Raw genomic sequence first — 46,835 nt, forward strand, 5'->3', positions numbered from 1 at the left:
ACGCGATGGCGGTGTTCTTCGCGCCGCTGGGCTTCAACTGGCAGATCTGCATCGCGCTGATCCCGGGTTTGGCCGCGCGCGAAGTGGCGGTGGCCTCGCTGGCCACGGTGTACGCACTGTCCGCCGCCGATGACGATGCGGCCAGCCAGGCACTGACGCCCCTGATCAGCGATGGCTGGTCGCTGGCCACCGCGCTGTCGCTGCTGGTCTGGTACATCTACGCCCCGATGTGCATCTCCACGCTGGCCACGATCAAGCGCGAGACCAACTCGTGGAAGCAGATGGGCTTTGCCACGTTCTACCTGTTCGCGGCCGCCTACATCGCCTCACTGATCACCTACCAGGTGACCGTGGCACTGGGCGGCGGCTGATGGAGACCGGGCTGCTGCTGCAGTACGTCGTGATCGCGCTGGCCGTGCTGGTCAGCGCGTGGGTGGTGATGAAGAAGCAGTTCCCGGGCACCGTGCGCCGGGCGCGCGGGGCGATCGCGCTGGGGCTGGTCAAGCCGCAGCGTGCCGCCTGGCTGCAGGCGCTGGGCCGCAGGATCGCGCCACCGGCCACGGGTGGCGGTGGTGCGTGTGGCGGCTGCGACAGTTGTGGGCCGACGCCGCCGAAGCAGCACTGAGGGGCGGGATCCACGCCCTGCGTGGCTTCTCCTGCAGGACCACGGTCAGCACGGTCAGCGGCCTTGGCTGCCCAGTCGCTCCACCTGCCGCAACCAGGCCTCACGCTGCGCCAGCGTGGTGCTGCGCACCGGGCCAAATCCGCTGATCCTGACCGGCTTGATCCCGCAGAATTCCAGGATCGTGCGGCGGATCTGCTGATATCCCGGCATGCGGTACACCCAACGGTAGTACCAGGGCGGGGTGTCCAGGGTAGTGATCACCCGCGCGCTGCGCCCACTGAGCAACCGGTCCCACCACACCGAATCCTTGCGATAGCGGAATGCGACGCCAGGCAGGAAGGCACGGTCAAAGAAGCCCTTCAACAGTGCCGGCATGCCGCCCCACCAGGTCGGGTAGACCAGCACCAGGTGGTTGCACTGGGCAATGGCGGCCATGATCTCCTGCAGGTCCGGCTCCAGCGGCTGGATCTGCCGGTAGCCATGGCGCAGGACAGGATCGAAATCGGCCTCGCCCAGGGCGAACAGGTGGACGCAGTGCCCGGCCGCCTGCGCGGCGTCCCGGTAGCGCTCGGCCATTGCGCCGCACAGGCTGTCACGGTCGGGGTGGCCAAGCAGGATGACGATGGAGCGGGACATGGGCGAACTCGCAGGAGGGGAGCGCAAGCCTGCGGTCTGCCCCATGGGGCAGAGTCAAGCGGCCCGGCAGTCGCCAGCAGCCATGCAGCTTTCCAGTGCGCCGGTATCCCCGTGGACGACGAGGTCGGCCACCTCATCGCGTAGAACGCTGAGTGCCTGGTCAAGCTGGTGGAGGCGCTCCATGTCTGCGCGCACCGCCAGTTGGCGCGTGACCAGCAGTGTCTGCACGCGTGGCCAATCGATGCCGCCATCGGCACGACGCAGGCAGGCCACGTCGGCAAGGCGGAACCCCAGCGTCAGCGCCTGGCGGATCAGCTGGACCAGGTGGAGATCCTGTTCGCTGTAGTCGCGGTAGCGATTCACCCGCGGGATCGGCGCCAGCAGGCCCCGTGCTTCATACAGGCGGATGGCCTTCTGGCTCGCGCCGCTGCGTCGGGCGATGTCGGAGATGCGCATGGATCAATCCCGCATCCGACCGCCATGCACCGCCAGGTGATGGCCGAGGTCGGGTGCGCTGCGGGTGACGGGAAGGCGCTGCGAACGCTGCATGGAGAGGCTGCCAGAGGGACCGGTCGGCCAGCGTAGCAAGCCGCGGGTGGTTTTCCTCTTGTACATCGTCGTTGCCACCCGCTAGCCTGCGGGCATGACTACCACTCCCCTACGTTTGCTCGTCCACGGTGCCTCCGGCCGCATGGGCCAGGCACTGCTCCGCCTTGCCGCCGACACCCCCGCCCTGCAGGTCGTGGCTGCGGTCACCCGCCGCTCGCCGGCCCAGCGCGTGGTCGAGGGCGTGCCGCATTTCGCCAGCAGTGAGCTGGCCGGTGCGCCCCAGTTCGACGTCGCCATCGATTTCAGCCTGCCCGAGGGGTTCGATCCGGTGCTGGCGCTGTGCGTGGAGCGCGGTGCCGGCTTCGTCTCCGGTACCACGGGCATCAGCGAGGCGCAGCGCCAGGCGCTGATCCAGGCGGCAGGCCGGATTCCGCTGGTCTGGGCCTCCAACTTCAGCCTGGGCGTGGCGGTGCTGGACGAGCTGGTCGAGCGTGCGGCCGCCGCCCTGAAGGGCTGGGACTGCGACATCGTCGAATCCCACCACACCCAGAAGAAGGACGCGCCCTCGGGCACTGCCCTGACCCTGGGCGCAGCGGCGGAGAAGGGCGGGGCCGAGCCGCACTACGCCAGCCTGCGCGCCGGCGACATCGTCGGTGAGCACCTGGTCCAGTTCACCGGGCTGGGCGAGCGCATCGAGCTGACCCACCGGGCGACCAACCGCGACATTTTCGCCCGAGGGGCGCTGTTTGCCGCCCGCCAGCTGCCGGGCCGTGCGCCGGGCAGCTACCGCGTGCGCGACCTGGTGGATGGGGCCACTCCGCCGCCTGCCGTCTGAATGGGGCCCGGGGGGCCAGCGGGGCGCGCGCCTGAACCGGCGCTGCGCCCTTTGTCGGCCTGAACAGGGCAATTGCACGCGGATACTGGCGTCGCACCCGGCTTCCCTTTACAATTCCCGCTCGCCGAATCACGACAGCCGGACCGGTCCAGAACCGCAGTCCGCGCTTTTTTGCAGCCGCTTTTTCGTGAAGCGCAGGCGTGACTTCGGCGACCCCTCGGTAGCCAAAGTGAGATTTCCGTGACCCAAGCCGCAATCCTCGTCCTCGAAGACGGCACCGTATTCGAGGGCGAATCCGTAGGCGCGCCCGGCCTGTCCGTCGGTGAGGTGGTGTTCAACACCGCCATGACCGGCTATCAGGAAGTGTTGACCGATCCTTCCTACGCCCGGCAGATGGTCACGCTGACCTACCCGCATATCGGCAACACCGGCATGACCGACCAGGACGATGAAGCGGCCAAGGTATGGTCGGCCGGCCTGATCGTGCGCGATGTCCCGCGCCGCCCGAGCAACTGGCGCAGCCAGGTGTCGCTGCAGGATTGGCTGCTGCAGCGCGGCGTGGTCGCCATCTCCGGCATCGATACCCGCAAGCTGACCCGCATCCTGCGCGAGCGCGGCGCCCAGAACGGTGCGCTGATGGCTGGCGAAGGGCTGAACGTGGACACGGCGCTGGAAGCGGCGCGCAAGTTCCCGGGCCTGAAGGGCATGGACCTGGCCAAGGTGGTCAGCACCGACAAGAGCTACACCTGGACCGAGGGCCAGCTGGATCTGGACAGCAACGCCTTCGTCAACGCGGCGCCGCGCTTCAAGGTGGTGGCCTATGACTTCGGCGCGAAGCTGAACATCCTGCGCATGCTGGCCGAGCGCGGCTGCGAGCTCACCGTGGTGCCGGCGCAGACCCCGGCCGCCGAAGTGCTGGCGATGCATCCGGACGGCGTGTTCCTGTCCAACGGCCCGGGCGATCCGGAACCGTGCGATTACGCGATCGGCGCGATCAAGACCTTCCTGGAAAAGAAGGTGCCGACCTTCGGCATCTGCCTGGGCCACCAGCTGCTGGCGCTGGCCTCCGGCGCGAAGACGGTCAAGATGGGCCACGGCCACCACGGCGCCAACCACCCGGTCCAGGACCTGGACAGTGGTCGCGTCATGATCACCTCGCAGAACCATGGTTTCGCGGTCGATGAAGCGTCGCTGCCGGCCACCCTGCGCGTGACCCACCGCTCGCTGTTCGACGGCACCAACCAGGGCATCGCGCGCACCGACGTGCCGGCGTTCTCGTTCCAGGGCCATCCGGAAGCCTCGCCGGGCCCGCACGATGTCGGTCCGCTGTTCGACCGGTTCGTGGCGCTGATGGCCGAGGCGAAAGCTTGATGCGCAGCCTCGCGCTGCTGCCGTTGCTGTGGAGTGTCGCGGGTGTGGCGCAGGCTGCGCCCGCCGCCGATGCCGACGTGGCGGCGGTGGTGAAGACGCTGGGCCTGGGCACGCTGGGCACCACCATGGCCAGTTTGGTGATCGACACCACGCCAGCGCTGAAGGCGCTGCCGGACCCTGATCAACAGTGCGCGCAGGCCCCCGTGCGCGATCTGCTGGATGCGCAGTTCCGTGGTTCCATCATCACGGGTCTGGGCAGCGATGGCGACGCGGTGATCGCCGAGTGGTCGCGCTTCCTGGCCACGCCGGCGGGCAAGGCGCTGGCGAGCGGCTTCGCCAATTCCACCCCCGAGAACACCGAGGCCAAGGCCGGCGCTGGTCTGGCAGGCACGGACCGCGCACAGCTTGCCGCCTTCATCGGCAGCCCGGCCTATCGCCGGCTGGTGGCGTCGTTCGAGAGCGGGCCGGCGATGCCGGACAAACTGGGCGCGCAGTTGGCCAAGCCGCTGCAGGACCAGTGCCGGATCGTGCTGAACCCCGACGATATTTCCTGATCGACAGCGTGCGATCACCCCCATCTGCCTCGCTGTCCAGACTTAGAGAAGACAATGCCCAAGCGCACTGACCTTAAAACCATCCTCATCATCGGTGCCGGCCCGATCGTCATCGGCCAGGCCTGTGAGTTCGACTACTCCGGCGCGCAGGCCTGCAAGGCGCTTCGCGACGAGGGTTACCGCGTGGTGCTGGTCAACAGCAATCCGGCCACGATCATGACCGACCCGGAGATGGCCGACGCCGTCTACATCGAGCCGATCAACTGGCAGACGGTCGAGAAGATCATCGCCAAGGAGAAGCCCGACGCGCTGCTGCCGACCATGGGTGGCCAGACCGCGCTGAACTGCGCGCTGGACCTGGCCGACAACGGCGTGCTGGAGAAGTACAACGTCGAGCTGATCGGCGCCAAGCGCGATGCCATCCGCATGGCCGAAGATCGCGAGCTGTTCCGCGTGGCCATGGGTGAGATCGGCCTGGAGTGCCCGTCCGCCGCGGTCGCGCACACGCTGGAAGAAGCGATCGATATCCAGACCCGCGTCGGCTATCCGACCATCATCCGTCCCAGCTTCACCCTGGGCGGCAGCGGTGGCGGCATCGCCTACAACCGCGAAGAGCTGGTCGATATCGTGACCCGCGGCCTGGAGCTGTCGCCGACCACCGAAGTGCTGGTGGAAGAGTCGGTGCTGGGCTGGAAGGAATTCGAGATGGAGGTGGTGCGCGACACCGCCGACAACTGCATCATCGTCTGCTCGATCGAGAACCTGGACCCGATGGGCGTGCACACCGGTGACTCGATCACCGTGGCCCCGGCCCAGACCCTGACCGACAAGGAATACCAGCGCCTGCGCGATGCCTCCATCGCCGTGCTGCGCAAGATCGGCGTGGATACCGGCGGTTCGAACGTGCAGTTCGGCATCAGCCCGACCACCGGCCGCGTGGTCGTGATCGAAATGAACCCGCGCGTGTCGCGTTCCTCGGCGCTGGCCTCCAAGGCCACCGGCTTCCCGATCGCCAAGGTCGCGGCCAAGCTGGCCGTGGGTTACACCCTGGATGAATTGAAGAACGAAATCACCGGCGGCCTGACCCCGGCCTCGTTCGAGCCGTCCATCGATTACGTCGTCACCAAGATCCCGCGCTTCGCCTTCGAGAAGTTCCCGGCCGCCGACGCGCGCCTGACCACCCAGATGAAGTCGGTGGGCGAGGTGATGGCGATGGGCCGCACCTTCCAGGAGTCGCTGCAGAAGGCGCTGCGTGGCCTGGAAACCGGCAAGATCGGCCTGGACCCGACCGGCCTGGACCTGTCCAACGAAGACGACATCACCACGATCAAGCGCGAGCTCAAGGCCCCGGGCCCGGAGCGCCTGTTCTTCGTCGGTGATGCATTCCGCGCCGGTTTCAGCGTGGAAGACGTGTTCGCCCTGTCGCACATCGATCCGTGGTTCCTGGACCAGATCGAAGAGATCATCCAGGCCGAGGCCGGGGTGGCCGCCGATGGCATCGATGCGCTGGACGCCGCGCGCCTGCGCAAGCTCAAGCGCGCCGGTTTCTCCGATGCCCGCCTGGCCGAGCTGACCGGCACCAACGAAGCGGCCGTGCGTGCGCTGCGTCGTGCCCACAAGGTGCGCCCGGTGTACAAGCGCGTGGATTCCTGTGCCGCCGAGTTCGCCACCAGCACCGCGTATCTGTATTCGACCTACGAGGACGAGTGCGAAGCGGCGCCGAGCAACCGCGACAAGATCATGATCCTGGGCGGCGGTCCGAACCGCATCGGCCAGGGCATCGAGTTCGACTACTGCTGCGTGCACGCGGCACTGGCGCTGCGCGATGATGGCTTCGAAACCATCATGGTCAACTGCAACCCGGAAACCGTCTCCACCGATTACGACACCTCCGACCGCCTGTACTTCGAGCCGCTGACGCTGGAAGACGTGCTGGAGATCGTCGAGCTGGAACAGCCGAAGGGCGTGATCGTGCAGTACGGCGGCCAGACCCCGCTGAAGCTGGCGCGCGCGCTGGAAGCCAATGGCGTGCCGGTGATCGGCACCTCGCCGGACTCCATCGATCTGGCCGAAGACCGTGAGCGTTTCCAGCAGCTGGTCGACAAGCTCGGCCTCAAGCAGCCGCCGAACCGCATCGCCCGGAACGACCAGGAAGCCCTGCTGCTGGCCCGCGAGATCGGCTACCCGCTGGTGGTGCGCCCGAGCTACGTGCTGGGCGGCCGTGCGATGGAAATCGTCTACGGTGAATCCGATCTGGCCCGCTACGTCCGCGACGCGGTGAAGGTCTCCAACGATTCGCCGGTGCTGCTGGACCGCTTCCTCGACAACGCCGTGGAAGTCGACGTGGACATCATTGCCGACAAGGACGGCAACGTGCTGATCGGCGGCGTCATGGAGCACATCGAAGAAGCCGGCGTGCATTCGGGCGATTCGTCCTGCTCGCTGCCGCCGTACTCGCTGTCCGCCGAAACCCAGGCCGAGCTGCGTCGCCAGGTCGTCGAGCTGGCCAAGGCCCTGAACGTGGTCGGCCTGATGAACACCCAGTTCGCGATCCAGGCGGGCGAGAACGGCGAAGACATCGTCTACCTGCTGGAAGTGAACCCGCGTGCCTCGCGCACCGTGCCGTTCGTCTCCAAGGCCACCGGCATGCCGCTGGCCAAGATCGCCGCGCGCTGCATGGCGGGCAAGACCCTGGCCGAGCAGGGTGCGACCAAGGAAATCGTGCCGGGCTACTACTCGGTCAAGGAAGCGATCTTCCCGTTCGCCAAGTTCCAGGGCGTCGATCCGATCCTCGGGCCGGAGATGCGCTCCACCGGTGAGGTGATGGGCGTGGGCCGCAGCTTCAGCGCCGCCTTCGCGCGTGCGCAGGAAGCCGGTGGCATCAAGGCGCCGCCGCTGGGCAAGGCCTTCGTCTCGGTGCGTGATCCGGACAAGAAGCGCGTGCTGCCGGTGGCCAAGGCCCTGCTCGAGCGCGGCTACACCCTGGTCGCCACCCGTGGCACCGGCGCGTGGCTGCAGGAGCACGGCATGGACTGCGAGATCGTCAACAAGGTTGTCGAAGGCCGTCCGCACATCGTCGATTCGATCAAGAACGGCGAGATCGTCTACATCGTCAACACGACCGAAGGTCGCGCGGCGATCAATGACTCGTTCTCGATCCGTCGCGAAGCGCTGCAGCATCGCGTGACCTATTCGACCACCATCGCCGGCGCCATGGCGCTGGTGCAATCACTGGAATTCCGCGGGACCGGCCCGGTCTGGTCGCTGCAGGAACTGCACAAGGAGTTGAACGCATGAGAGCACCGATCACCCTGAAGGGCGCGCAGCGTCTGCGCGAAGAGCTTGACCACCTGAAGTCGGTCAAGCGCCCGAAGGTCATCGCGGCGATCGCCGAGGCCCGCGAGCACGGCGATCTCAAGGAGAACGCCGAGTATCACGCCGCGCGCGAGGAGCAGGGCTTCATCGAAGGCCGCATCAAGCAGCTGGAAGGCGAGCTTTCGCATGCCGAGATCATCGACATCACCAAGCTCAACGCCGGCAGCAAGGTGGTGTTCGGCGCCACCGTCGAGCTGTCGGACGTGGAAAGCGATGAAGAAAAGCGCTACCAGATCGTGGGTGACCTGGAAGCGGACATCAAGCTGGGCCTGATCGCGATCTCCTCGCCGCTGGCCCGCGCCTTGATCGGCAAGCTGGAAGGCGATGCGGTCACCATCGACGCACCGGCCGGCCAGCGCGAGTACGAAATCGTCAGCGTCCAGTACCTGGACTGACGGCGATGGCCACGGCGACGTTGTTGCTGCCGGCGCGCAGCCGGTTTCCGGCGGCGCCGCTGCCCGATGACGTCGCCAAGGCGCTGGGGCGTGCGGAACGCCGCAGCGCCGAGGCGGGCGAGCGCGCCCAGCTGCGTCGGCATTTCCAGACGCAGCCGGACGCGTGGTCGGCCGCAGCCCTGACCCGCCAGCTGGATGTCGGCGACGCCGACGGGGCGGTATGGCTGCGGGCCGATCCGGCCAACGTGGTGCCGGACATGCATGGCGCGCGCCTGATGGGGCACGGGGATACCCTGCGGCCCGATCTCGCCGATGTGATGCACCTGCTGCCTGCCTTGCAGCCGTTGTTTGCCGGCTACGGTTTCGTGCTGGATGCCCCGGTGCCGTCCCGCTGGTATCTGCGCCTCCCGCCCGGCACCACGCTGCCGGTATTCGCCGAGCCCGATGAAGTGCTCGGCGATGATCTGTTTGCCCATCTGCCCGAAGGCGATGCAGGCCGCCGCTGGCGTGCGCTGCTGACCGAGGCGCAGGTGGTGTTGCACCAGCACGCGTGGACCCAGCAGCGCGTGGCCGACGGCAAGCGTGCGATCAACTCGTTGTGGTTCTGGGGCGGTGGTGAGCTGCCCGAACGCGTGACCACCGCGCATGCCCAGGTCCGCAGCCGCGATGCGCTGCTGCAGGCACTGGCCAAGGCCGCAGGCCTGCAGGCCGATGGCGAGCAGACCGTGGATGCCCTGGTGGACCTGCGCCAGCTGCGTTCGCTGGAGCAGTTGGGCAACGATGCGATCCGGCCGCTGCTGGCGGCGATCGCGCGCGGGGAATTGACGCGGCTGGTCCTGGATTTCGAGGACGGCACCCGCGTCGAGATCGACAAGGGACAGCGCTGGCGGTTCTGGAAGAAGCCGGTGCAGCTGCACGACCTCTGAGTGCGTCGAAGGACCGCCGGCCAGTGGCCGTCCCCGGCGCGCCATCCACGCCATGTGTGGATGCGTTCCCCGGGCAGTATCATGGTCGCGCACGTCATTGATCGAGCCCGTTTTGACCCAGTCTGAAGCACCCCGTATCCAGCGCCGTCCTGCCGCCGCCGTCAGTGAGTGGCCGTCATCCATGTTGCCGTTGCTGCAGCGGTTGTACGCCGCGCGCGGGGTTACCGATGCCGCGCAGGCCCAGCCAAAGCTGGCCCAGCTGCATGCGCCGGATCTGCTGGGCAGCATGCAGGCCGCGGTAACGCTGCTGGCCGATGCGATCGCCAACAACGAACGCATCCTGATCGTCGGCGATTTCGACTGTGATGGCGCCACCGCCTGTGCGGTCGGCGTACGCGGCCTGCGCATGCTCGGCGCACGCGACGTGGTGCACGCGGTGCCCAACCGCATGCTGCACGGCTATGGGCTGTCGCCATCGCTGGTGGCCGAACTGGCCCCGCTCAATCCCGGCCTGCTGGTCACGGTCGATCACGGGATCGCCTGCCACGCCGGCGTCAACGCGGCCAAGGCACTGGGCTGGAAAGTACTGGTCACCGATCACCATCTGCCCGGCGAACACCTGCCGCCCGCGGATGCGATCGTGGACCCCAACATCAGCGGCGATGCCTTCCCGAGCAAGGCGCTGGCCGGCGTCGGGGTGATCTTCTACGTGTTGATGGCGCTGCGCCGCCACCTGCGCGAGCAGGGCGCGTTTGCCACGACGCCGGAACCGGACCTGCTGACCCTGCTGGATCTGGTCGCAGTGGGTACGGTCGCCGATCTGGTGGCGCTGGATGACAACAACCGCGCCCTGGTCTCGGCCGGCCTGCGCCGGCTGCGCAGCGGCAAGGGCTGCGTCGGCCTGCAGGCGCTGATCGAGGCCAGCGGACGCGATCCGGCACGGCTGAGCGCCACCGACATCGGTTTCGCGCTAGGCCCACGTTTGAATGCCGCCGGCCGGCTGGAAGACATGGCGCTGGGCATCGAGCTGCTGCTCACCGAAGACCGCGCCCACGCGCGTGAGATCGCCACGACACTGGAGTCGATCAATACCGAGCGCCGCGCGGTCCAGCAGTTGATGACCGACGACGCGGAACTGGCGGTGTCCCGTGCGGTGCTGAGTGCCGAGGGTGTGCGCCCGGTCGCGGCCTGCCTGTTCGATGCCGAATGGCATCCGGGCGTGGTCGGCCTGGTCGCTTCCAAGATGAAGGATCGCCTGCATCGCCCGGTGATCGCTTTCGCGCCGTCCGAGCCGGGCGGCGATTCGCTGCGTGGCTCGGCGCGCTCGATTCCCGGCTTCCACATCCGTGATGCGCTGGCCCTGGTCAACGCCGCGCACCCGGGCCTGATCGACAAGTTCGGTGGCCACGCCATGGCCGCTGGCCTGAGCCTGCCGCACGCGCAGCTCCCCGCGTTCGAGCAGGCCTTCGTGGACGTGGTGGAGCGCACGCTGGATCCGCTCTCGCTGCAGCAGCTGCTGCTCACCGACGGCGAGCTGTTGCCGCAGGAGCTGGATTTCGCCCATGCCGAGGCGCTGCGCCTGGCGGGCCCGTGGGGGCAGGGCTTCCCCGAGCCGTTGTTCGATGGCCACTTCCAGGTGGCACGCTGGCAGGTGCTCAAAGAAAAGCACCTCAAGCTGAGCCTGCGCGTGCCGGGCCGCCCCGAGCCGGTCAGCGCGATCCACTTCAGCGGCTGGACCGGCAATGCGCCTGCCAACCACGTCCACATCGCCTATCGGCTGGTCAGTGATGACTACCGGGGAGGCGGCGCGATCCAGCTGATCATCGAGCACTGCACGGATGCCTGACATGCTCCCATCGCCCACCGAACGTTTCGATCTGCAGAGCCGCATCGTGCTGCAGGGTGACGAGACCGCCCGCACCGAACTCTCCGCCCGCGAGGGCTTCGAATTCCCGGACCTGGACGGCTCGCGGCAAAGCGTGGCGTGGCTGCTGCGGCAGGAACTGGCCGCCCGGGTCGAGAGTGGAGATGGCACAGCCAGCGGCCCGGTCACGGTCGACGACGCGGTTGCCGCGGTGATGGCGCGACTCAGCCGGACCCGCTGCGTGGCCACGGGCTACCAGCCTTCGGACGACCCGGACGATTACCGGGATGCAGACGATCAGACCGGCGCGCTGGCGTATACCTGCGCGCTGCCGGATCCCGAAGCGCTGCGTCCCGTGCATGCAGCGCTGCGCGCTGCGCAGGACGGTCCGGATCGCCAACAGGCCGCGTAACGTCTGCTGGCCGCCTACGTTGAGCACCTCTCCAGCGCACCGGACAGGCCTGTGCACGCACATCACGCCGTATTCTCACGCCCGTACTCGGCCGACCACGCCGTCATGCAGAGCATGGCGATCATGGAGACGATTCTTCCCGCGCTGTTCCCCTTCGACGGCTGGGAAGACGACGACGGCTGAGCATCGCCGCGCGTGGCAGCGTAATGGTTTATTCCTGGACCTTGGTCACCAGCGTCGGCATTTCCCAGGCGCCACCGGCGGCCACCAGGCGGCACAGGCCGGTGCTGCTGCCAGCGGTCCTCACGAACTCCGTGCCGGTCCAGCCCCAGGTGGTGGAGTACCAGCAATCGCCGAGGCCACGGCCCTTGTGCGCCTCCTGGATGGTGCGTACGTCATCACCTACGGCTGCCGTGGTGACCAGCCGCGGCTGGTACGGCGCGCGGTCGTTGACCACCCAGTAACCATCACCGGTGTTGTACGCGGCGCGCCAGCAGCTCAGCGAGACCAGCAGTTTGTCGGCGCTGAGCCGCTGCACCGTCAGCGCTTCGGGTTCGCCATCCGGCGACAGGCTGCCGCTGGGTCCCAGTGCTTCGCAATCGTCGGCCGAGGTCACCGCGGCGAGGGCGGCGCGCAGCGCAGGTGATGCGGCCAGCGCCTCGTCTGCCGGGCGGGTCGCCACCGGCTTGCCCAGCTGCACGACCGGCACCGGCAGTGCCGGCGGCACCGAGGACTCGGCGAGGGTGCCTTTGCGCATCAGGGCGCCCGGCGTGCCCAGGCGGCCTTGGAATGCATCCATCTTCAACAGCACGGCCGACGCCCCTTTATCGGACACCGTCCAGCGTGCGCCGTCGTCGCCGATCAGCTCGATCCGGCTGTTGCGTGCCAGCGAAGCGAGCAGGGCCGCGAGCTGCTTCGCGGAAAACGTGGCGGTGCCCTCGGCGGCATCGAACTGCATCGGGCCGAGCGAGGCGCCATTGATCTGCAGGCTGAGCCGCTGGGTGGAGGTGTTGTCGTCGTACTGGCCAAGCATCAGTTCGGCGTGCACCGGCTGGTCCGGCCCGCCCGCGCGGGTCAGCAGGATCGAGACCGGGTCGCCACCATTCTCATCGGCCTGGTAACCGGCGGCGCGGCAGGTGCGGGTGTTGTCGCAGGCCAGCATCCAGTCGCGATGGCCGAACGTCACGCCCTCAACGGGGGCGGCGGCGTAGCCGGGCAGGGCAAGCCCCATCAACAGCGGGGCGGTCAACAACAGGCGCATGCGGCATCCTTGGTCCATCAATCCGTGGAGGGCGATCTTGGCCCAGCACGGGTGAGGCGTCCATGACTTGAACAGGCGGTTGCCAGCGCTCAACCCCGTTGTTGATCGCCATGCGTTCAAGGAAGTGTCATCGGATCAGGAGCGTCACATGGGACTCGCACTGCGCAGTATCGGTCTGCTCGCTCTTCTGTGCTGGCAGCTGCCCAGCGTCCACGCCCAGACGCGGCGTTTCCCACCGCCACGGCAGCCCATCCTGCAGGTGGCGGGCGCCGAAGTGCCGGTGCGGCTGACCGAGGCCCGTATCGACAGCCGTGTCATGGCGGGACTGGGCGAAACCACGATCGAGATGACCTTCCACAATCCCAATGCCCGGGTGCTGGAAGGGCAGTTGGCGTTCCCACTGGCCGCGGGCCAACAGGTGGCCGGGTTCGCACTGGATATCGGTGGTGAGCTGCGCGACGCGGTGCCGGTCCCCAAGGCGCAGGGCCGCCAGGTCTTCGAGGCGATCGAGCGTCGCCAGGTCGATCCGGGGCTTCTGGAGCAGACCGCCGGCAATCAGTTCCGGCTGCGGCTCTATCCCATCCCGGCCCGCGGTGAGCGTCGCGTCCGCCTGGTGCTGCGCGACAGCCTGCCGACCGTGCCGCAGGGCCTGCAGTGGTCACTGCCCGTGTTCTTCGCACGTCAGGCGGAGCAGGTGACGGTCCGGCTGGAGGCCAGCGGGACGGGCACGCCGGTCGCCGTGGGCGTCAATCCCCTCGGGTTCACGTTGAAATCCGGCGCCTATGCGGCGCAGTGGCAAGGGCGCGGCGCGGATCTGCCTGCACACCTGCAGTGGAACCTTCCGCTCGCGCGCAGCACGGACGTGGTCACTGGCCTGCATGAGGGGCAGCGCTATCTGCTGGCCAGCGTGCCGGTTCGCACGTCCACCGCTGCGCGCGTCCTGCCGGCGCGCATCGGCCTGCTCTGGGATGCATCGGGCTCGGCCGGTACACGCAACGGTGCGGCTGAACGCGCTGTGCTGGATCGCTACTTCCAGGCCCTCGGCACCGGACAGGTCCAGTTGACCGTGCTGCGTGACCGCAGCGAAACGCCGCGGGAGTTCACCATCAACAAGGGCGACTGGTCAGCACTGCGCGAGTACCTGCGGGCGCTGCCCAACGATGGCGCCAGTGCACTGGGCGACTGGACGCCGAACCCTGCCATCGGCGAGTACCTGCTGGTCAGCGATGGCCTGGCCAACTACGGCAGTCAGACGCTGCCCACGCTGTCGCCCGATCAACGCCTGTATGCGCTGAGCAGCGCCGGTGCGAAGACCGATACACCGCGCCTGCGCGCCTGGACCAGCGCCCATCATGGCCAGCTGCTGCAGGTGAGCAGCGAGGCGGAGGTGCCAGGCGTGATGCCGCTGCTGCTCCAGCAGCCCGTCGAGGTGGCCGAGGTGCGGGCACGTGGCGTGGAGGACGTGAACGTGGATGCCTCCAGCGCAACGCAGGGTTGGATCCGCGTCACCGGCCGCGTCCTGCGTCCCGATGCGACGGTGCTGCTGTCTCTTCGCGGTGGCGGCAGCGATCCGCAGCCGATCACCCTCAGCGTCGCGAACGCACGTGGGGTGGAAGGCGGCCTGGTCGCCCACGCATGGGCGAATGCCCGGTTGGCAGCACTGGCGGCGGACCCGGCCGGGGCGCAGGCATCCAAGGCGTTGTCGCAGCAGTTCGGTGTGGTGACCGCCGATACCTCGCTGCTGGTTCTTGAAACGTTGGAGGACTACCTGCGTTACGGCATCCGTCCGCCTGCACCCTTGCGCGCGGCCTACGACCAGCGCCATGCAGTGACGGTGGCGGACCTGGCAAGCGAGCGGAAACGCCGCCTGGATGGCATCGCCCGCCAGTTCGCCGAACGCGAACAGTGGTGGAATACCCGCTGGCCCAAGGATGCGCCACCGCGGCCCAAGCCGGACGTGCACGCCGTCGCCGCGCCAGTCGCCATGGCGATGGCCGCGCCACCGCCGGCACCTGCGGCGCCGATGGCGCTGGACCGTGTCGAGCTGACCGCCTCGGCGGTTTCCGATGAGGCAGAGGCCACCACCGAGCGCCGCGCCAAGTCGGCACCGAAGGCCAACAACGGGCAGATCACCCTGACCCTGGCACCGTGGGCACCGGATTCGGCCTATGCACGCCGCCTGCGCGATGCCAAGCCGGCGCAGCTGTATCCGCTGTATCTGCAGGAGCGCGAACAGCATGCCGGCAGCAGCGCCTTCTATCTGGACGTGGCCGATCTGCTGCTGGCCAGCGGACAGCGCGACCTGGCCCTGCGCGTGCTCTCCAACCTGGCCGAGATGGAACTGGAAAACCGCCACGTACTGCGCGTGCTCGGCTATCGCCTGATGCAGGCCAAGGCGCCGGCGCTGGCGGTGCCGGTGTTCCGCCAGGTGCTGGCGATGGGCGAGGAGGAGCCGCAGAGTTTCCGTGACCTCGGCCTGGCGCTCGAAGCGGCGGGGGAGTGCCAGGCGGCGGTGGCATCGCTGTATGAAGTGGTGGTGCGCCCGTGGGATGGCCGCTTCGACGGCATCTCGCTGATCGCGCTGGATGAGCTGACCCGGCTGATCGCCCGCGAGCGCGTCGACGCCTCGGCCATCGACCCGCGCCTGCGCCGTGCGATGCCGCTGGACCTGCGCGTGGTGCTGAGCTGGGACAGCGACAACAGCGACATGGACCTGTGGGTCACCGATCCCAATGGCGAGCGCGCGTACTACGGCAACCGGCTGACCTACCAAGGCGGGCAGATGTCACAGGACTTCACCGGCGGCTATGGCCCGGAGCAGTTCTCGTTGCGCGATGCCAAGCCGGGCACCTACAAGATCGAAGCGAACTACTTCGGGAGCCGCGAGCAATTGGTTACTGGCGCGACCACGTTGATGCTGCGCCTGAGCACCAAATGGGGCAGCCGCGACCAGCACGACCAGCAGGTCACGCTGCGGTTGAAGGACCGGGCAGAGACGGTGCTGGTGGGGGAGTTCGAGGTGCGATGAGCGCCAGCGGCTTGTAAGTCCGGCAGCCGTTGACCGATGGTCGGCAAGGGGGACGGCGCCGTTGGCGCCGTCGCGCTGCATCTATCAATGCTGTGCTCGAATCCACGCATCCAGCTGTTTGGCCAGCTTGCGGTTCTTGTAGGCGCTGACGCCTGAATCGCCACCAGCAACCAGATTGATGCCCAATTGGGTGTTGATCTGTCTGATCCATTGCGGAAACTGCTCCAGGTTGGCACCCGTCAGCGGTGGCAGTCCGAAGTCGTCACGGGTCGGCTGGTCCCTGTAGGCCACGTAGCTATCATTTCCGAAGGATAGGTTGATCGACCACGGGCTGTCCGGCCAGCTGCTGAGATTCAGGCTGACGCGCGGGTGCCCCTGTTTGTAGTCGTACTCACCATCCTGATAGAGCGTGATGCTTGCGCTCCAGTCGCGGATGTTCTCAACATGCCATTGCTGGCGTTGCACCAGCTTTACCGCGTCGCCCGCCATCACGCGTGCGTCATGCAGCACCGCAAGGCGTTCGCACAGCAAGTTGTATTCGGTATCCTCAGTGCAGTGCGGGCGGGCAGCTCCTGCGGTGTGGTGGAGCACCGAGAGCATGTGCTCGCGGTCAGTGATCATCGGCCACTCCACTTCAAGCAGGTCCTGCAACATGGGTATGCGCGTGCCCTCGTTGAGCAACGCGATGAGGGCCATGCCCCAGTAGAGAACGTTGTTCGACCGGAGAGGATCGTGGCCGAGGTGGCGCAGCGCCTCGAGAACAGTCTGTGCCTGGGGGCGATACGGCAGGAACTTTTCCGCCTTTTCCCGCTGCGCGTGGAAAGACTGATACTTGTTGCACTGTCCGATCAGGCGGGCGCGCTGCTTCAGATCGCTAGCGGTCGCGACCATCGCACTCGGGAGCGCGCCAGCTTCATCGAATCCAAAGCAGAAAAGTTGCTCAAGGCCGAGCTGCCGTTGACGGCGGTCGTAGCTTACTGGGACGCAGGTGAGTTGCCGATAGGCGGCAATAAGGCTCGGCAGATCCTTCTCAGGAAGCGAGGCCACCGACCAGTCGCCCACCCGCAGCCAGTGGAAGTGGAAGCGCTGCAGCATATCCGGCGCCAAGCCGCGACCAGCGCGCGGGGCCAGGGCGGACAAGTCATAGTGGCGCATGGGGTAAAGGTCGCCCTGCCGCTCTTCGGCAAACCCCGCATCTTCGGAAGCGATGAAGGCGTGTAACAGGTCGATGTCAGATTGATCCATGGCCGGTTTCCAAGTGTGTCGACGGCGTCCCCGAGGGACGCGCAGCCTCCAAGGCTCGCTGGATTCCATCGATAGGCCAATGCAATTAGTTGAAAAACTCCGGAAATGTGACCACGGGCTGCTGGGGAGTTCGAGGTGAAATAGCCGCTCAGCCTATTCCCGGTGATCCCGCCGCTGCACCACGGGCGGCGGGACGGATCGACGGCAACCGCTGCCGGCGCAGTCCGAACAGCGGGCGCAGCCAACCAACGCGCCGGATCAGTCCTTCGTGCAGCAGCAGGCAACCCGCTACCGTCCCGGCCACGACCAGCAGCGGCTCCCACCACGGCCCCAAATGCAGCGGCTTAAGCCAGAACAGCAGCGCGATGATCAGGCTCTGGTGCAGGAGGTACCAGGGATACACCGCCTCGGTGCAGTACGGCAGCCAGCGGAACGGGCGATCCAGATACACCTTGGCCCAGCCGAGCAGGGTCAGCAGTACGGCCCACAGGTACAGCGACTGGCTGGCCATCACCTGCAGCGTCCAGACGCTCTCCGGCCATTGCCGCAGCAGCGAATCGGCAGGCAACACCCGCCCCAGGATACGGATGCCGAAGTACCAGCCCGCCGCGATGATCGCCACCCACAGGGTGATCCGGCGCAGTTCGACCACGCGTGCCCAGAACGGCGTGGTACGGGCGAGCAGGTAGCCCGCCAGGAACACCGTGCCGTACTTGGCGTGCTGGTACCAATCGCCGAACAGCAGGTTGGTGGACGGGAAGCGGGGATCGAGCCAGGCCACCCAGCCGAAGGAGAGCAGCGTGGGCAGCCCGATCAGGATGGGCGCCGGTGCCCGGGCATAGCGCTCCACCGCGCGGCGCACCGCAGGGGTATCCAGTACCGGCATCAGCAGCGCCAGCACCAGTGTGTAGACCCATAGATAGGCCAGGTACCACAGGTGGTTCCAGGTGATGCGCAGCTGCCAGCCGGCAAACGTGTCCTGCGGCCAGGCCGGCATCTGCCAGTAGCGCAGCAGGAAGGCGCCGAAGCCGGGCTCGATCTGTCCGTTGGTCAGTGCCTCGGCGTAGGGCTGGATCGGCACCACGACGAACATTCCGAACAGCAGCGGCAGCAGCAACCGCCACGTGCGCAGCACGGCAAAGCGCGCGGTGTGCGCCTCGGGCCGCATCAGGGCGATGGCGATCCCGGAGAGCAGGAACAGCAACGGCATCCGCCAGCGGTTCACCAGCAGCATCGGCCACTGCAGCCACTCGGCGGTGTAGTCGCTCTTGAGATGGAAGCCCCAGCCATCCACGTAGGCCATGGCGGTGTGATAGAGGATGAGCAGGGCGAAGGCGAGCACGCGCAGGGCGTCGATGTCGTGGCGGCGTGGCATGGACGGGGCAGGCAGGAAAGGAGACTGCACGGTGCGCAGTCGCCGCGCGGTCCGCCATGGCGGAGGGGCCTGCCGCCGGGGGCAAGTGACGAATGGCGGTCGCCAAGGGACGGGTGGGGCGCACTACCATGGCCTGATGAGTCAGGCTGACGACCCTTTGCGAATGGACGATTCAATGGCGAACGGACGTGCCGCGCGGTGGCGGCCGGGTGCGCGGATGCTGGTGTGGTCGGTGATCCTGCTGACCACGGCGGTGGCGAATGCGCTGGTGGAAGTGATGGATGCGGGTCGCCGTGGCGAAGACCTGGGCCTGTGGCAGCCGATGATCTGGGAGCTGAGCAGCGTCACGATGATCCTGCTGACGCTGCCGGTCCTGTGGTGGGGCTGCCAGCGCTGGCCGCTGCACGCCGATACCTGGAAGCGGCGGCTGCCGCTGTACCTGCTGGCCAGCGTGGCGTGGTCGCTGGTGCATGTCACCGGGATGATGGGGCTGCGCCATCTCGCCTATGCCGCGCTCGGCTACCACTACCAGGACGATGCCACCTGGCCGGTGCGCCTGATGTACGAGTACCTCAAGGATGTCCGTGCGTTCTTCACCTTCGTGGCGATCGAGCACTTCTTCAGCTGGTTCGGGCGGCGCCGGCAGGGCGAGGCGCATCTGCTGGCCGCGCCGGACGATGCTCCGCCGGTGGACGCCGTGGAGCGTCCAGAACGGTTCCTGGTGCGCAAGCTGGGCCGCGACTTCCTGGTCGCCACCGGTGATATCGAGTACGCCCAGGCGGCCGGCAACTACGTCAACCTGCGGGTGCGCGGGCACGACTACCCGCTGCGCAGCACCATGGCGGCGCTGGAAGAACGATTGGATCCGGCGCTGTTCGTGCGTGCCCACCGCAGTTGGCTGGTGAACGTGCGGCACCTGGTCTCGATCGAGCCGCTGGACGGGGGCGAGGCCCTGCTGCACATGGACGATGGCGGCCGGGTACCGTGCAGTCGCCGGCAGCTGCCCTCGTTCCGGCAGGCGCTGGCCGTGCAGCCACCGGCCTGATCCTGCCGGGCTTGACCGGCACCCTGGCGGAGCAGGGTGCCGGCAGGGAACTCAGCGCTTGCTGTCTTTCTTGATCATCGCGTCGATGCGCCCGGCGCGGGCTTCCGAGCCCGGGTGCGAGGACATCAGGCCGCCATCGCTGGACAGCTTGCGGAACATGCTGGCCAGTGCGGCGGGATCGTACTGGTGGCGCTTCATGAAGCGGTAGCCGTACTCGTCGGCGGCGCTTTCTTCCTTCTGCGAGAACTGCGCGTTGACGAAGCCTTCGGCCAAGGCGCCGAGCTGGCCCTGGGTCAGGGTGGCGACGTTGGCATTGCCCGAGGCGGCCAGCGTGTCGCGACCGGCCGAGGCCAGCAGCGCGGTACGCATCTTGGTCTTGGAGTGGCCCAGCTTCACGTGGCCGATCTCGTGGCCGATCACGCCGCGCACTTCGTCGTCCGAGGCCATGTCCATCAGGCCGGAGTACACGCGCACGCAGCCGTTGGCCATGGCCCAGGCGTTGACGTCTTCGGTCAGGTAGACCTTGAAGCTCAGGCTCATGCCGTCTTCATTGGCCAGGCCCTGGGTGATCTTGGACAGACGCTGGGCGTACGGATTGTTGGCGGGGGCGACCTTGTTCTGCTGGTCCATGTAGACGCAGGCTTCGTCGGCGGCCTTGGCCACGTCCTGGTCGGACAGGGTGAGCGCCTGGCCGGCTTTCAGGCCGGTGCTGGTCAGCTGCTTGAGGTCCAGGGCCGAGGCGGTGGTGGAAGCGGTCAGGCAGGCGAGAGCCAGCAGCAGGGCGGAGGATGACGTCCTCATCGGGGTGGTGCTCCATGTAGTGCGTTGGGGGAACCGCAGGGCAGGGCGCCGCGCGGCGGGGCGGAAGTCTACCGCCTGGCCGGCCGTCCGTGTTCAGTGAAGTCGTTTTTACCCAGCCCCACGCGACGCCCGGCGCCCCGGCCACCGCCGGAAAGCCCCGGATAGGCTATGATGGACAGTCTTTTCGCACGCATTAATCGCCGACATGATCGAGCTCAATCCTGTCCGCCAGCGCATCACCGATCTCACCGATCGCGTGCTCTCGCTCAGGGGGTATCTTTGACTACGACGCCAAGAAAGAGCGTCTGGAAGAAGTAACCCGGGAACTGGAAAACCCGGATATCTGGAACAACGCCGAATACGCCCAGAACCTTGGTCGCGAACGCGCCAATCTGGAGAAGACCGTCGGCGGCATCGCCACGATCCTCGACGGCCTGGCCGAGTCGGGTGAACTGCTGGAACTGGCTGAAAGCGAACAGGACGAAGAAACCGCCCTGGCCGTGGTCAGCGACCTGGACAAGTACCAGAAGCACGTCGAACAGCTGGAGTTCCAGCGCATGTTCTCCGGGCAGATGGATACCGCGGCGGCCTTCGTCGACATCCAGGCGGGCGCCGGCGGTACCGAAGCCCAGGACTGGGCCGAAATCCTGCTGCGCATGTACCTGCGCTGGTGCGAATCGCGCGGCTGGAAGACCGAGCTGATGGAAGTCTCCGGCGGCGACGTCGCGGGCATCAAGTCGGCCACGCTGCGCGTGGAAGGCGATTACGCGTATGGCTGGCTGAAGACCGAAACCGGCGTGCACCGCCTGGTGCGCAAGTCGCCGTTCGATTCGGACAACCGCCGCCACACCAGCTTCACCTCGGTGTTCGTGTCGCCGGAAGTCGATGACAACATCGAAATCGACATCAACCCGGCCGACCTGCGTACCGACGTGTACCGCTCCTCCGGCGCGGGTGGCCAGCACGTCAACAAGACCGAATCGGCGGTGCGTATCACGCACATCCCGACCAACACGGTCGTGGCCTGCCAGACCGGCCGCAGCCAGCACCAGAACCGCGACAACGCGATGAAGATGCTGGCCGCCAAGCTGTACGAGCTGGAAATCCAGAAGCGCAACGCCGAGCGCGACGCGGTGGAAGCCACCAAGTCCGACATCGGCTGGGGCAGCCAGATCCGCAACTACGTGCTCGACCAGAGCCGTATCAAGGACCTGCGCACCGGCATCGAACGCTCCGATACGCAGAAGGTGCTGGATGGCGATCTCGACGAATTCGTCGAAGCCAGCCTGAAGTCCGGCCTGGCCGTGGGTGCCAAACGCACCGACGCCTGACCGTCGGGGCCGCCACGCGCGGCCCCGATCCGTTGTGCCCGGGCCCCGCCCGGTTTCGCAATCCGCCCCGACCATCGGCATGATGGCGGGGACCGTACCTCCCCCCGACATACATAGACCCACGCCATGAACGATCAGACCGCCGCGCCGCAGCCCCCCGTCGACGAGAACAGCCTCATCGCCGAGCGCCGCGCGAAACTGACCGCCCTGCGCGGGCAGGGCATCGCCTACCCGAACGATTTCCGCCGCGAGCACTTCGCCGGCACCCTGCAGGCCGAGTTCGCCGACGCCGAACAGTGGACCGCCGAAGCACTGGAAGCCAGCGGCCGCCAGGTCAAAATGGCTGGCCGCCTGATGGCCAAGCGCGTGATGGGCAAGGCCAGCTTCGCCCAGATCCAGGACGAGTCCGGCCGCATCCAGCTGTTCCTGCAGGGCAGCACCCTGGGCGATGCCTACACCGCCTTCAAGGGCTGGGACGTGGGCGACATCATCGCCGTCGAGGGCGGGCTGACCCGGACCAAGACCGGCGAGCTGTCGGTCAAGGCCACCAGCCTGCGCCTGCTGACCAAGTCGCTGCGCCCGCTGCCGGACAAGTGGCACGGCCTGGCCGACGTGGAGCAGCGCTATCGCCAGCGCTATGTCGACCTGATCGTGACCCCGGAGTCGCGCGAGGTGTTCATCAAGCGCTCGCGGATCATCCGCGCCATGCGCGCCTGGCTGGACAACCGCGACTTCCTCGAAGTCGAAACGCCGATGATGCATTACATCCCCGGCGGCGCCACGGCCAAGCCGTTCACCACCCACCACAACGCGCTGGACCTGGACCTGTACCTGCGCGTGGCCCCGGAGCTGTACCTCAAGCGCCTGGTCGTGGGTGGGCTGGAGCGCGTGTACGAGATCAACCGCAACTTCCGCAATGAAGGCGTCAGCACCCGCCACAACCCGGAATTCACCATGATGGAGCTGTACGAGGCCTACGCCACGTACACCGAAGTGATGGACCTGACCGAAGGCGTGATCCGTGACGTGGCCAGCAAGGTGCTGGGCACCACCACGGTGGAGTGGGATGGCGCCACCATCGACCTGGCCCCGGCCTTCCGCCGCTGGCGCATGGACGAGGCGGTGCGCCACCACAACCCGGAGATCAGCGCGGCCGACTGCACCGACCGCGATGCGCTGGTCGCCCATTGCGAGCGCCTGAAGATCCGCATCAAGCCGTCCTACGGCTGGGGCAAGCTGCTGCTGGAGATCTTCGAGGCCACCGTCGAGCACACCCTGATCCAGCCGACCTTCATTACCGACCACCCGGTGGAAGTCTCGCCGCTGGCCCGTGCCAACGATGACCAGCCGGGCTATACCGACCGCTTCGAGCTGTTCATCAACGGCAAGGAGCTGGCCAACGGCTTCTCCGAGCTGAACGACCCGGAAGACCAGGCGGCCCGGTTCCAGGCCCAGGTCACGGCGAAGGAAGGCGGCGACGACGAGGCCATGCACTACGACGCTGATTACATCCGCGCGCTGGAATACGGCATGGCCCCGACCGGCGGCCTGGGCATCGGCATCGACCGCCTGGTGATGCTGCTGACCGGCAGCAGCTCGATCCGTGACGTGCTGCTGTTCCCGTATATGCGTCCCGAAAACTGAGACCTGCGTCCGGGCGTGCTTGGGGCACGTCCGGATGGGGGTTCCGCTCCCGTGGCCGCGCGAGTATGGTTTCTGCGTGGCCTTAACAGGCGCTATGGCGTGATGGCCACAGACCATGACGGGTCGCAGGGGGATGCCCACATCGGCATCACGCTGTGACGACGATCATGAACTGGGGTGTTCATGACGGGAGGCGGACCCATGCAAGGTGCCAGTGTGCTGAGCGGCGGAGTATCCTCTCCGCAGCATGTTCCAGTGTGGTCAAGGAAGAAGGCAGAAGCAGCCTTGAATATTGTCATCGTTGACGACCAGACGTCCGCGCGTACCATGCTGCGCCATGTCATCGAGGACATCGCGCCGGAACTGTCCGTGCACGACTTCGGCGATCCGCTGACGGCGCTGGCCTGGTGCGAGTCGCACGCCGTGGACCTGCTGCTGCTGGATTACCGGATGCCGGAGATGGACGGGCTGGAGTTCGCCCGCCGCTTCCGTCGCCTGCCCAAGCACCGCGACATCCCCGTGATCCTGATCACCGTGGTCGGCGACGAGCCGATCCGCCAGGCCGCGCTGGAAGCGGGGGTGATCGATTTCCTGGTCAAGCCGATCCGCCCGCGCGAACTGCGCGCGCGTTGCTACAACCTGTTGCAGCTGCGCCAGCAGTCGGAGAACGTCAAGCAGCGCGCGCTGTCGCTGGAGCAGCGGCTGCTGGCCAGCATGCACGAGGTCGAGGAGCGCGAGCGCGAGACGCTGTCGCGGCTGGCGCGGGCGATCGAGTTCCGTGATGCCGGCACCAGCGCCTACCTGGAGCGCATGGCGCATGTCGCCGGCCTGATCGCCGAGCAGCTCGGGCTGCCGGAAGAGGAGGTGAAGCTGATCGAGATGGCCGCGCCCCTGCACGACATGGGCAAGATCGCCATTCCCGATGCCGTGCTGCTCAAGCAGGGCAAGTTGAACGACGAGGAGCAGGCGATCATGCGCCGGCACCCGCGGATCGGCTATGAACTGCTGAGCGGCAGCCAGAACCGTTTCATCCAGGTCGGTGCGCTGATCGCGCTGCGCCATCACGAGCGTTACGACGGCAGCGGCTACCCCGATGGCCTGGTCGGTGATGCCATTCCGCTGGAAGCGCGGATCGTGGCGGTGGCCGACGTGTTCGATGCCCTGATCTCACCCCGTCCGTACAAGGAAGCATGGACCATGGAAGCCACGCTGGCTTATCTGTACGCCCAGCGTGGTCGGTTGTTTGATCCGCGCTGCGTCGATGCCCTGCTGCGCGGCCGCCTCCAGCTTGACGAGATCTGCGCACAGCACTCCACTGCGTCATCCCGCCCGGGGATGTGATATGCGTCGTCTGTACCCGCGCCTGAAGCAACGTCTGGCGCAGCGCCCGGACACCGAGCACGGTCAGGCGATCGTGCGCATCGTGCTGATCACCCTGATCCTGCTGTATGTCCTGATGCCAGGGCCCCGCCACGACCTGCCGCCGGAGCAGTACCACGGCGTGCTGGCGATCGTGCTGACCGGCCTGACGCTGTCGCTGGGCCTGTTCGGCTGGCTGCTGTGGCGGCCGGGGCGCTCGGATCCGCGCCGCGTGGCCGGCATGCTCGCCGACTACGGTCTCATCGCCGCCGGCATGGTGCAGATGGGCGAGCCGCTGGCCTGGGTCTACATCGTGGTGATGTGGGTGACCGTCGGCAACGGCATGCGCTACGGCAACAACTATCTGTACGTGGCCGTGGCGATGGCCATGGTCAGCTTCGGCAGCACCGCGCTGCTCACGCCGTACTGGGAGCAGAATGCCCGGCTGGCGTTCGGCCTGTGGCTGGGCCTGGCGGCGGTGCCGCTGTATTTCTCCACGCTGCTGCGCCAGTTGACCCGGGCGATGGCCGAGGCCCGTCGTGCGAGCGAGGCCAAGAGCCGCTTCCTGGCCAACATGAGCCATGAGTTCCGCACCCCTCTCAACGGTCTGTCGGGCATGACCGAGCTGCTGGCCACGACCAAGCTCGACGACGAGCAGCGTGAGTGCGTCAACACCATCCAGGCGTCCTCGCGCAGCCTGTTGGCGCTGGTCGAGGAAGTGCTCGACATCTCCGCGATCGAAGCCGGCAAGCTGCGCGTCAACGCCGAGGATTTCGCGCTGGCCGATGTGATCCAGGCGATCGGGCTGATCCTGCTGCCGCAGGCCAAGGCCAAGCGGTTGGACTACCGGGTCAAGGTCGCCGATACCGTGCCGCCGCTGTTGCGCGGCGATCTCGGTCACCTGCGCCAGATCCTGCTCAATATCGCCGGCAACGCGGTCAAGTTCACCGACCACGGCCGGGTCGAGATCCGCGTCGCGGTGCTGCATGCCGAATCCAACGGCGGGGTGCGCCTTCGCTTCGACATCCTCGATACCGGTATCGGCGTCGCGCCGGAGATGCGCCCGCGACTGTTCGAGGCATTCGAGCAGGCCGACGTCAGCATGGCGCGCCGCCACGAAGGCACCGGCCTGGGCACGACCATCGCCAAGGGCCTGGTCGAGGCGATGGGCGGTGACATCGGCTACGAAGAGAATCCGCCGCAGGGCAGCCATTTCTGGTTCGAGCTGCCGTTCGCGCCGCCGCGCGTGCCGCTGGGCACGGTCACCCCGGCCCTGGTCGGCGACGGGCTGCCGGACCGCAACGGCAATGTCATCGCCTTCGCCGATCCCTTCCTGCGTCATCGCGCGCGCGTGCGCAGCATGCACATCCTGGTCGCCGATGATCACGAGGCCAACCGGATGGTGCTGCAGCGGCTGCTGCAGAAGGCCGGCCACAAGGTGCTGTGCGTCAACGGCGGCGAAGCGGTGCTGGATGCGATGGCCGAGAGCGATTTCGATGCGGCGATCGTCGATCTGCACATGCCCGGGATGAGCGGCCTGGACATGCTCAAGGAGCTGCGCGTGATGCAGGCCGGCGGCGGTCCGCGCACGCCGGTGCTGGTGCTCAGCGCCGATGTCACCCCCGAGGCGATCCAGCGCTGCACCCAGGCTGGTGCGCATACCTTCCTGGCCAAGCCCGTGGTCGCGGTGCGGCTGCTGGACGTGCTGGCCGACATCGCCTCCAATGGCCAGCTCAAGGCCAGTGCGCCGATCGTGCGCACTGCCACCGTACTCGATGGCGTGCTGGATCCGGGCGTGCTCGACGAGCTGGCCTCGCTCGGCATGGGCGATGGCTTCGAACGCGAGTTCATCCGCCAATGCCTGGCCGATGCCGAGCAGTGCGTCGGCGTGGCACTGGCCGATGGCGAGCGCAGCGACTGGGTGCATTTCCGTGAGCAGGCGCATGCGATCAAGGGCGTAGCCAGCAATCTCGGCCTGGTCCGCGTCGCCAATCGTGCCGGCGACCTGATGCGCATGGCCGACTGGCAGCTCAAGAGCGAATGGCGGCAGCGCGTGACCCTGCTGCAGGCGGGGATCAAGGAAGGCCGGCAGGCACTGGAGGCGCGTGCGCAGCGCCGGACCCAGGGCCAGGCGGACGACGGCGGCGACATGCGCTGAAAAAAAGCCCGGCGGCCGCCGGGCTTGAACAACACAGGGGAGGGGGTGACTCAGGCGACGTCGAGGGTGGCGCGGCGGGTCTGGGCCTTGATCAGGCGATCCATCGTACGCAGCGACTTGTCGCCCAGCGCGAGTGCGGAGTCCACCCACACCTTGGTGATTTCCAGCAGCTCGTCGTAACGCACGGCCTGGGCCAGATTACGTGCGGCATTCATCGCCAGGTAGGAATGCGGAATGCGCTGGTGCTGGCGGATCAGGTCCTCGACCGCCTTGACGCCCTGGCCCTTCGGCACCAGCACGTCGACCACGCCCATCGCATGCATCTCCTCGGACGAATACACGCGGCCGTCGAGGATGATCTTCTCGGCCAGCTGCGGCGCCACGCGCTTGCACAGGAACGAGTAGGCCCCCATGCCCGGGAACAGCCCGAACAGGACTTCCGGCAGGCCCATGCCGCAGCCTTCCTCGGCCACGATGGTGTGGCAGGCCAAGGCCATCTCCAGGCCGCCGCCCAGCGCGTCGCCCTGGATCAGCGCGATCGAACGCACGTCGCCACCGAAACCGGTGTGCAGGTGGTGCACGCCTTCCACGCAGCGCTGCGCGTAGGTCAGCAGGCGGTCGCGGTTGCCTTCGCGGATCAGGCGGGTGAACAGGTCCAGGTCACCGCCCAGGTTGTACGCGTTCGCATCGGAGGCGAGCACGAAATGGCGCAGCTTGCCGCTGTTGCGCTCGGCCGGGGTGCGGGTGATGGCGCTCATGAAATTCCACATTTCATCGAGCATGTCCTTGCGGCAGCACGGGCGGATGCCGCTGCCGGCATCGGCATGCATGTACAGCCAATGGGCGTCGTCGTTCCCCGTGGTCTCGGTGCGGATGGTGGCGTAGCGGCGGTTGACGGGCAGCTTTTCAATGGTGCTCATGGCGATTTCCTCGGAGGCTGGCCCGCTGGGAGGACGGTGGGCGGCGGGCCTGACGGGTCCACACGCCGCGATCCTACACCCCCGGCATCTCAGGCAATGCAAAAGGCCCCCGCCGTTGCCGGCAGGGGCCCTGTGAAGATGCCGCCGTTGGGGAACCGTTACGGCGCGGGCGTATCGCGCAGTTCGCGGCGCAGGATCTTGCCCACGTTGGTCTTCGGCAGCTCCTTGCGGAACTCCACGATCCGCGGGTGCTTGTAGCCGGTCAGGTTGGCACGCGCGTGCTCCTTGACCATCTCGGCGGTGAGGTTGGGGTCCTTCTTGACGATGACCACCTTGACCACTTCGCCGGACTTTTCATCGGGCACGCCGACCGCCGCGACCTCGAGCACGCCGGGCATCATCGCGATGACGTCTTCGACCTCATTGGGGTACACGTTGAAGCCGGACACCAGGATCATGTCCTTCTTGCGGTCCACGATGAAGAAGAAGCCCTGTTCGTCCATCCGCGCCATGTCGCCGGTGTGCAGCCAGCCCTCGGCATCGACCGCCTGGGCGGTGTCCTCCGGGCGCTGCCAGTAGCCCTTCATGACCTGCGGGCCCTTGATGCACAGCTCGCCGACTTCGCCGACGGCCAGCGTCTTGCCGGCGTCATCCTTCACGCAGGCATCGGTGGACGGAATCGGCAGGCCGATGGCGCCGTTGTACTCGGCCAGGTCCAGCGGGTTGATGCAGGCGGCCGGCGAGGTCTCGGTCAGGCCGTAGGCCTCGACCAGGGTCACGCCGGTGACCTTCTTCCAGCGCTCGGCGACGGCGCGCTGCACCGCCATGCCGCCGCCCAGGGTGACCTTCAGCGAGGAGAAATCGATCTCGTCGAAGCCGGGGGTGTTGAGCAGGCCGTTGAACAGTGTGTTGACGCCGGTGATCGCGGTGAAGCGGGTCGCCTTGAGCTCCTTGACGAAGCCCTTCATGTCGCGCGGGTTGGTGATCAGGTAGTTGCAGCCACCGAACTTCATGAAGACCAGGCCGTTCGCCGTCAACGCGAAGATGTGGTACAGGGGCAGGGCGGTGATGATCACCTCCTTGCCCATCTCGATCCCCGAGGCGGAGATCCAGGCCGAGGCCTGCTGCATGTTGGCCACCAGGTTGCGGTTGGTCAGCATCGCGCCCTTGGCCACGCCCGTGGTGCCGCCGGTGTACTGCAGGAAGGCGACGTCGTCGTGGTCGATCTCGACCTTGGGCAGGGTGTGGCGGCTGCCCAGCTTGAGTGCCTGGTTGAAGCGGATCGCGCCGCGCAGGCTGTAGTTGGGCACCATCTTCTTGATGTACTTCAGCACGAAGTTCACCACGATGCCCTTGGCGCCGAGCATGTCGCCCAGGCCGGTGGTCACCACCTGCTTGATCGGCGTATCGGCGATGACCTGCTGCACGGTGTCGCAGAAGTTGTCGACCACCACCAGCACGGCCGCGCCGGAATCCACCAGCTGGTGCTTGAGCTCGCGGGCGGTGTACAGCGGATTGACGTTGACCACGGTCAGGCCGGCACGCAGCACGCCGAAGGTGGCGATCGGGTACTGCAGGCAGTTGGGCATCATCAGGGCGACGCGGTCGCCCTTCTTGAGCTGCAGCTCACCGAGCAGGTAGGCGGCGAACTGTTCAACCAGCGCGTCCGTTTCCCCGTAGGTGAGGACCTTGCCGAAACTGGAGTAGGCGGGGCGGTCGCGGAACTTGGCCACCGAGGTGTCGAAGACGGCCGAAACCGAATGGAACTCGTTGACGTCGATCTCGGCGGGTACGCCTTTGGGATAACTCTGCAGCCAGGGTCGTTCCAGACTCATATTCCCCCTCCAGGAAACGTGGATGATGTGATGCGATGACGGAGAGTATCCGTCGTTTCATGCCTCGGCAGCATACCGTCCCGAATGGAAAACGCGAAGGGTCGGTGAAGAAAGGCGGACGCGTGGCTTCGGGGCAGGGTGGCGCCGACGGTAAATGACGTTTGCAGCCGCATGCGCGCGCTCATCGCGGCGGCTCGCCAGCGCAGGTGTCGTGGCACTGCAGTGCAGCTTCCAGCACCGGCACGGCCCAGTCGGGTGTCTGCCGCAGTTGGGCGGCGTCATCGGCCGCGGGCCAGGTCAAACGGCCGCCGTCCATCTGCAGCACAAGCTGCGGGTCGGCAACCGGCTGGCCAGGACCGACCTCTACACTGTTGTCGTACACCTGCAGCTGTGCCAGTGCTGGCAACAGGGTGATCAGGTTCTGCAGCGCCAACGGATAGCGGCGGTGGATGTCCGCATCGCTGATGGGGTGGCCACCGGCCGCAACGCGTGCGCGCACCCGTGCGATGTGCTGCTCGGGAGAGGCCAGACCGCAGTACCAGACCAGTACGTCATGCGTGGCGCATGCCTCGGCCAGGGTCGCGGCGATGGATTGTCCGCCCAAGGTGGTTTCGAAGGCGTGGCTGCGGCGTTCGGCGATCGCGGCCTGCAGTCGGCCGAAGCCTTCCTTCCACGCCTGGCCATTGGCCTCGCGCTGGCTCATGCCCAGCTCGCGGCAGAGCTGCCCGGCCCAGTCGTCCGGATTGAACCAGTCCAGTCCCGCCTCGCGCAGCAGATGACCGCCGATGGAGCTTTTGCCCGCACCATTGACCCCTGCCAGCACGAGCAGGAAAGGCCGCGCCGCCATCAGTACCCGCTGCCCGCGACCACCTTGCCCTTGAGCCGTGCCGGTTTACGCAGCAGCGTTCGGGCCTTGTTGCCCGCTGCGGCACTGTCCAGCACGGCAAGGCGATCATCGAAGCGCTGCCGCAGGTGCTGGAGGGCCGGGGTCTGCTCGCGCAGGGAGGCCAGATCACGCTGCAGCGATACCACTTCGGCCTGCATGGCCTGGTATTGCTCGGCGGAGAGGATGACGGCCTGGGGTTCGTTGTGATTGGTCACCAGCACGGCCTGCTGTTCGCGGACGTCCTGCATGACCTTGCGCCAGTGCTCCTTCACCGTCGAGGCGGTGGTACGGGTCAGCTCGGTGATCGGGTCGAACTTGAGCGCATGCAGCATGGCGGCGGTTCCGTGGCGGATGCGGCCAGCTTAGCCCAGTCCGTGCGAAATGGACTAATTATGTGATTTATGAAATTTATGAAAATGAAAGAGCGGCGGCCGGGACGCCTGTCGCGGGCACGCCCAGAGCGCCGAGTCGCTGGATGCCGGAAAGCAGCAAGGGGGCATTACGCCCCCTTGCTGCCGGTGCCATTCCCTGGACGGGGAGGGCGGTCTTGGAGAAAGCGCCTGACGCTTACTTCTTCCCCGCCAGCTGGCGCAGCACGTACTGCAGCAGGCCGCCGTGCTTGAAGTACTCCACTTCCTTCGGCGTCAGCAGCATCACATGGGCCTCGAAGGTCTTCTTCGTGCCATCGGCCCGGGTCGCGGTGAGGGTCGCCGACTTGCTGGCGCCATCCTGCAGGCCGGTGATGTCCACCACTTCAGACCCGTCCAGGCCCAGGCTCTGCGCGTTTTCGCCATTCTTGAACTGCAGCGGCAGCACGCCCATGCCGACCAGGTTGGAACGGTGGATGCGCTCGAAGCTCTCGGCGATCACCGCCTTGACGCCCAGCAGGTTGGTGCCCTTGGCCGCCCAGTCGCGCGAGGAGCCGGTGCCGTATTCCTTGCCGGCGAACACGACCAGCGGGATGCCCTCGGCCTTGTACTTGACGGCCGCATCGTAGATCGCCAGCTTCTGCGGCTCGCCCCCGTCCTTCGGGAAGTACAGGGTGTTGCCGCCTTCTTCGCCGCCGAACATCAGGTTCTTGATGCGGATGTTGGCGAAGGTGCCGCGCACCATCACGTCATCGTTGCCGCGGCGGCTGCCGTAGCTGTTGAAGTCGGCCGGCTGCACGCCACGTTCCTGCAGGAAGCGGCCTGCCGGGGAATCCTTCTTGATGTTGCCGGCCGGGGAGATGTGATCGGTGGTGATCGAGTCGCCGAACAGGCCCATCACGCGCGCGCCATGCACGTCGTCGATGTGGCCGACGTCCATCGTCATGCCCTCGAAGTAGGGCGGGTTCTTGATGTAGGTCGAGCCGCCATCCCACTCATACAGATCGCCATCGGGCGACTTGATGGTGTTCCAGCGGGTGTCGCCCTTGAACACGTCGGCATAGTTCTTCTTGAACATCTCCGGCCCGATGGTCGCGGCGATGACATCGCCGATTTCCTTGTTGCTCGGCCAGATGTCGCGCAGGTACACCGGCTGGCCATCGCTGCCCGTGCCCAGCGGCTCGGTGGTCAGGTCGATGTCGGTGGTGCCGGCGATGGCGTAGGCGACGACCAGCGGCGGGCTGGCCAGGTAGTTCATTTTGACTTCCGGGTGCACGCGGCCTTCGAAGTTGCGGTTGCCCGACAGCACCGAGGCCACCACCAGATCACCGGCGGCGATGCCGGCGCTCACTTCGGTGGGCAGCGGGCCCGAGTTGCCGATGCAGGTGGTGCAGCCATAGCCGACCACGTAGAAACCGATCTTCTCCAGCTCGGTGAGCACACCGGCCTTTTCCAGGTAATCGGTGACCACGCGCGAGCCCGGGCCGAGCGAGGTCTTGACCCACGGCTTGCGGTCCAGGCCCTTGGCCGCCGCGTTGCGGGCGAGCAGCCCGGCACCGATCATCACCGCCGGATTGGAGGTGTTGGTGCACGAGGTGATCGCGGCGATGACTACCGCGCCGTCCTTCAGGCGGAACTTCCTGCCCTCCAGTTCCACATCGCTGTAACCCTTGGCCAGCTGTTCGTTGCCGACCGCCGCGCCGCCGCCTTCGTTGACGAACTTGGACACGTCATCATTGCGCTTGTCGCGGTTGGTGGTCAGGCCGACCAGGTTCTCGCGGTAGTTCTGCTTGACGTCTTCGAGCAGCACGCGGTCCTGCGGACGCTTCGGGCCGGCCAGCGACGGCTTGACCTGGCCCATGTCCAATTCAAGCGTGGCGCTGTAGCTGGCATGTGCGGTGTTGGCGTCGTGCCACAGGCCCTGGGCCTTGGCATAGGCTTCGACCAGGTCGATCTGCGCTTCGCTGCGGCCGGACAGGCGCAGGTAGGTCAGCGACTCTTCGTCGATCGGGAAGATGCCGCAGGTGGCGCCGTACTCCGGGGCCATGTTGCCGATCGTGGCGCGGTCGGCCAGCGGCAGGTGCTGCAGGCCTTCGCCGAAGAACTCGACGAACTTGCCGACCACGCCGTGCTTGCGCAGCATCTGGGTGACGGTCAGCACCAGATCGGTGGCGGTGGCGCCTTCGGGCATGCGCCCGGTCAGCTTGAAGCCGACCACCTGCGGGATCAGCATCGACGACGGCTGGCCGAGCATGGCGGCTTCGGCTTCGATGCCGCCGACGCCCCAGCCCAGCACGCCGATGCCGTTGATCATGGTGGTGTGGCTGTCGGTGCCGAACACGGTGTCGGGGTAGGCCACTGCGTTGCCATCCTGGCGCGTTTGTTCAGAGCCGGCGGTCATCACCACGCGGGCCAGGTTCTCCAGGTTCACCTGGTGGACGATGCCGGTATTGGGCGGCACCACCTTGAAATTATCGAAGGCCTTCTGGCCCCAGCGCAGGAAGCCATAGCGTTCCTGGTTGCGCTGGAATTCGATCTTGCCGTTGAGGTCCAGCGCGTCCGGGGTGCCGAACACATCGACCTGCACCGAGTGATCGATCACCAGCTCGGAGGGGATCTGCGGATTGATCTGCTCCGGCCGACCGCCGAGCTTGACCACCGCATCGCGCATCGCGGCCAGGTCGACCACGCAGGGCACGCCGGTGAAATCCTGCAGCACCACGCGGGCCGGCATGAAGGCGATCTCGATGTCCGGCTCGGCCTTGGGATCCCACTGGGCCACCGCCTGGATGTGGTCCTTGCCGACGGTGACACCGCCATCCTCGTGCCGGAGCAGGTTCTCCAGCAGGATCTTCATCGAGTAGGGCAGGTGGGAGATGTCGAACGTCTGTCCGAGCTTGGGCAGGCTGAAGTAGTCGTAGGTGGTGCCGCCGACGTCCAGCTGGCTGCGGGTGGAGAACGAATCGCTCATTGCAGATGACTCCTTTGCTGATGGCTTGCAACGGCTGCGCCGGAACGCGCGCCTGCTTGCGGCTGCCGTCGGGCTCGCTGCGCCCGCCGATCCCTCGCAGTATGCGACAGCGGCAGGGGCGTGCCAGCCCTTGGGCTCAGGACGGAAGGTTACACAGGCATGTGTAGTGCCGATGTCATCGCCCGGGTACCGAATGCAGACGGGGCGCCATGGGCGCCCCGTCTGGAAGTGGCTGGTCCGCGGCCGATTACTTGCCGTTGGCGGCGTCGATCAGCGGGTTGCCGGTCTTGCCCACGGCATTGGTCTTGGACTTGGCCGACAGCACGCCGGTCTTGCCGAACTCGAACACGGTGGCTTCCTGGATGTTCTTGCCGAACGACTTGATCTTGACGAAGTCGTAGTACCAGACCTGCGTGTCGCCGAGTTGTTCGCGGCGGCTGGGGGCACCGAAGGCGCCACGCACATCATCCTGGGTGGTTTTGCCCACTTCGGCGGCATCCAGTTGCTGCTGGGTGATCTCGGTGCCGGTGGTGTAGGCGCCAAACGGGTTGGCATGCGCCGACGGGGCAGCCAGGGCAAGCGGGGCAGCAATCAGCAGGGCAAAGGCGAGGGTGGTGGCGCGCATCGTGGGATGTCCTTGTCTATCGATGGGTGTGCGGGTCGCCAGGGCGACGGCAAGCGTCCGGGTCCGGCGGCAGCGGTTGCTGCCCGTTCAGTCTAGCCTGCCTGCGCTTCCGGGGACGCCTGGAAGGCAGGCGCCGCCTTGGATTTGCCCCTGAGCGCCAAAGTACGTACAATTCATACATACTTTTTGAGGCGTACCCCATGGAAGCCACCGTCGCAGAACGCGGACAGATCACACTGCCCAAGGCCGTGCGTGACGCCTTGGGGCTGACCAAGGGCACCCAGCTTACCGTCGAGCTGGAAGGCGGCCGCATCATCCTGCGCAAAAGCGTGGACGATGCGATCTCACGCGCCCGCGGCAAATTCGCGCTGGACGGCTTCGAGTCGTCCGAGGCTGCGGTGAAGGCCGTCCGTGACGAAGACTGAGCCTGCGATGATCGCCGTCGATTCGCCGGTGCTGATCGAACTGCTCAGCAACGGCCCTCAGGCCGATGCCGTGGAAGCCTGCCTGCGCCAGAACCTGGTCGGCGGCCGCGTGGTGGTCTGCGGGGCGACCCTGGCCGAACTGTGCGCATCGCTGCGCGGCGGTGCCGAAGTGCTGGAGGCGCTGGAGGAAATGGGCGTCCATTTCAACGCACTGGAAGCCAAATCCGCCCTGCGTGCGGGCGAGATGCAGCGCCGCCACCGGCAGCGCGGCGAAGGCCGCCGCAGCCTGGACGACTTCATGGTGGGCTCGCACGCACTGCTGCAATGCGACGGCCTGATCACCTGGAACGACAAATTTTACCGCGACTACTTCAAGGGCCTGAAGCTGATCGTGCCGCACGCCTGAGCCCATACTTTTAAACCGCATTCTTTCAAAGAATCACCCGGGAGTTGTCATGTTGGAAGCCTACCGCCACCACGTAGCCGAGCGCGCCGCGCTTGGCATCCCGCCGCTGCCGCTGAGCGCCCAGCAGACGGCCGACGTCATCGAACTGCTGAAGAACCCGCCCGCCGGCGAGGCCGAGTTCCTGCTGGAACTGCTGACCCACCGCGTGCCGGCCGGCGTCGATGACGCTGCCAAGGTCAAAGCCTCGTACCTGGCCGCGATCGCCCTGGGCAGCGAAACCAATCCGCTGATCAGCCGCGAGCGCGCCACCGAACTGCTGGGCACCATGCTCGGCGGTTACAACGTCGCCCCGCTGGTCCAGCTGCTGGACGATGCCAGCGTCGGCGCGATCGCCGCCGATGCGCTGAAGAACACCCTGCTGGTGTTCGACGCCTTCCACGATGTGCAGGAAAAGGCCAAGGCCGGCAATGCGAACGCCCAGGGCGTGCTGCAGAGCTGGGCCGATGCGGAATGGTTCACCAGCCGTCCGCAGGTGCCGGAAAGCCTGACCATCACCGTGCTCAAGGTGACCGGCGAAACCAACACCGACGACCTGTCGCCGGCCCCGGACGCCACCACCCGCCCGGACATCCCGCTGCACGCCCTGGCGATGCTGAAGAACAAGCGCGATGGCATCGAGCCGGAAGAAGACGGCAAGCGCGGCCCGGTGAAGTTCATCGAATCGCTGAAGGACAAGGGCCACCTGGTTGCCTATGTGGGCGACGTGGTCGGTACCGGTTCCAGCCGCAAGTCGGCCACCAACTCGGTGCTGTGGTTCACCGGCGAAGATATTCCCTTCATCCCGAACAAGCGCTTCGGCGGCGTGTGCCTGGGCTCGAAGATCGCGCCGATCTTCTACAACACGATGGAAGACGCCGGCGCCCTGCCGATCGAACTCGACGTGTCGCAGATGAACATGGGCGATGTGATCGAGCTGCGCCCGTACGACGGCAAGGCCCTGAAGGACGGCGCCGTCATCGCCGAGTTCAAGGTCAAGTCCGATGTGCTGTTCGACGAAGTGCGCGCCGGTGGCCGCATTCCGCTGATCATCGGCCGCGGCCTGACCGCCAAGGCGCGTGAGGCGCTGGGCCTGGCCCCGACCGATCTGTTCCGCCTGCCGATGGACCCGCCGGATACCGGCAAGGGCTTCTCGCTGGCGCAGAAGATGGTCGGCCGCGCCTGTGGCCTGCCGGAAGGCCAGGGCATGCGCCCGGGTACCTACTGCGAACCGAAGATGACCTCGGTGGGCTCGCAGGACACCACCGGTCCGATGACCCGTGACGAGTTGAAGGATCTGGCCTGCCTGGGCTTCTCGGCCGACCTGGTGATGCAGTCGTTCTGCCACACCGCGGCGTACCCGAAGCCGGTGGACGTCAAGACCCACCACACCCTGCCGGAGTTCATCTCCACCCGTGGCGGCATCTCGCTGCGCCCGGGCGACGGCGTGATCCACAGCTGGCTCAACCGCATGCTGCTGCCCGACACCGTCGGCACCGGCGGCGACTCGCACACCCGTTTCCCGGTGGGCATTTCGTTCCCGGCCGGTTCGGGCCTGGTGGCCTTCGCCGCCGCCACCGGCGTGATGCCGCTGGACATGCCGGAGTCGGTGCTGGTCCGCTTCAAGGGCAAGATGCAGCCGGGCGTGACCCTGCGTGACCTGGTCAACGCGATCCCGCTGTACGCGATCAAGTCCGGTCTGCTGACCGTGGCCAAGGCCGGCAAGAAGAACATCTTCTCCGGCCGCATCCTGGAAATCGAAGGTCTGCCGGAGCTGAAGGTCGAGCAGGCGTTCGAACTGTCCGATGCCTCGGCCGAACGTTCGGCCGCCGGTTGCTCGGTGCACCTGAACAAGGAGCCGATCATCGAGTACCTCACCAGCAACATCACGCTGCTGAAGTGGATGATCGCCGAGGGTTACCAGGACGCCCGTTCGCTGGCACGCCGCATCGAGAAGATGGAAGCCTGGCTGGCCAACCCGGAGCTGCTGGCCCCGGATGCCGATGCCGAATACGCCGCCGTCATCGAGATCGACCTGGCCGACATCCACGAGCCGATCGTGGCGTGCCCGAACGATCCGGACGACGTCAAGACGCTGTCCGACGTCGCCGGTGCGGCCATCGACGAAGTGTTCATCGGTTCCTGCATGACCAACATCGGTCACTTCCGTGCAGCCGCCAAGCTGCTGGAAGGCAAGCGCGACATCCCGACCAAGCTGTGGGTGGCCCCGCCGACCAAGATGGATGCCTCGGAGCTGACCAAGGAAGGCCATTACGGCACCTTCGGCACCGCCGGCGCACGCATGGAAATGCCGGGCTGCTCGCTGTGCATGGGCAACCAGGCGCAGGTGCGTGAGGGCGCGACGGTCTTCTCGACCTCGACCCGCAACTTCCCGAACCGTCTGGGCCGCAACTCCAACGTGTACCTGGGTTCGGCCGAACTGGCCGCGATCTGCTCGCGCCTGGGTCGCATTCCGACCAAGGAAGAGTACATGGCCGACATCGGCGTGCTGGATGCCAGCAGCAAGGACATCTACCGCTACATGAACTTCGACCAGATCGAGGACTACCAGGAAGTGGCCGGTACGGTTGCTTCCTGATCCGGCGCCGGGCGCTGCCCGGCGACCGGTAGCCATCGACCGTTGGTCGGTGGGCTGAAATGCGAAAACCCCCGGCGCAGGCCGGGGGTTTTTTTGTGTGCGGACGTCGCGCGTTCGCGGTGGGCAGCGGGTAGTGCCGGCCGCTGGCCGGCAACGCGATCACGCCGAGTGCAACAGGCTGTGTGTTCGCGGATGCCGGGATGCCGGGATGCCGGCCAGCGGCCGGCACTACCTAACCCCGCGCCAACGCCATCAACCGCTCGGCAATCCTCTCCAGCGGCACCATTTCCTCCGCCGCGCCGAGCTTGAATGCTGCACCCGGCATGCCCCAGACCACGCTGGTCGCTTCGTCCTGCACTAGGGTCGGGGCGCCGGCGTTGCGCAGATCGAGCAGGCCGCGGGCACCGTCGTCGCCCATCCCGGTCAGGATGGCGCCGATGGCGTTCGCCCCGGCGCTTTCGGCCACCGAACGGAACAGCACGTCCACTGCCGGCTTGTGCCGGTTGACCGCCGGGCCGTCGTCGACCCGACAGCGCCAGCGGGCGCCGTCGCGGATGATCCGGAGATGTTTGCCGCCCGGCGGCAGGTACGCGTGGCCGGGCAACACCGCTTCACCATCGCTGGCCTCGCGCACCGACATCGCCGAATGGCGGTCCAGGCGCTCGGCGAACGGGGTGCTGAAGGTGGCGGGCAGGTGCTGGGTCAACACGACGGCCGGGGCGTCGGCCGGCATGCCTTCGAGCACCACGCGCAGGGCCTCCGTGCCGCCGGCGGAGGCGCCGATGGCGATCAGGCGGTCGGTGGTGCGGAACTGGATACTGCGCGGGGGCGCCTTCGGTGCCACCGCATCCAGGGTGATGCGCGGCGTGGGGGGACGCGCGAGCGTACGTACCCTCGAGCGGGCTGCCATCTTGACCTTGCCGATGATTTCTTCGGCGTAGACCTGCAGGCCACGGGCGACGTCGAACTTCGGCTTGGAGACGAAGTCCACCGCGCCCAGCGCCAGCGCCTGCAGGGTGGTATCGGCGCCGCGCTCGGTCAGCGAGGAGATCATCACCACCGGCAGCGGATGCAGGCGCATCAGGTTTTCCAGGAAGGCCAGCCCGTCCATGCGCGGCATTTCCACGTCCAGCGTGATCACGTCCGGGGCAAGGCGCTTGATCTTCTCGCGCGCCAGCAGCGGATCGGCGGCAGTGCCGACCACTTCGATGCCGGGATCGCTGGCGAGGATCTCGCTGAGCATCTGACGCACGACCGCGGAGTCGTCGACGATCAGGACTTTGCAGGGCACACCGTGGGTCATTCGAACAGCTCCACGCCACCGGTGACCGGGGCCTTGGACAGGCGGGCACGCACGGCAGATTCGGTCGCGGCCACTTCGGCTTCATGGGCATGCGGCAGGCGCTGCACGACCACGCGGCCGGTATCGGCGAAGAACCACACCTTGCGCGGATGGATGCCGCAGAGGTCCTCGGCGATGATCGGGATGTGCTCGGCCTGCAGGTACTGACGCACGAACTCGGCATTGCGGGTGCCGACCGGGTTGCTGGTGAAGCCCTTGAGTACGTTGGCGCCGCCGAACACCTTGGCTTCCAGGCGCTTGCGGTGGGCGCCGCGCTTGAGCAGGTCGTTGATCAGCAGTTCCATCGCGTAGCTGCCGTAGCGCGCAGGCGCGCCATCGCCGACGTTGCCTTCCGGCAGCAGGAAGTGGTTCATGCCGCCGATCTTGAGCACCGGATCGCGCAGGCAGGCGGCCACGCAGGAGCCCAGCGTGGTGGTCAGCGCGGTGTTGTCGTCCACCGCCAGGTACTGGGTCGGCAGCAGCTTGGCGGCGGTGACCTGGAAGCGGCTGTCGAAATAGCGCATCACTTCGTCGTTGCGGATCGGCAGACTCATACCGGCGCTCCGGGCGCACGTTTGTACAGGGTCCGGCCGCAGGGCTGGATCAGGTCGGCGGCGTGCAGGTAGTTCTCCGAATGGCCGGTATAGAGCAGGCCGTCATCGCCCATGTGCTGGATCAGCCGCGACAGGATGCCGCGCTGGGTCGGTTTGTCGAAATAGATCATCACGTTGCGGCAGAACAGGGCATCGAACGGGCCGCCGACGTCGTAACGGCTGGCAAGCAGGTTGAGCGGGCGGTAGTCGATGAGGTCGCGCAGTGCGGGATTGACCCGGCAGTGGCCTTCATTCGGGCCGGTGCCGCGCTGGAAGTAGCGCTTGCGGATGGCGGGATCCAGCCCGGACACGCGGTCGATGGCGTACACACCACGACTGGCGGTGGCCAGCACCTGGGTGTCGACATCGGTCGCCAGGATGCGCACCGGCGGTTTGAGCGTGCCGAAGGTCTCGCAGGCGGTGATCGCCATCGAGTAGGGTTCCTCGCCGGTCGAGGCCGCGCACGACCACAGCTGCAGGGTGCCGTGGCCGGCGCGCAGACGCAGTTCGTCGGCCAGCTTCTCGAAGTGGTGGGGCTCGCGGAAGAACGCGGTGAGGTTGGTGGTCAGGGCGTTGGTGAACGCCTGCCATTCGTCGCCGCCATGGGACTCGAGCTGGTCCAGGTAGTCGCTGAAGCTGCGCATGCCAAGCGCACGCAGCCGGCGCGACAGTCGGCCGTAGACCATGTCGCGCTTGGCCGGCGCCAGCGAGATGCCGACGCGCTGGTAGATCAGCTCGCAGACGCGGCGGAAATCACGATCGGCGAACTCGAATTCGCGAGCATTCGGTGTAGCGGCGTTGGCTGGGGGCGTGGACACGGGCGGACTCGCAGGGAAAGGGGGTGCGGCGATCACGGATCGCCGCGGGAACTCAGAACTCTTGCCAGTTGCCGTCGTCGGCCGGCGTGCTGCGCGGTGTGCGCACCGGGGCGGCGGCACGCAGGGCAGGGGATGCCGGCGGTGCAGGGCGGCTGGCCGGGCGTACCGGCCCCATCGCGGCGACCGCGCGCGCGGTGACCGCGCTGACGGCCTGGGCGACCTGGTTGTCGAGGCGGAAGATCGCTACGGCGTCGGCCAGCTGGGTGGCCTGTTCCTCCATCGCGCGCGCGGCGGCGGTGGCTTCTTCCACCAGCGCAGCGTTCTGCTGGGTCGTCTCGTCCATCTGCACCACGGTCTGGTTGACCTGGTCGATGCCGGCGGACTGCTCCTGCGAGGCCGCGGAGATCTCGGCCATGATGTCGGTCACGCGCTGCACCGAGGCGACGATCTCGCCCATGGTGGCGCCGGCCTGGTTGACCAGCTGCGAGCCCTCGGCGACCTTGCCGACCGAGTCATCGATCAGCCCCTTGATCTCCTTGGCTGCACCGGCCGAGCGCTGGGCCAGCGTGCGCACTTCGGAGGCCACGACCGCGAAGCCGCGACCCTGCTCACCGGCGCGTGCGGCTTCCACCGCAGCGTTCAATGCCAGGATGTTGGTCTGGAACGCGATGCCGTCGATGACCGAGATGATCTCGGCGATCTTCTTCGAGGAGGTCTGGATCGCGGCCATGGTGGTGACCACTTCGCCGACCACGTTGCCGCCCTGCGAGGCGACGGAGTGCGCGCCGATCGCGAGCTGGTTGGCCTGGCGTGCGTGCTCGGCGTTCTGGCGCACGGTGGAGGTCAGTTCCTCCATCGAGGCGGCGGTTTCTTCCAGGTTGGCGGCCTGCTGCTCGGTACGGCGCGACAGGTCGCTGTTGCCGGTGGCGATTTCGCCGGCGGCCAGGTTGATGCTGCCGGCGGCTTCCTGGATCTGGCCGACGATCTGGGTCAGCTGGGCCACGGTGGCATTGGCATCGTCACGCATGGTGGCGAACACGCCCTGGAAGTCGCCCTGCATGCGCGCGGTCAGATCGCCCTCGGCGATGGCCGACAGCAACTGCGAGAGCTTGCCCAGGTTCTCGTCGCTGATCTGCATCATCGCGTTGAGGTGGCCGATCATCCGGCGGAAATCGTGGTCGAAGCGGGTCGTGTCGCCGCGCTGGCTGAAATCGCCGGCGGCGGCGGCCGAGGCCAGGCGCTGGATTTCGCCGTTGATGCTGCCCAGGTTCTGCTTGACCGCATCGACCGTGCGGGTGATCTCGGCCTTCTCGCCCGGGTAGCGCGCGATGTCCGCGCCGAGGTCGCCCTGGGCATAGCGCTGCACCACGGCCAGCACATCGTCCATGGTCTGCACGTGCGCGCCGACCAGGGCATTGGTTTCATGCACCATCAGGCCGTACTCGCCGGGGAAGGCGGTCTCGTCCATTCGGTAGCCGGTACTGCCCGCGTCATGGCGGCTGGCCATCTCGCGCTGGCCACTGATCACGGCGTGCAGCTGTTCCTGCATGCGGGCCATGCTTTCCAGCAGGCGGCCGGGCTCATCGTGGGCCTGCTCACCAATGCGGCTGTCCAGCTTGCCGCGGGCGATGCTCTCGGCCACGTGGGTGGCCTGGCGCAGCGGCAGGGTGATGCGGTTGCCGATCAGCCAGCTCAGCGCCAGCACGATGAGGACCACGCCGCCGCCGGTGGCTGCCATGATCGCCGTGAACACCAGCGCCTGCTGCTGCACGTCGTCCATGTAGACGCCGCTGCTGATCACCCAGTTCCACGGCGCATACATCCCGGCATAGGCGACTTTCTCGACCACCTTGTCGGTACCCGGCTTGGCCCACTGGTAGGAGACGAAGCCGCCGCCGAGGCGGGCCATGCCGATCTGGTCGTAGTACACGCGCACCCCGTCATCGGTGCGGAAATCCTTCATGTCCTGCCCGATCAACTCCTTGCGGAACGGATGCATGAGCATGCGGTAGTTCGTGTCGTACACGTTGAAGTAGTAGGTGTCGCCGTCGGCACGCATGCTCTCCAGCGCCATCAGCGCAGCCTGCTTGGCCGCGTCCTCGGTCAGTTCACCGCTGTCCGCCAGCCGGTGGTAGTGCTCCAGGATGCCGTAGGTGAGTTCGACCTGGGTCTTCAGGCTGTCCTTGCGGGTGTCGGTCAAATCCAGGTACTGCATGCGCGCGGCGACCACCGACAGGGCGATGACGCCCAAGGCGATCAGCAGGGTCAGCAGGTTGAGCTTGCGCCTGACGGACAGGTTGGAGAAGGACTGGTTCCAGCGGCTGAGTAGATTCATGGGCAGGGGTCTTTGATCGACAAACATGTCGCGGCAATGCTGTTATCGGCCGCAGGTCGCCACGATTGAGCCCGGGCGGCTGAGCGTATTCAGGTTTTGGTGGGCCCAAACAGAAAGGCCCCGATGCAAGCGCATCGGGGCCTTTGAACGAAACGCCCGGCAGGGCTTAGAACTCCTGCCAGTCGCCGTCGGCCAGTTCGGTGGCCACCGGGCGCGAAGCCGGGCGACGCACGGCAGCCTGCGCCAGCGGCGCGCGCGCGGCGCGCGGCGGGGCGGCCACGACCGGAGCGGGTGCGGGCTCATGCTCGTCCAGCTTGAAGATCGACACGGCATCGGTCAGCTGGCCGGCCTGTTCTTCCATCGCACGGGCGGCGGCGGTGGCTTCTTCCACCAGCGCAGCGTTCTGCTGGGTGGTTTCATCCATCTGCACGACGGTCTGGTTGACCTGCTCGATACCGGCCGACTGTTCCTGCGAGGCGGCGGAAATCTCGGCCATGATGTCGGTCACGCGCTGCACCGAGGCAACGATCTCGCCCATGGTGGCGCCGGCCTTCTGCACCAGTGCCGAGCCGTCGTTGACCTTGCCGACGGAGTCGTCGATCAGGCCCTTGATTTCCTTGGCTGCACCGGCCGAGCGCTGGGCCAGGGTACGCACTTCGGAGGCGACGACCGCGAAGCCGCGACCCTGCTCGCCGGCACGTGCCGCTTCAACCGCGGCATTCAGCGCCAGGATGTTGGTCTGGAACGCGATGCCGTCGATCACCGAGATGATCTCGGCGATCTTCTTCGACGAGGTCTGGATCGCGCTCATGGTCGTGACCACCTGGCCGACCACGTCACCGCCCTGCGAGGCGACGGTGTGTGCGCCGATCGCGAGCTGGTTGGCCTGGCGGGCATGCTCGGCGTTCTGGCGCACGGTGGAGGTCAGTTCCTCCATCGAGGCGGCGGTTTCTTCCAGGTTGGCAGCCTGCTGCTCGGTACGGCGCGACAGGTCGCTGTTGCCGGTGGCGATCTCGCTGGCGGCCGAGTTGATCTGCTGGCTGGAGTGCTTGATCCGGGTGACGATGCCGCTGAGCTGCTCGGCGGTGGCGTTGGCGTCGTCGCGCATCCGGGCGAACACGCCCTGGAAGTCGCCGTGCATGCGCACCGTCAGGTCGCCCTGCGACAGTGCGGCAAGCAGGTTGGAGACCTGTTCGATGCTGGCCGAGTTGGCGTCCAGCAGGCCGTTGAGCTGCTGGGCCAGCTGCAGGAAGAAGCCGTCCTTCCCTTCGCTGTCGATGCGGCCGGACAGATCGCCAGCGGCGGCCTGGGCGATCACGCGGGCCACTTCGGCTTCCACCAGTGCTTCGGGGGTGCGGTCGCGCCATTCGATGACGTGGCCGACGGTCTCACCCTGCTCGTTGGCGATCGAAGAAACGACCTGCGCGAACTGCGCTTCGCCGAACTGCATCGGGCGACGGCTGACGCCGTGCTGCTGCAGCTGGGCGAGGGTCTTGGCATCCATCTCGCTGCCGTGTTCGAGCGTGGCGGCCGACTTGCCGATCAGCGAGGCGGCGGCATCGAAGTCCGGCAGGTCCTTGCGGATGTCGGCTTCGTACTGGCTCAGGGTCTGCTGCAGCGCGCGGTTGCTGTAGACGATCGTGTGCTGGGCATCGGTCAGGTAGACGCCGGTCGAGCTGTAGTCCAGCGCGGTCCGGATGCGCAGGTTCTCGCGGGCGATGGCCTGGTCGGTTTCGGTGCGTTCGCGCAGGTCGCGCTGCATGCGCTGCATGGCCTGCAGCAGGTCGCCGACTTCATCCTTGCGGCTGACGTCGATGTGGCCATCCAGCTTGCCGCTGGCGACATCATTGGCGACCGATACGGCGCCGCGCATGCTGCCCACCAGCGAGCGGGCGAACAGGTACACCAGCACCAGGCCCAGGGCGGCGCCGCCGAGCAGGGTAATGACGGTCAGCGTGGCCGAGGCGGCATAGGTGGATTCGGCTTCTTCGCGCGAGGCGCGCGAGAGGCGGTTGTCTTCGGCGATCAGCGCCTCGAGGGCGGAGGATGCCTTGAGATGCTTGGCACGGGTTTCACCGACGAAGGTATCCACGGCGTCGTCGGGCAGGTCCAGCTCGAGCATTTCGGTGACGGCGTCGTAGGACGCCAGCGAGTCGGTCCAATCCTTGGCGAAGGTGTCGAACAGCTTCTTCTGCTGGGGATTGTCGATCAGCGCGGGGTACTTCTTGATCGAGGCGTCGATCTGGGTGCGCAGCTGCGCGGCGCGGGACTTGGCTTCGGCCTTCACGTCATCGCTGGCGCGGATGAGGCTCTGGTAGGCGGAGTTGCGGTACTCGCCGACCATGCCACGCAGTTCGCCGGCCAGGCGGATGCTGTCCATCCGGGGCCCGGAGAGTTCGGTGGTGACGTTGTTGAGTGAGTGCAGGCCACGATAGGCCACGATGCCCTGCAGCAGCATTACCAGCAGGAGGACGCCGAAAGTCAGCATCAACTTGGGCATCAGTTTGAGGTTGTTGATCCACGGCATGGCAGGTGCGGTCTCCAGTGGCAAACGCGTCCGGCCGTCGGGGCCGGTTGCAGCGACCACGCCGGCCAACGCCGGCGTGGCAGGGCGTACGGGGATTACTTGATGTTGGCGAGCTTGAGGCCGGCCGGCGAGCTGACTTCGATTTCAGCGCGCGAGGCATCGCGGGCGATCTTGCCGATCACGCAGACGGTCTTGCCTTCCAGCGACTCCAGCGGGAAGCTGAACTTGTCGCGGTTGGCGCCGGCGATCCGGGCCGAGAAGGTGTGGCGCGGGAACGCGCCGCCCATGTACAGGAAGGTCGGCTGACCTTCGGAGCCTTCGGCGTAGCGGGCCTTCTCGACCTTGCCGCAGACCATGCCGTCCTTGCCGACCGAGCGCGGGGCCATTTCCGGCGGAATCATTTCACCGGACTGGGCGAATGCGGTGGAAGCGGAGGCGGCGATCACGGCGACCGAGAACAGGGCAAGCAGGGACTTCATCGGGAACATTCTCCGGGGATAAGGGCAGTTGGCCCGGCCATGGGCGATCCAGTGCAGCCGGGTTCTGAAACCAGCTATCGGCCGGACCGGGCGGAACTGAAGCGTGTTTTTTCTTCAGTGGCTGTCACGGTATGTACCGGGCGCAGTCCGCTGTTTGTTCTGTGACGGATGTCTCAGGCTGCGACGTCGTCGATGACCGGGGCCTGGCCCATGTCGGCGCTGTCGAGGAGGGTTTCGATATCGAGCAGGATGAGCATGCGATCGTCCTGGGTGCCGATGCCGGAGATGAAGCGGGTATCGACGGCGGCGCCGAATTCAGGCGTCGGGCGGATCTGGTCGGCGGCCAGCGGGATGACGTCGGAGACGCTGTCGACGACGATGCCGACGACGCGGTCTTCGACGTTGAGGACGATCATGACGGTGAAGGCGTCATAGGTGGCATTTTCCAGGCGCAGTTTGAGGCGCAGGTCGATGACGGGGACGATGGTGCCGCGCAGGTTGATGACGCCCTTGATGTAGTCGGGGGCATCGGGGACGCGGGTGACGGAGTCGTAGCCGCGGATTTCCTGGACTTTGAGGATGTCCACGCCGTAGTGCTCGGCGCCGAGGGTGAAGCTGAGGTATTCGCCGCCGTCGCTGGTGGCGTTGCTGTTCTTGTCGTTCATCGAGGGGTCCTGGATCGGGCGTGGCGGTCGAATAACCGGGGGTCACGCTGGATATCGGCCTGGCCGGGGGCGACTTTAGGGGTGCTGGACTCTGGAGATTCGGCGTTGCGTTCAACTGCAGGTGCAGGAGCAACGGCGTGGTGCTGCATTCGGCGGCTGGGCTGGTGTGGGTGGGTTGGCGGGACACGCCGTGAATCCGTCCATGGAGGCTCATGT

39 protein-coding genes (1 of these 39 only partly in view) are annotated in these 46,835 nt (G+C 66.9%); 20 read left to right on the plus strand and 19 right to left on the minus strand.

What is annotated here, in order from left to right; translation table 11 throughout:
* Both AB9O74_RS14115 and AB9O74_RS14120 read left to right on the plus strand, forming a co-directional pair.
* Window positions 1-371 carry the final stretch of a ferrous iron transporter B gene (locus tag AB9O74_RS14115; RefSeq protein WP_369349680.1) on the plus strand. Its footprint begins 1,489 nt before the window's first position, so only the last 371 of its 1,860 coding nucleotides appear in the window; its start codon lies off the left edge, out of view; its stop codon occupies window positions 369-371.
* Window positions 371-625 (plus strand): DUF6587 family protein, encoded by a 255-nt coding sequence (locus AB9O74_RS14120; protein ID WP_369349681.1) that lies wholly within the window; start codon window positions 371-373, stop codon window positions 623-625. Before AB9O74_RS14115 ends, AB9O74_RS14120 begins: the two co-directional genes overlap by 1 nt.
* A 54-nt stretch (window positions 626-679) precedes the next feature.
* On the opposite strand, the gene AB9O74_RS14125 is transcribed toward AB9O74_RS14120, so the two are convergent.
* Together AB9O74_RS14125 and AB9O74_RS14130 are read right to left on the minus strand one after the other, a co-directional pair.
* Window positions 680-1,261, minus strand: a complete 582-nt coding sequence (locus tag AB9O74_RS14125; protein ID WP_369349682.1) for an NAD(P)H-dependent oxidoreductase — start codon at window positions 1,259-1,261, stop codon at window positions 680-682.
* A 54-nt stretch (window positions 1,262-1,315) separates the two neighbouring features.
* The gene (locus AB9O74_RS14130; protein ID WP_369349683.1) at window positions 1,316-1,717 is read right to left on the minus strand and encodes a MerR family transcriptional regulator; all 402 of its coding nucleotides are present in this window, start codon (window positions 1,715-1,717) and stop codon (window positions 1,316-1,318) included.
* Between the two features lie 187 nt (window positions 1,718-1,904).
* Between AB9O74_RS14130 and dapB the strand changes: the two genes are divergently transcribed.
* From dapB to AB9O74_RS14175, 9 genes are all read left to right on the plus strand, one after another.
* Window positions 1,905-2,645: a 4-hydroxy-tetrahydrodipicolinate reductase gene (dapB, locus tag AB9O74_RS14135; protein ID WP_346492129.1), complete on the plus strand. Its 741-nt coding sequence runs from the start codon at window positions 1,905-1,907 to the stop codon at window positions 2,643-2,645.
* A gap of 240 nt (window positions 2,646-2,885) precedes the next feature.
* On the plus strand, window positions 2,886-4,016 hold the full coding sequence (carA, locus tag AB9O74_RS14140; RefSeq protein WP_176989086.1) for a glutamine-hydrolyzing carbamoyl-phosphate synthase small subunit: 1,131 nt from the start codon (window positions 2,886-2,888) through the stop codon (window positions 4,014-4,016).
* Window positions 4,016-4,570, plus strand: coding sequence for a hypothetical protein (locus AB9O74_RS14145; protein ID WP_369349684.1), 555 nt, complete (start codon window positions 4,016-4,018; stop codon window positions 4,568-4,570). The genes carA and AB9O74_RS14145 overlap by 1 nt, the downstream gene beginning before the upstream one ends.
* A 54-nt stretch (window positions 4,571-4,624) precedes the next feature.
* On the plus strand, window positions 4,625-7,867 hold the full coding sequence (gene carB, locus AB9O74_RS14150) for a carbamoyl-phosphate synthase large subunit (protein WP_354274408.1): 3,243 nt from the start codon (window positions 4,625-4,627) through the stop codon (window positions 7,865-7,867).
* 8 nt (window positions 7,868-7,875) lie between these two features.
* Complete coding sequence (gene greA / locus AB9O74_RS14155) at window positions 7,876-8,340, plus strand: transcription elongation factor GreA (RefSeq protein WP_026069738.1); 465 nt, start codon at window positions 7,876-7,878, stop codon at window positions 8,338-8,340.
* A 5-nt stretch (window positions 8,341-8,345) separates the two neighbouring features.
* Complete coding sequence (locus AB9O74_RS14160) at window positions 8,346-9,266, plus strand: phosphoglycerate mutase (protein WP_369349685.1); 921 nt, start codon at window positions 8,346-8,348, stop codon at window positions 9,264-9,266.
* A gap of 181 nt (window positions 9,267-9,447) precedes the next feature.
* Window positions 9,448-11,112, plus strand: coding sequence for a single-stranded-DNA-specific exonuclease RecJ (gene recJ / locus AB9O74_RS14165; protein ID WP_369349686.1), 1,665 nt, complete (start codon window positions 9,448-9,450; stop codon window positions 11,110-11,112).
* A 1-nt stretch (window position 11,113) separates the two neighbouring features.
* Complete coding sequence (locus tag AB9O74_RS14170; protein WP_369349687.1) at window positions 11,114-11,542, plus strand: hypothetical protein; 429 nt, start codon at window positions 11,114-11,116, stop codon at window positions 11,540-11,542.
* A gap of 51 nt (window positions 11,543-11,593) precedes the next feature.
* Window positions 11,594-11,725: a hypothetical protein gene (locus AB9O74_RS14175; protein WP_369349688.1), complete on the plus strand. Its 132-nt coding sequence runs from the start codon at window positions 11,594-11,596 to the stop codon at window positions 11,723-11,725.
* Between the two features lie 28 nt (window positions 11,726-11,753).
* Here the strand turns inward: AB9O74_RS14175 and AB9O74_RS14180 are convergent, their stop codons facing one another.
* Entirely contained in the window at window positions 11,754-12,803 is a 1,050-nt protein-coding gene (locus AB9O74_RS14180) for a DUF1176 domain-containing protein (RefSeq protein ID WP_369349689.1), read from the minus strand.
* Between the two features lie 148 nt (window positions 12,804-12,951).
* Here AB9O74_RS14180 and AB9O74_RS14185 point away from each other — a divergent pair, with 148 nt between their 5' ends.
* Window positions 12,952-15,831 carry a VIT domain-containing protein gene (locus AB9O74_RS14185; RefSeq protein ID WP_369349690.1) on the plus strand — a complete coding sequence of 960 codons (2,880 nt, stop codon included), beginning with the start codon at window positions 12,952-12,954 and terminating at the stop codon, window positions 15,829-15,831.
* A gap of 84 nt (window positions 15,832-15,915) precedes the next feature.
* Here the strand turns inward: AB9O74_RS14185 and AB9O74_RS14190 are convergent, their stop codons facing one another.
* Together AB9O74_RS14190 and AB9O74_RS14195 are read right to left on the minus strand one after the other, a co-directional pair.
* Window positions 15,916-17,076 (minus strand): hypothetical protein, encoded by a 1,161-nt coding sequence (locus AB9O74_RS14190; RefSeq protein WP_369349691.1) that lies wholly within the window; start codon window positions 17,074-17,076, stop codon window positions 15,916-15,918.
* A gap of 148 nt (window positions 17,077-17,224) precedes the next feature.
* The gene (locus AB9O74_RS14195; protein ID WP_369349701.1) at window positions 17,225-18,451 is read right to left on the minus strand and encodes an acyltransferase; all 1,227 of its coding nucleotides are present in this window, start codon (window positions 18,449-18,451) and stop codon (window positions 17,225-17,227) included.
* A 175-nt stretch (window positions 18,452-18,626) separates the two neighbouring features.
* Here AB9O74_RS14195 and AB9O74_RS14200 point away from each other — a divergent pair, with 175 nt between their 5' ends.
* Window positions 18,627-19,496 (plus strand): LytTR family DNA-binding domain-containing protein, encoded by an 870-nt coding sequence (locus tag AB9O74_RS14200; RefSeq protein ID WP_346492138.1) that lies wholly within the window; start codon window positions 18,627-18,629, stop codon window positions 19,494-19,496.
* Window positions 19,497-19,547: 51 nt separating this feature from the next.
* Here AB9O74_RS14200 and AB9O74_RS14205 read toward each other — a convergent pair whose 3' ends face one another.
* Complete coding sequence (locus tag AB9O74_RS14205) at window positions 19,548-20,297, minus strand: M48 family metallopeptidase (RefSeq protein ID WP_369349692.1); 750 nt, start codon at window positions 20,295-20,297, stop codon at window positions 19,548-19,550.
* Between the two features lie 205 nt (window positions 20,298-20,502).
* On the opposite strand from AB9O74_RS14205, the gene prfB reads away from it, so the two are divergent.
* The 4 genes from prfB (at window position 20,503) to AB9O74_RS14225 (ending at window position 26,789) form a co-directional block, all read left to right on the plus strand.
* A protein-coding gene (prfB, locus tag AB9O74_RS14210) for a peptide chain release factor 2 (protein ID WP_121036696.1) occupies window positions 20,503-21,628 on the plus strand; the annotation gives its coding sequence in 2 pieces (ribosomal slippage) (window positions 20,503-20,577 and window positions 20,579-21,628; 1,125 coding nt in all).
* Window positions 21,629-21,754: 126 nt separating this feature from the next.
* On the plus strand, window positions 21,755-23,272 hold the full coding sequence (gene lysS / locus AB9O74_RS14215) for a lysine--tRNA ligase (protein ID WP_369349693.1): 1,518 nt from the start codon (window positions 21,755-21,757) through the stop codon (window positions 23,270-23,272).
* A gap of 201 nt (window positions 23,273-23,473) precedes the next feature.
* Complete coding sequence (locus tag AB9O74_RS14220; protein ID WP_313212483.1) at window positions 23,474-24,613, plus strand: two-component system response regulator; 1,140 nt, start codon at window positions 23,474-23,476, stop codon at window positions 24,611-24,613.
* Between the two features lies 1 nt (window position 24,614).
* The gene (locus AB9O74_RS14225; RefSeq protein ID WP_346492141.1) at window positions 24,615-26,789 is read left to right on the plus strand and encodes an ATP-binding protein; all 2,175 of its coding nucleotides are present in this window, start codon (window positions 24,615-24,617) and stop codon (window positions 26,787-26,789) included.
* A gap of 50 nt (window positions 26,790-26,839) precedes the next feature.
* Here AB9O74_RS14225 and AB9O74_RS14230 read toward each other — a convergent pair whose 3' ends face one another.
* The 6 genes from AB9O74_RS14230 to bamE form a co-directional block, all read right to left on the minus strand.
* Entirely contained in the window at window positions 26,840-27,709 is an 870-nt protein-coding gene (locus tag AB9O74_RS14230) for a crotonase/enoyl-CoA hydratase family protein (protein WP_346492142.1), read from the minus strand.
* A 158-nt stretch (window positions 27,710-27,867) separates the two neighbouring features.
* Complete coding sequence (locus AB9O74_RS14235) at window positions 27,868-29,544, minus strand: long-chain fatty acid--CoA ligase (protein ID WP_346479403.1); 1,677 nt, start codon at window positions 29,542-29,544, stop codon at window positions 27,868-27,870.
* 181 nt (window positions 29,545-29,725) lie between these two features.
* Complete coding sequence (locus AB9O74_RS14240) at window positions 29,726-30,391, minus strand: AAA family ATPase (RefSeq protein ID WP_369349694.1); 666 nt, start codon at window positions 30,389-30,391, stop codon at window positions 29,726-29,728.
* Entirely contained in the window at window positions 30,391-30,762 is a 372-nt protein-coding gene (locus tag AB9O74_RS14245) for a type II toxin-antitoxin system prevent-host-death family antitoxin (RefSeq protein ID WP_176989069.1), read from the minus strand. Before AB9O74_RS14245 ends, AB9O74_RS14240 begins: the two co-directional genes overlap by 1 nt.
* Window positions 30,763-30,997: 235 nt before the next feature.
* Window positions 30,998-33,769, minus strand: coding sequence for an aconitate hydratase AcnA (gene acnA / locus AB9O74_RS14250; RefSeq protein ID WP_369349695.1), 2,772 nt, complete (start codon window positions 33,767-33,769; stop codon window positions 30,998-31,000).
* Window positions 33,770-34,016: 247 nt separating this feature from the next.
* Entirely contained in the window at window positions 34,017-34,394 is a 378-nt protein-coding gene (gene bamE / locus AB9O74_RS14255) for an outer membrane protein assembly factor BamE (protein WP_346462216.1), read from the minus strand.
* A gap of 200 nt (window positions 34,395-34,594) precedes the next feature.
* On the opposite strand from bamE, the gene AB9O74_RS14260 reads away from it, so the two are divergent.
* Genes AB9O74_RS14260 through acnB form a run of 3 tightly spaced genes read left to right on the plus strand, consistent with a single transcriptional unit; the run spans window position 34,595 to window position 37,860 of the window.
* Window positions 34,595-34,819 (plus strand): AbrB/MazE/SpoVT family DNA-binding domain-containing protein, encoded by a 225-nt coding sequence (locus AB9O74_RS14260; protein ID WP_123729167.1) that lies wholly within the window; start codon window positions 34,595-34,597, stop codon window positions 34,817-34,819.
* A gap of 7 nt (window positions 34,820-34,826) precedes the next feature.
* Entirely contained in the window at window positions 34,827-35,225 is a 399-nt protein-coding gene (locus tag AB9O74_RS14265) for a type II toxin-antitoxin system VapC family toxin (RefSeq protein WP_123729168.1), read from the plus strand.
* Window positions 35,226-35,274: 49 nt separating this feature from the next.
* Entirely contained in the window at window positions 35,275-37,860 is a 2,586-nt protein-coding gene (acnB, locus tag AB9O74_RS14270) for a bifunctional aconitate hydratase 2/2-methylisocitrate dehydratase (protein WP_369349696.1), read from the plus strand.
* Between the two features lie 232 nt (window positions 37,861-38,092).
* Here acnB and AB9O74_RS14275 read toward each other — a convergent pair whose 3' ends face one another.
* The 7 genes from AB9O74_RS14275 to AB9O74_RS14305 form a co-directional block, all read right to left on the minus strand.
* Complete coding sequence (locus AB9O74_RS14275; RefSeq protein WP_176989058.1) at window positions 38,093-39,163, minus strand: chemotaxis response regulator protein-glutamate methylesterase; 1,071 nt, start codon at window positions 39,161-39,163, stop codon at window positions 38,093-38,095.
* Window positions 39,160-39,756: a chemoreceptor glutamine deamidase CheD gene (cheD, locus tag AB9O74_RS14280; RefSeq protein WP_121036713.1), complete on the minus strand. Its 597-nt coding sequence runs from the start codon at window positions 39,754-39,756 to the stop codon at window positions 39,160-39,162. Before cheD ends, AB9O74_RS14275 begins: the two co-directional genes overlap by 4 nt.
* Window positions 39,753-40,613, minus strand: coding sequence for a CheR family methyltransferase (locus AB9O74_RS14285; protein WP_369349697.1), 861 nt, complete (start codon window positions 40,611-40,613; stop codon window positions 39,753-39,755). The genes cheD and AB9O74_RS14285 overlap by 4 nt, the downstream gene beginning before the upstream one ends.
* A 52-nt stretch (window positions 40,614-40,665) precedes the next feature.
* On the minus strand, window positions 40,666-42,948 hold the full coding sequence (locus tag AB9O74_RS14290) for a methyl-accepting chemotaxis protein (RefSeq protein WP_369349698.1): 2,283 nt from the start codon (window positions 42,946-42,948) through the stop codon (window positions 40,666-40,668).
* Between the two features lie 166 nt (window positions 42,949-43,114).
* The gene (locus AB9O74_RS14295; protein WP_369349699.1) at window positions 43,115-45,475 is read right to left on the minus strand and encodes a methyl-accepting chemotaxis protein; all 2,361 of its coding nucleotides are present in this window, start codon (window positions 45,473-45,475) and stop codon (window positions 43,115-43,117) included.
* 95 nt (window positions 45,476-45,570) lie between these two features.
* A complete protein-coding gene (locus AB9O74_RS14300; RefSeq protein ID WP_176989054.1) occupies window positions 45,571-45,954 on the minus strand; it encodes a hypothetical protein in 384 nt (127 codons plus the stop codon).
* A 173-nt stretch (window positions 45,955-46,127) separates the two neighbouring features.
* Window positions 46,128-46,619 (minus strand): chemotaxis protein CheW, encoded by a 492-nt coding sequence (locus tag AB9O74_RS14305; RefSeq protein ID WP_176989053.1) that lies wholly within the window; start codon window positions 46,617-46,619, stop codon window positions 46,128-46,130.
* Between the last annotated feature and the right edge of the window lie 216 nt (window positions 46,620-46,835).

The organism is Stenotrophomonas sp. JAG2, from assembly GCF_041080745.1.
Classification (GTDB): Bacteria; Pseudomonadota; Gammaproteobacteria; order Xanthomonadales; family Xanthomonadaceae; genus Stenotrophomonas; species Stenotrophomonas maltophilia_AA.

What these genes read in the sequence shown, in the direction of transcription:
- AB9O74_RS14120 (WP_369349681.1), top strand. Translation starts at nt 371, where the DNA reads ATGGAGACCGGGCTGCTGCTGCAGTACGTCGTGATCGCGCTGGCCGTG.
- AB9O74_RS14125 (WP_369349682.1), bottom strand. Translation starts at nt 1,261, where the DNA reads ATGTCCCGCTCCATCGTCATCCTGCTTGGCCACCCCGACCGTGACAGC.
- AB9O74_RS14130 (WP_369349683.1), bottom strand. Translation starts at nt 1,717, where the DNA reads ATGCGCATCTCCGACATCGCCCGACGCAGCGGCGCGAGCCAGAAGGCC.
- dapB (WP_346492129.1), top strand. Translation starts at nt 1,905, where the DNA reads ATGACTACCACTCCCCTACGTTTGCTCGTCCACGGTGCCTCCGGCCGC.
- AB9O74_RS14145 (WP_369349684.1), top strand. Translation starts at nt 4,016, where the DNA reads ATGCGCAGCCTCGCGCTGCTGCCGTTGCTGTGGAGTGTCGCGGGTGTG.
- carB (WP_354274408.1), top strand. Translation starts at nt 4,625, where the DNA reads ATGCCCAAGCGCACTGACCTTAAAACCATCCTCATCATCGGTGCCGGC.
- AB9O74_RS14160 (WP_369349685.1), top strand. Translation starts at nt 8,346, where the DNA reads ATGGCCACGGCGACGTTGTTGCTGCCGGCGCGCAGCCGGTTTCCGGCG.
- recJ (WP_369349686.1), top strand. Translation starts at nt 9,448, where the DNA reads ATGTTGCCGTTGCTGCAGCGGTTGTACGCCGCGCGCGGGGTTACCGAT.
- AB9O74_RS14170 (WP_369349687.1), top strand. Translation starts at nt 11,114, where the DNA reads ATGCTCCCATCGCCCACCGAACGTTTCGATCTGCAGAGCCGCATCGTG.
- AB9O74_RS14180 (WP_369349689.1), bottom strand. Translation starts at nt 12,803, where the DNA reads ATGCGCCTGTTGTTGACCGCCCCGCTGTTGATGGGGCTTGCCCTGCCC.
- AB9O74_RS14185 (WP_369349690.1), top strand. Translation starts at nt 12,952, where the DNA reads ATGGGACTCGCACTGCGCAGTATCGGTCTGCTCGCTCTTCTGTGCTGG.
- AB9O74_RS14190 (WP_369349691.1), bottom strand. Translation starts at nt 17,076, where the DNA reads ATGGATCAATCTGACATCGACCTGTTACACGCCTTCATCGCTTCCGAA.
- AB9O74_RS14195 (WP_369349701.1), bottom strand. Translation starts at nt 18,451, where the DNA reads ATGCCACGCCGCCACGACATCGACGCCCTGCGCGTGCTCGCCTTCGCC.
- AB9O74_RS14200 (WP_346492138.1), top strand. Translation starts at nt 18,627, where the DNA reads ATGGCGAACGGACGTGCCGCGCGGTGGCGGCCGGGTGCGCGGATGCTG.
- AB9O74_RS14205 (WP_369349692.1), bottom strand. Translation starts at nt 20,297, where the DNA reads ATGAGGACGTCATCCTCCGCCCTGCTGCTGGCTCTCGCCTGCCTGACC.
- lysS (WP_369349693.1), top strand. Translation starts at nt 21,755, where the DNA reads ATGAACGATCAGACCGCCGCGCCGCAGCCCCCCGTCGACGAGAACAGC.
- AB9O74_RS14220 (WP_313212483.1), top strand. Translation starts at nt 23,474, where the DNA reads ATGCAAGGTGCCAGTGTGCTGAGCGGCGGAGTATCCTCTCCGCAGCAT.
- AB9O74_RS14225 (WP_346492141.1), top strand. Translation starts at nt 24,615, where the DNA reads ATGCGTCGTCTGTACCCGCGCCTGAAGCAACGTCTGGCGCAGCGCCCG.
- AB9O74_RS14230 (WP_346492142.1), bottom strand. Translation starts at nt 27,709, where the DNA reads ATGAGCACCATTGAAAAGCTGCCCGTCAACCGCCGCTACGCCACCATC.
- AB9O74_RS14235 (WP_346479403.1), bottom strand. Translation starts at nt 29,544, where the DNA reads ATGAGTCTGGAACGACCCTGGCTGCAGAGTTATCCCAAAGGCGTACCC.
- AB9O74_RS14240 (WP_369349694.1), bottom strand. Translation starts at nt 30,391, where the DNA reads ATGGCGGCGCGGCCTTTCCTGCTCGTGCTGGCAGGGGTCAATGGTGCG.
- AB9O74_RS14245 (WP_176989069.1), bottom strand. Translation starts at nt 30,762, where the DNA reads ATGCTGCATGCGCTCAAGTTCGACCCGATCACCGAGCTGACCCGTACC.
- acnA (WP_369349695.1), bottom strand. Translation starts at nt 33,769, where the DNA reads ATGAGCGATTCGTTCTCCACCCGCAGCCAGCTGGACGTCGGCGGCACC.
- bamE (WP_346462216.1), bottom strand. Translation starts at nt 34,394, where the DNA reads ATGCGCGCCACCACCCTCGCCTTTGCCCTGCTGATTGCTGCCCCGCTT.
- AB9O74_RS14260 (WP_123729167.1), top strand. Translation starts at nt 34,595, where the DNA reads ATGGAAGCCACCGTCGCAGAACGCGGACAGATCACACTGCCCAAGGCC.
- AB9O74_RS14265 (WP_123729168.1), top strand. Translation starts at nt 34,827, where the DNA reads ATGATCGCCGTCGATTCGCCGGTGCTGATCGAACTGCTCAGCAACGGC.
- acnB (WP_369349696.1), top strand. Translation starts at nt 35,275, where the DNA reads ATGTTGGAAGCCTACCGCCACCACGTAGCCGAGCGCGCCGCGCTTGGC.
- AB9O74_RS14275 (WP_176989058.1), bottom strand. Translation starts at nt 39,163, where the DNA reads ATGACCCACGGTGTGCCCTGCAAAGTCCTGATCGTCGACGACTCCGCG.
- cheD (WP_121036713.1), bottom strand. Translation starts at nt 39,756, where the DNA reads ATGAGTCTGCCGATCCGCAACGACGAAGTGATGCGCTATTTCGACAGC.
- AB9O74_RS14290 (WP_369349698.1), bottom strand. Translation starts at nt 42,948, where the DNA reads ATGAATCTACTCAGCCGCTGGAACCAGTCCTTCTCCAACCTGTCCGTC.
- AB9O74_RS14295 (WP_369349699.1), bottom strand. Translation starts at nt 45,475, where the DNA reads ATGCCGTGGATCAACAACCTCAAACTGATGCCCAAGTTGATGCTGACT.
- AB9O74_RS14300 (WP_176989054.1), bottom strand. Translation starts at nt 45,954, where the DNA reads ATGAAGTCCCTGCTTGCCCTGTTCTCGGTCGCCGTGATCGCCGCCTCC.
- AB9O74_RS14305 (WP_176989053.1), bottom strand. Translation starts at nt 46,619, where the DNA reads ATGAACGACAAGAACAGCAACGCCACCAGCGACGGCGGCGAATACCTC.